We start from the raw sequence: 54,421 nt of genomic DNA, 5'->3' as shown, positions 1-54,421 counted from the left end.
CTGCTGGAGGAGAACGGTGGACCTGATCACCCCCGCACAGCGTGACGAGCTGTTCCGCAGCTTCGAGCGCGACGCCTTCCACCTGGAGCTGCGGGACGACTACGGGTCTCCCGTCGAAGACACGCCGTACGCCAGGTGGCAGCGGGGTGAGCCGGACGACTACGTGTGGCTCGATCCGTGGATGACGCTGATGAAGCGCGTCACGGGTGAAGGTAAGACGGTGCGACGTGTCCGAATTATCACGGAGCCTCACTCCGAGTACGTCGGATGGGAGTACTCGCTGACCCACCTCAACATCGAGGCCGGCGAGGACATCCGATGGCTACCGCGACACCGATTGCCCGAGGGCGTCACCTTCCCCCTGGCTGGCAACGACTGGTGGCTGTACGACGATCGTCTCCTTGCGGTCGGCCACTTCGATCCGGAGGGCCGTGTCCTGGGCTCCGAGATCATCGAGGACCCCGACACCGTGGCCGCATGTGTCCGCGTACGCGACTTGCTCTGGGCCGACGCCATCCCACACGCCGAGTACAAGCCCTGACCCATCAGTGAGCAACCAAGCGCAAGAAGCACGAGAGGCACTGGGTGCCCGGCTACGCGGATTCCGCAAGGATGCGGGGTTCGCGAGCGGTCGGGCATTCGCCGTAGCCACCGGGTGGGCGGAGTCCAAGGTCTCCCGGCTGGAGAACGGCAAGCAGAACCCCAGCGAAGACGACATCCGTACCTGGTGCATGAAGACCGACCGGCAAGAGCACCTCGCCGACCTGATCGCCACGGTGCGGCACATCGATGAGCTGTGGCTTGAGTGGCGTCGGCAGTTCCAGACCGGCGCGGAGCAGCGGCAGAAGAAGGCCTTGCCGATCTACGCCAAGACCAAGGTCTTCCGCATCTGGCACCCGACGCTGGTGTGGGGAACCCTCCAGACCGCGGAGTACGCGGCCGAGACCTTCCGCCAGGTCGTCGACTACTACGAGATCCCTGACGACGCGGAAGCCGCCACCGCCAAGCGGCTGGAACGACAGCAGTACCTGTACCGAGGCAACCGGATCTTCAACGTCGTGCTCGGCGAGCAGGCGCTCTACACGAACTTCGGAGGACCGGAGGTGATGAAGGGGCAGCTCGACCGGTTGCTGGCGGTGATGCGGCTGCCCCGGATGAGCCTGGGCATCATCCCGCGCTCCGCGTCCATCGGTATCTGGCCCGGCAACTCCTTCTCCATGTTCGACGACAAGCTCGTCCTCGTTGAGACCTACTCGGCGGAGTTCTCCGTCACACAGCCCCGAGAGATCGAGTTGTACACCAAAGCCTTCGCCCTCTTGAAGCAGTCAGCGGTCTACGGCACCGCTGTCCGCGACCTCATCCTCACCGCCAGCCAACACTTCGATCAGACGCCGAGCGATTAGGAGAGCACCATGCAGCCTGTAACCCTGAACTGGCGCACCAGTTCCTACACCGGGACCGAGAACTGCGTTGAAGTGGCAGACAACGAGCCGACGATGGTGATGGTGCGGGACACCAAGGAACGCAGTCGTAGAGCTGTGGCCGTCCAGCCGGTCACTTGGGTGGCATTCGTGGAGTTCGCCAAGGAGAGGTAGCGCTTCTGGACTCCCGCGTGGTCGTCGTCGTGACTTCATCAGTGCCAGGGCACGTTACTCACGTCGCCTCAGGTGGTCGCCCGGCGAATCGTGATCTTTCCGCCGTTCACCCGGTGCGCCGCCGCGCTCGTTCCCCAACCACCCGCCGTACAACCGGACGACGCCGCCGTCAGCCCCTCGCTGGCATCCGACCCCGAAAACGACCAAGGGCACCCTTCCGATGAGAAGGATGCCCAGGTCACACACAGTGCGCCGCCAGGGACTCGAACCCCGGACCCGCTGATTAAGAGTCAGCTGCTCTAACCAACTGAGCTAGCGGCGCGTGACTCACGCCTTCCGCTGGATCTGAGTCTCGCGGAGGGCGACAAGAAAAATACTACCTGGTCCGGACGGGTGCTTCGGACCAGGGTCGCGACAGCCCTCAGATCGCGAGCGACAGCAGCACCGGGCCCGCTTCACGGTTCAGCGTGTCCGCCGCCTGGCGCAGGCGGTGGGCGTGTTCGACCGGGAGGGAGAGGGCCAGGCAGCCGACCGAGGCGCCGGCCGTGATCGGGACGGCCGCGCAGACCGTGCCCACCGCGTACTCCTGGAGGTCGAGGTGCGGGACGGTCGGCGGCTGGGTCTCCAGGCGGGAGAGCAGCAGCCGGTCGCTGGTGATCGTGCGCGAGGTGAGGCGGGCCATCTTGTGCCGGGAGAGATGGTCGCGCCGGCCGTTGTGGTCGAGCTGGCCCAGCAGGCTCTTGCCGAGCGCGGTCGCGTGCGCGGAGACGCGGAAGTCGACCCACTCGTTGACCGCCGGGGTGGCGGGCCCGGCCGCGTACTGGGTGATCGTGACCTCGCCGTCGACGTACCGGCTGACGTAGACCGCCGCGCCCAGGGAGTCGCGCAGCCGGTCCAGGGTCCGCTGGATCTGCTCGCGCACCGCCTGCTCCCGGCCCGCCGCGGAACCGAGCCGGCTCAGCGCCTCGCCGGTGATGTACGCGCCGTCGGTGAGCTGCTCGACGTAGCCCTCGCGGCGCAGGGTCCGCAGCAGTATCGTCAGGCGCTCGGTGCCGAGGCCGGTGCGACGGGCGAGTTCGGTGTCCGTGACGCCGGTGGCGTGTCCGGCGACTGTCTCCAGGATGCGCAGTGCGTCCTGTACCGAGTGGTAGGGAGCGGTCGGCTCGTGCATCAGCGCCACGGTGTTTCTCCCTGCGCTCGCTTTTTGGGCCGTGATACCGGACAGCGAATCCCCTCCACGATAGCTGTCAAACGGCCGATGTGGAGCGGCTGTTGGCGAGATTATGGCCCTCCTTACGGCCTCCCAACTGCGGCGCGAGACAATTGGCATATGCCTTGGTCATTGCCCGTGGCGCGGACCTTGGGTGTTCGATTGCTCACGTGTCGTAATTGAATAATTGTCAAAGAATCGCGCCGAGGAATTCCCGGGTCCGCTGTTGTTCCGGATCGCCGAAGATCTGCTCCGGCGGGCCCGATTCGATGACCTTTCCCGAGTCGAACATCAGGACTTGATCCGAAATATCACGGGCGAAATTCATCTCGTGGGTCACACAGAGCATCGTGATGTCGGTGGTGCGGGCGATGTCCCGCAGGACGTCGAGGACGCCCGCGACCAGTTCCGGGTCGAGCGCGGAGGTCACCTCGTCCAGCAGAAGGACCTGCGGGCGCATCGCCAGCGCCCGTGCGATCGCGACGCGCTGCTGCTGGCCGCCGGAGAGCTGGGTCGGGCGGGCGCCGGCCTTGTCGGCGAGGCCGACCAGGTCGAGCAGCTCCAGGGCGCGCGCCTCCGCCTCGTCCTTGGGCAGGCCCAGGACGGTGACCGGTGCCTCGGTGACATTGCGCAGCACGGTCATGTTCGGGAACAGGTTGAACTGCTGGAACACCATCCCGATCTTCTTGCGGATCTCCCGGATCTGCTTCTCGGGCGCGGGGAACAGCTGCTCCCCGTCGACGGTGATCGTGCCCTCGTCCGGCTTGGTCAGGGTCATCAGCAGCCGCAGGATCGTGGTCTTGCCCGACCCGGAGGGACCGATCAGGGTGACGTGCTTGCCGGACTCGACGGCGAAGTCGAGGTCGTCGAGCACGGTGTTGGACCCGAAGCGCTTCGTCACATGGTCCAGGCGGATCAACTCGCTGCCGTCCACCGGGGGGTTGGCGTTGGCGTCGGTTTCCTTCGTCAGGGGCGTGTCAGCGGACAAGGCGTCGCTCCAGGGCTCGGATCAGCAGGGAGGCGGGATAGGAGATGAGGATGAAGGCCACCCCGATCACCGTGATGGGCTCGGTGAACTGGTAGTGCTCCTGGGAGAACAGCCGGGCCTGGCCCATCAGTTCGAGCACGGTGATCACCATCAGGATCGGGGTGTCCTTGAGCATCGCGATCACGTAGTTGCCCAGCGCCGGGATCACCCGGCGGATCGCCTGCGGCAGGATCACGGCCGTCCAGGTCCGGCGCACCGGCAGGTTCAGCGCGGTCGCCGCCTCCCACTGGCCGACGGGCACCGCCTCGATGCCCGCGCGGTAGACCTGCATCGTGTACGTCGAGTAGTGCAGCCCGATCGCGAAGACACCGGTGGTCAGCGCGGAGAAGGTCAGGCCCCACTCGGGCAACACGTAGAACAGGAAGAACAGTTGGACCAGCAGCGGGGTGTCCCGCACGAACTCGGTGACGATCCCAACTGGCCAGCGCACCCAGCGAGTCGGCGTCCGCATCAGCAGCGCCCACACCAGCCCGAGGACGAACGAGATCAGTGATCCGAGGACCAGGATCTGCAGGGTGACTTTCAGGCCGTCCCAGAAGTACGGCATGAACTCGCTCACGGCGTTCCAGTCCCACTTCACGCGACGCCACCTCCGACACCCGTGGTCTGCGCGCGCTTCAGCTCACGCGCGGCCTTCTCGTTGCCGGGCGCCTTGCCGATCCCCGCCTTCAGCTTCTTCTCCAGCCCGCGCATCAGCCGGGTGAGGGCGAACGCGATCACGAAGTAGATGAGCAGGATGTACGTGTAGATCTCCGCGCTCTGCTGCAGCGCGAGCCGCACCAGGTTGGCGCTGAAGGTGAGATCGCCCATGCCCATGACCGAGACCAGGGCGGTGCCCTTGAGGAGTTCGATCAGCAGGTTGCAGAAGGACGGGATCATCTCCGGCACCGCCTGCGGCAGCAGGATCAGCCGCATCCGCTGCCAGGGCGTGAAGCTCAGCGCGACCCCGCCCTCCTGCTGCGCCGGGTCCACCGCGTTCAGGGCGCCGCGCACGATCTCCGTGCCGTACGCGCCGTAGGTCAGGCCGAGGGCGAGGGTGCCCGCCCACAGCGGGACCAGTTGCCAGCCGAAGGCGACCGGCAGGACGAAGAACACCCAGAAGATCATGACGAGGGCGGAGGTGCCGCGGAACACCTCGGTGTACAGACCGGCGAGGAAGCGGACGATCCACAGCCGGTGGGTGCGGGCGATGCCGACGACGAAGGACACGGCGGTGGCCAACAGCGCGCTGAGGACGAGGAGTTGGACGGTGGTCCAGATCCCCTTGAGGACGAGTTCCCAGAGTCCCGAGGTCATCCGGCGCAGAGCTCCTTCGCGGTGAGGTTCGTCATCTCGGCCTTGGTGAACCCGAAGGGCCGCAGGATGCGGAACAGCTCCCCGCTCTTCTTGAGCTTGTGCAGCTCGGCGTTGAAGGCGTCGCGCAGCTTCGTCTCGGTCGGCCGGAACGCGAAGGCACCCCCGTCGATCCGCGGTTTCCCGTCGACGAGCGGCGCGAAGGGCGTGGTCGACTCGGCCTTGGCGGACTTCTTCACGACCGCGCGGGTGGTGAGCGCCGTACCGGCGAAGACGTCAACTCGCCCTGCCTCTACGGCGTTCAGCCCGGCGACCTGGTCCGGGACGATCAGGATGTCGCTCTGCTTGTACCCGGCGTCGACGGCGTGCTGGATCTGGGCGTACCCGGTGCCGGTGGCGAACTTCGCCTTCTTCGCGACGACGTCCTTGTAGGTGTGCAGCCCCTTCGGATTGCCCTTGCGGACGACGAACGCGTCGAGCACCTGGTAGTCCGGGTCGGCGAAGATGACCTGCGCACAGCGTTCCGGGGTCACGTACATCCCGGCGGCCACGACGTCGAACTGCTGCGAGTTCAGGCCGGGTATGAGCGAGCCGAACTCGGTGGGCACGGGCTGCACCTTGTCGACGCCGAGCCGCTTGAAGATCGCTTCCGCCAACTTCGGCGCCTCACCGGTCAGTTGACCGTCCCTGTCGATGTACCCGAACGGGATCTCACCCGCGATCCCCAGCCGTACGACGCCCTGCGCCTTCAGCCGGTCGAGCAGTTCACCCCCGCTCGTGGTCGACGCGGTGGCCACACGACTGCAGCCGGCCGCGCCCAGCGCACCCGCCGCCGCCACCCCGGCGAGCAGTGCCCGGCGGGTGTGACCCGGCGTGTGACCGGATGTGTGTCTGTCGTTCCCAATTGGTGGAGCCATGGGCGCGCAGCTACCCGACCGCTCCCGGGTTATGCACTCTGGAAGACATGACGGATCACTTCATCGAGGTCTCACTCGCAAAGCGGAACGTCCACTGCCGGGCAAAACTGCTGGTAGAACGTGCGCCGCTGACCTGCGCGGCCATCTGGGACGCACTCCCGCTAATCGGCGACGTCTACCACGCCAAGTACGCCCGCAACGAGATCTACGCCCTTTTCCCGCCATTCGCAGAAACGGAACCCCCGCTGGAAAACCCCACAGTCACCCCCATACCGGGCGATCTCTGCTATTTCGCCTTCGCCGGCACGGAACTCGGCACGAAGGCCTACGGCTACGACCGCGAGGTCCGCGCCGGCACGACGGTCGTCGACCTGGCCCTGTTCTACGAACGCAACAACCTCCTCCTCAACGGCGACGTGGGCTGGGTGCCCGGCATCGTCTGGGGCCAGGTGGTCGAGGGCCTGGAGGAGATGGCGGAGGCCTGCAACGACCTGTGGCGGTCGGGGGCGGCGGGGGAGAGCCTCAGCTTCCGGCGGGCGTAGGGAGCCGCTGAGACGGTCGCCGCCGGAGTGACGTCCGGCGGCGACCGCGGGCAGTCCGGTTCAGCCCGCCCCGTCCAGCGCGTGCGCCGCCCGCAGCACCAGCTCGTCCCGGTGCCGCGCCCCCACGATCTGCATCCCGATCGGCAGCCCGTCCCCGTCACTGCCCACGGGGACGGTGGCGGCGGGCTGCTGCGTCAGATTGAAGGGGTAAGTGAACGGGGTCCAGCCGGTCCAACGCCGGTGCCCGGAACCCTTGGGAACCTCAACTCCCGCCTCGAACGCGGTGATCGGGAGCGTCGGCGTGACGAGGAGGTCGTAGCGCTCGTGGAACAGGCCCATCCTGCGGCCGAGTTCCATACGGGCGTCCACCGCCGCCAGGTAGTCCAGCGCCGAGAATCCCGCCCCCGTCGCGCAGATCTCCCGCAGCCCCGGGTCGAGCAACTCCCGTTGCTGCGGCGCGAGTTTCTGCGTCACCCGGGCCGCCCCGCTGAACCACAGGGTGTGGAAGGCGTCCACCGGGTCACTGAAGTCGGGGTCGGTCTCCTCCACGTACGCGCCGAGCGCGGCCAGCCGCTCCACGCCCCGCCGTACCGCCGCCGCGACCGCCGGACGGACGGCGACCTGACCGCCGAGGGACGGGGAGTACGCGATCCGCAGGCCGCGAACCCCGCCCGCGAGCCCCTCCGTGAACGAACCCGGCGCGCGGTCGAGCCCCGACCAGTCGCGGGCGTCCGGTACGCCGATCACGTCCAGCAACAGCGCCGCGTCCGCCGCGTCCCGGGTCATCGGGCCGACGTGCGACAGCGTGCCGAACGCGCTCGCCGGGTACAGCGGCACCCTGCCGTACGTCGGCTTCAGGCCGAAGATGCCGCAGAAGGACGCGGGGATACGGACACTGCCGCCGCCGTCCGTGCCGAGCGACAACGGGCCCGCGCCCAGGGCAACGGCCGCCGCGCTCCCGCCACTTGAACCGCCCGCCGTGCGTGAGGGGTCGTGCGGATTGCGGGTGATCCCGGACAACAGGGAGTCCGTCACGCCCTTCCAGCCGAACTCCGGGGTCGTCGTCTTGCCGATGAACACCGCGCCGTGCTCACGGAGTCGGGCCACCGAGGGCGCGTCCTCGTCCCAACTACCCTGCTCAGCAACGGTCTTGGAGCCGCGCAGGGTCGGTGTGCCGCGCTGGAGCAGGATGTCCTTGACCGTGACCGGCACGCCGTCCAGCAGCCCGGACGGCTCCCCGCGTCGCCAGCGTTCCGCCGATTCGGCCGCCGACGCCAACGCGCCCTCCGCGTCGAGCCGTACGAACGCGTTCACGGCGGGCTGGATCTCCTCGGCCCGATCGAGGGTGGCGCGGGTCGCGTCCACGGGACTGAACTCCCTTCTGCGGTAGCCGTCGAGGAGTTCCACGGCGGTCAGCTCGGTGAGTTCGGTCGTCATCCGGCCCTCCAGAGTGGGGAGTTCAGTGCCCCGGTACGTACCCACGCTTCTTGTCGACCACGTTCGGCAGCGGCTTTCCCGCCTCCCATCTCTCGTACGCCGCCACGAACTGCGTGCCGAGTTCGTCCCGCCAGCCGACCGTGTCGCCACTCATGTGCGGGGACACGATCAGCCCGGGGACCTGCCACAACGGGCTGTCCGGGGTGAGGGGTTCGGCCTCGAAGACGTCGAGGGCGGCGCCCGCGATCCAGTGCTTGGTGAGTGCCTCGGCGAGCGCTTCTTCTACGACGAGTTGGCCCCGCCCCACGTTGATGAAGCGCGCCGAGGGCTGCATGCAGCCGAAGCGGCGGGCGTCGAACATGCCGTGCGTCTCGTCGGTGAGCGGGGCCGCACAGATCACCCAGTCGGCGCGGGCCATCAGCCGGTCGATCTCGCCGGGACCGTGGATACCGGTGCGCGGGGTGCGGCCGACGAGCGCGGTCGTCACGCCAAGTGCCTTGAGCGTACGGACGATTGCCCGCCCGATCGGCCCGGAGCCGATCACACAGGCACGCGTTCCGGCCACCCGCTGCGCCTCGCGGTGCCGCCAGGTCCGCTCCCGCTGGAGCTCCAGCGTCCTGGGCAGATCCTTGGCCATCGCGAGGACGAGGGCGGCGACGTACTCGGCGATCGGCTGGTCGAAGACGCCCCGCGCGTTCGTCACCACCGTGTCGGAGTCGGCGAGTTCGGGGCACATCAGGTGGTCCACGCCCGCGCTGGCGGTATGCACCCAGCGCGGCCGGGGCCCCTCGCCCGGCCAGGCGGCGCGTACCGCGTGCGAGGCGAAGTCCCACACCAACAGGACGTCGGCGGACGGAAGTTGATCAGCGAGCGTCGACTCGTCGGCGTGCTCGACGCGCACCCGCCCGGTCAGCTTGCCGAGGCGGGGCAGCGGGTCGGCGTCCAGGACGAGAAGGGTGGGCAGGGCAGGGGGAGTTGCGGTCATGCGAAGCCGTTTCTCGCGGGAGGTACAGCGTGAAGCACGGCGAGAGGCACCGAGCGCGGCCGTCTGACATGCACGGATTGACCACGCTCGCACTCGAACCTACCTTCGTCAACACGGACGCCCGCACGGACCGTTGTCACCCCGTTTCTCTTGGTGAGGCCGGTGTAGCCATGCATGTTTCCTTCCTGGGCGGACCCCGCCCGCAGCGCGGTGTCGGTGTCGTCGCCCCCTTCGACTTCGCGCTGGACCGTGAGTTGTGGCGCTGGGTCCCCGACGACATCTCGCTGCACCTCACGCGGACGCCGTTCGTGCCCGTCGAGGTGAGCCTCGACCTGGCCAGGCTCGTCAGCGAGCACGAGACGCTCCACGACGCGGTCCGCACGCTGAACGCGGTCGCCCCCGAGGTCGTCGCGTACGCCTGCACCTCCGGAAGCTTCGTCGGCGGCATCGCCGGGGAGCGCGCGATGTGCGAGGCGATGACCCGGGCCGGCGAGGTCCCGTCCCTGACCACCTCGGGCGCCCTGCTCGCCGCCCTCACCGAACTGGGCGCCCGCCGCATCGCCCTGGTCACCCCCTACACCGTGTCCGTCACCCAGTCCCTGGAGGAGTACCTCGCCGAGGCCGGCGTCGAGGTCACCGGCCGCGCCTTCATGGGCCTGACCCGGCACATCTGGAAGGTGCCGTACCGCGACGTCGTCGACATGGCCCACCAGGCCGTCAAGGGCGCGGCCGACGCGCTCTTCATCAGCTGCACCAACCTCCCGACGTACGACGTGATCCCCCAGCTGGAGGCGGAACTGCGCATACCAGTGATATCGGCCAACCAGGTCACGATGTGGGCAGCCCTGCGCCGACTGGGTACGCGTGCCGTGGGCCCCTATCAGGCGTTGCTGGACGAGTCCGCCCGCCGTCAGGGGCCGGTACTGCCGGAAGAACACCAGGAAGGCTGGTCATGACCGCACTCGGATTCCTCTACCCGGGTCACTCCGCCGAGGACGACTACCCGCGCATCGAACAGCTCCTCGGGAGTGACATCCGCCTCGACGTGGTCCACACGGACATCGGCGAGGACGCACACCGCGTGGACGCGCTCCTGAGGATGGGCTCCCCCGAGCGCCTCACGGCGGGCGTCGAGCAACTCCGCATGTCCGGCGCCGAGGCCGTCGTCTGGGCCTGCACCAGCGGCAGTTTCGTCTACGGCTGGGAGGGCGCCCACGACCAGGTCCGCGCCCTGGCCCGGGCCGCGGGCCTCCCGGCGTCGTCGACGTCCTTCGCCTTCGTGCACGCGGCGAAGGAGCTGGGGGTGCGCCGGGTGGCCGTAGGAGCGACGTACCCGGAGGACGTGGCGAACCTGTTCGCCGACTTCCTGCGCGCCGGGGGAGTGGAACCGGCCGTGGTGCGCGCCTCCGGCATCATCACCGCCGCCGAGGTCGGCACCTGGGGCTACGACGAGGTCCTCGCCCTGGCCCGCGCGGTGGACGCCCCGGACATCGAGGCGGTCCTCCTCCCGGACACAGCCCTGCACACGGCCGCCCACATCCCGGACCTGGAGAAGGAGCTGGGCAAGCCGGTCCTCACGGCCAACCAGGTCACGGTCTGGGAGGCCCTGCGCCTGGCGGACCGCAAGGTCAACGCGCCGGACCTGGGCACGCTGTTCACAAAGGAACCGCTGGTGCAGGCCGGCTGACCTGGCGGGGGCCGGCGTCTCCGTCGGCCTGCCGGACGACCCGGGCCGGCCGGTCGATTCGGTGGTGCCGGTCGGTTCGCTGGTGCGTCGAATTGGTCGGGCACCGCTCCGACCTACCCGCCCGCCCACCCCGCTCAGTCGGTCGGCCTCAGCAGCGCCTCCAGCCGTTCCAGCAGTGCCAGGGCCTCGGTCGGGTCGGTGGTGGCTGCCGCCAGTGCCGGGGCGATCGGGGCCTCGCGGACCGCCCTCATCCGTGCCGACGGCTCGGGGCTGGGGCGGAGCAGGGTGCGGCGGCCGTCCGTCGGGTCGGGCTCGGTGACCAGCGCGTCGGCGGAGCGCAGCCGGGCGACGCAGTTGGAGACCTGGCTCTGCACCAGGCCGGTGCGCCGGGCGACCTCGGTGACCGTGGCGCCGGGGTGGTCCCGGATGTCGGCGGCGACGATCAGGACCGTACGGGTGCTGGTGGGGTGGTCGCCGATGCCCTCGGCGGGGATGGCGGACTCCGCGATCTTCTGAAGGCGGACACCCAGCAGGAACAGGTCGTCGACGTTCATGGACCCAGATATATCAGAAAGAGATGCATCTCATCTTGATGCATCTAGATCTGATGGATATGTTTCTCGTCATGACACGGATGACGGGCATGACAGGCGCAGCCAAGGCAGGCGCAGCGAAGACAGGCGCGCCCAAGCTGCGCGGAAACCCCTGGGCCGTCCTGGCCACGCTCTCCCTCGGGTTCTTCATGACCCTCCTCGACATGACGATCGTCAACATCGCGATCCCCGACGTGATGCGCTCCCTGCACGCCGGCCTCGACCAGGTGATGTGGATGGTCAGCGGCTACACGCTCGTCCTCGCCGCCCTCCTGGTGACCTCCGCCCGGCTCGGCGACATGAAGGGCCGGCGCACCCTGTTCGCCGCCGGAACCGCCCTGTTCACCCTGGCCGGCGCGGCCTGCGGCCTGGCCACCGGGCCCACGACGCTCATCGTGGCCAGGGTTGTGCAAGGCCTCGGCGCGGCCCTGCTCACCCCGCAGACCATGGCGCTGATCGTCGCCACCTTCCCCGCCGCCCGGCGCGGTACCGCACTCGGGATCTGGGGCTCGGTCGCCGGCGTGGCCACCCTCTCCGGTCCCACCCTCGGCGGGCTCATCGTCAGTACGGTCGGCTGGCGTTGGGTGTTCTTCGTCAACATTCCCGTGGGCCTGCTGGTCCTGGCCCTCACCTTCCGCTGGGTGCCCGACCTGCGCACCGGCCGCGCCCACCGCCTCGGCCTGACCGGCGTCCTGCTCTCCGGCGCCGCCCTGACCGGCCTCACCTTCGCCCTGATGGAAGGCGACCACTACTCCTGGAACCCCGGGATCTGCACCCTGGCCGCCGCGTCCCTGGCCCTCGGCGCTCTGTTCCTCCGCCACCAGGCCCGCCGTCAGGACGCCGAACCCCTCATCCCCTTCGCCCTGTTCGCCGACCGCGGCTTCACCGTCATGACCGCCCTGATGGGTGCGATCGGCGCCGCCCTGATCGGCGCGGTCCTCCCGCTGAGCCTCTTCCTCCAGCAGCAACTCGGCCTCAGCGCGATCCACGCCGGCCTCGCGCTCGCGCCGTCCCCGCTCGTCTCCCTGCTCGTCTCGCCGTACGCGGGCCGCCTGAGCGACCGGATCGGCGGGCGGCGCGTCCTCCTCGCCGGTCTCCTCTCTTTCGGTACGGGCCTCACCGCGGCCATCCTCCTGGCCACCCCCGGCGCCCACGCCCTGACCCTCACCGCACCCCTGGTGCTCATGGGCCTCGGCACCGGCTGCATGATCGCGCCGCTCTCCACGGAGGCCATGCGCAACGTCCCGCCGCAGTTGGCGGGAGCGGCCTCGGGCGTCAACAACACGGTCCGGCAACTGGGTTCGGTCCTGGGAGCGGCTGCTACGGCGGCCCTGATGGCGGCCGGGTCGGCACCGCTGGCCGGCCTCCACCTGGCCATGGCGCTCCCGGTGGTCCTGCTCGCTATTGCGGCCGGCGTCCTCGTGGTGCCCTCGCGCCGCCACCCGACACACGCGCCCACCCCCGGGAATAAACCGGAGACAGCCTCCTGTTACGCGGAGTAAAGGGCGGGGAAGGGCACCGCACAGCTCACAACAGGAGGCACCCACCGTGGCGGCAGACGACGAGGTCCGGGGCGCGACCGACGAGATCAGGGGTGACGAGATCCGGGGCACGGCACAGGGCACCGCCCCCGTCCCCCTCTCCGTACTGGACCTGGTGACCGTGGGCGCCGGCCGCACCGCCACGGACGCGCTGCGCACCAGCGTGAAGATCGCCAAGCTCGCCGAGTCGCGCGGCTTCCACCGCTACTGGGTCGCCGAGCACCACTCGATGCCGGGCGTCGCCTCCTCCTCGCCCGCCGTGATCCTGGCCCACCTCGCCGCCCACACGGACCGCATCCGCCTCGGCTCGGGCGGCGTCATGCTCCCGAACCACGCGCCGCTCGTCATCGCGGAACAGTTCGGCACCCTGGAGGCACTCGCCCCGGGCCGCGTCGACCTCGGCCTCGGCCGCGCCCCCGGCACCGACGGCGCCACCGCCGCCGCCCTGCGCCGCACCGACCGGCTGAACGAGGGCGCCGACGACTTCCCCGAGCAACTCGCCGAACTCACCCGCTTCTTGGACGACGACTTCCCCTCCGGCCACCCCTACGCCCGCATCCACGCGGTCCCCGGCCCGATCCAGTCGACCTCGCCCGGCGGCGTCCAGTCCCCGCACCGCCCGCCGATCTGGCTCCTCGGCTCCTCCGGCTTCAGCGCCCGCCTGGCCGGCATGCTCGGCCTGCCGTTCGCCTTCGCCCACCACTTCTCCGCGCAGAACACCGTCCCGGCCCTGGACCTCTACCGCGAGTCCTTCCGCCCGAGCGCGGTGCTCGACGCGCCGTACGCCCTGATCGGTGTCTCCGCCCTCGCCACCGACGACGAGAAGGAGGCCCGCCGCCAGGTGCTGGCCGCCGCCCTCAACATGGTCCGGCTGCGCACCGGCCGCCCCGGCCTCGTGCCCACCCCCGAAGAGGCCGAGGCCTACGAATTCAGCCCCATGGAGCGGGAGTTCATCACGTCCTGGAACGCCAACGTCATCCACGGCACGGTCGACGAGGTCCGCACCGGCCTCGACGACCTCCAGAAGCGCACCGGCGCCGACGAGTTGATGCTCACGTCCCACGCCCACAACGGCGACCTGCGCCTGCGCTCGTACGAACTGATCGCCGACGCCTATGAGTTGACGGCCGATCAGGAAGCCTGATTGCAGGCCTTCGTCCCCAGCAGCTCGGAGATACGATCCGGCGCCACCGGACGGGAGTACAGCCACCCCTGTCCGGTGTCGCACCCGATACGGCGAAGCCGGGCCGCCTGCGCCGAGGTCTCCACGCACTCGGCGGTCACCGACAGGCCCAGCCGGTGGGCGAGTTGGATCATCGCCTCGACGATGACCTCGTCCGCCGGGTTCGGCGGGACACCCTCACCCTCGTACTGGAAGCCACGGACGAAGGAACCGTCCAACTTCAGTACGGAGACCGGCAGTCGGCTCAGGTACGCCAGGTTCGAGTAGCCGGTGCCGAAGTCGTCGATGGCGATGTGCACACCCATGTCGCTCAGCGCCTGGAGCGCCTGCAACGGCCGCCCCGCCGACCCCATCACCGCGGACTCCGTCAGCTCCAACTGCAGCAGCCGCGGGTCCAGTCCGGTCTCGGCCAGCGTCTGCGCCACATCCGCCACCAGATCCGAGTCCCACACCTGCCGTACGGCCACGTTGACGCTTACGAAGATCGGCGGCTCGTCCGGGTGGTCCAGCTGCCAACGGCGGGCCTGCCGGCAGGCGGTGACCAGGACCCAGCGGCCGAGCTGCACGATCGAGCCGTCCTCCTCGGCCAGTCCGATGAACCGATTCGGCGTCAGCATGCCGAACTGCGGGTGATTCCAGCGCACCAACGCCTCGACCCCGCGCAGCCGTCCGTTCTCCATCCCCACCAACGGCTGGTACTCCAGGGTGAATTCACCCCGCTCGATGGCCGGACGGAGCGTGGAGGCCAGCGCCTGGCGGGTCATGCGGTGCGCGTTGCGCTCCGGATCGAACAGCGTCCAGCGGGACTTGCCGTCCGCCTTCGCCCAGTACAGCGTCGTGTCGGCGGCCTGCATCAGCCCGGTGGCCGTCGTACCGGCCGCCTGCCGCTCGACCACACCGATCGACGCCGACAGCGACAGCCGCTGCCCGGACAGGTTGAACGGCGCCTGCAACGCCTTCAGCACCGACTCGGCGAGATCGGCCAGTTGGTCCGTGCCGGTCGAGTCCTCGACGAGCAGCGCGAACTCGTCCCCGCCGAGCCGCGCCACCAGCGGCGAACTCGCCCGGGCGTAACCCGCCTCGTCCGCACACCGCGTCAACCGCTCGGCCACGGCCGCCAACAGCCGGTCGCCGACGCGGTGTCCGAGGGTGTCGTTGACCGCCTTGAAGCCGTCCAGATCCAGATAGCACAGGCCGATCCGCCCGGTGCCGCCCTGCTCGTACGACTCCGCCTCCAGCGCGGCCGCGAGCCGCTCGAAGAACAGGGTGCGGTTGGGCAGCCGGGTCACCGGGTCGTGCATCTCCAAGTGCCGTAGCCGCGCCTGGAGTTCACGGCGGGCGCTGATGTCGGTCAGCGACAGCAGCACACCGTGCTCCTCGGCCGGCAGCGGCGCCACGCTCACCTGCACCCACAGCACGTGCCCGTCGGGGTGCTTGACCCGGCGGGTGCAGCTCAGCTTGGCCTGCCGGCCGTTCAGCACCTCGCGATAGGCGTGCCAGGTCCGCGCGTCCGACTTCAGGTCCATCAGCTCGGCCGCGACCAGCCCGGTCAGCGCGGCGCCCGCCTTGCCGAGCAGCGCGCCGAACGTGTCGTTCGCGCTGACGACCAGACCGTCGCGGTCGACGACGGCCATCGCGAGGGGGGCCGCGGAGAAGGCGGACCCGAGCGGCCCGTACTCGGAGAAGCCACCGGAGCCGCCGGACTGACGGGACGCACCGCAGTCGCTGGACCGATCAGGCTCACCGGAGCCGCTGAACCGACCGGGCTCACCGGAGCCGCTGGACTCACCGGGCTCACCGGAGCCGGGGACATGGATGCGAGGCGACGCCTCGCCTTTACTCTCTGTGACGGCCGGCCGGATGAGATCCGCCGCGGGCGCCGGCCCTTCGGACGTTCCGCTCACCGCTCGCTCCCGCAGTGCACTCGATCTTCGGATGGGTCTCGTCGGGATGGCCGACCGGGTGGGGGGCCGCCGTGCCGTGTCCGTGCAGGAAAGTGTGCCGATCATAGAGGTTGGCCCCCGGCCCTTCCAGCCACTGTCCAGTGTCCCGGAACAACGGCCGGTTCCGGCAGATCGTTTCCGCCCGCACCTGGGCGGGTTCTTCAAAAGGCCGACCACATGTGACGTTCCGTGAGTGTTTCCGGATGTCGGCCCGGGCGTGTCCCGGCCCTCCGGCGCGGCCCCCTCACCCTTCTGGTGCAGATAAACAGGGCGTACCCCAACAAACCACCACAGGCTGGGTGTCGGTGTCCCGCGAACCCGCTCCCGGAGGTCGAACGTGCCGTGTCAGCTCCCCCTCAAGGGGCTCTCCCGTACGGCGCTCAAGGGGCTCGCCCAGTGGCGGACGCGCCCCGGACTGCGCGGCACCGCGGCCGTGTTCACCACCATGTCCGCACTCGCCGCGACCTCGATCATGTCCAGCCAGTCGGTCGCCGAGCCGTTCTCGACCACGCCCTGCGCCCTCAAGCGCACCGACGCCCACCACTCCGAGGGCCTCGACACCTGGAACACCGCCTACCCGCGCCCCACCCGTGCGCTCGACGCGGTGATGATCTTCCTCTCCTTCCCCGACGCGACCCCGCGCACCACCCCCGCCGAACTGGCCGCCGACCACTTCCCGGCCACCACCCGCTTCTACGAACACGCCTCCTACGGCAGGTTCACGCTCCGCCCGCACCCGCTGCGGAACTGGATCCGCATGCCGCACGCGTCCACGTCGTACGCCATACAGCGCGATTGGAACCCGGTGAACCGGGCCGCCTACCTCCGCGACGCGCTCGCCGCCGCCGACCCCCAGGTCGACTTCTCGCGCTACGACATCGTGTACTTCGTGGCCGATCCGGACGCGCCCGGCGTGGACTCGGACGCGACGAAGGTCGTCAACCTGGACACCCCGCTGCGGGCCGACGGCACGGACGTCCGACGGGTCGTCACGGTCTTCGAGAAGCACCCGCCGGACCGACTGGTCCTCGCCCACGAGACGGGCCACGTTTTCGACCTCCCCGACCTCTATCACCGGCCGGTGGACGGCAAGGGCGACTGGGACACGTACGTCGGCGACTGGGATCTGATGGGCAGTCAATTCGGCCTGTCGCCCGACCTGTTCGCCTGGCACAAGTGGAAGCTGGGCTGGCTGGATCCGCGCCAGGTGGTGTGCGTACGGGGGACCGCGCCGAAACGGCTGACCCTGGAACCGGTGGCGGCCGGGCCCGGTGCGGCGGGCTCGACGGTCTCGGCGGCTTCGGCGGGATCACCGGCGTTCGGGCTCGGCCTGGGGGCCAAACTGGCGGTCGTGCGCACCGGGACCGACAGCGCGCTGGCCTTCGAGGCGCGCAGCCCGGTCGGCAACGACAGCACCGCCTGCAAGCAGGGCATCCTCGTGTACCGGGTGCGCGACGGCGCGGCCTCCGGCAACGGCCCGATCGAGGTCGTCGACGCCCACCCGCGCACCGAGGCCTGCTGGGAGACCTCGGTCTACCCACCCCTCGCCGACGCCCCGGTCTCCCTCGGCGAGAGCTTCACCGTGCCCGGCGACAACGTGAAGGTTGAGGTGGAGGGGCGAACGGCTTCGGGGGCGTGGACGGTGACGATCACGCCGGGGGAGCCGGGTGAGTCGGGAGGCTGATCCCTCCCGCATACCGGACACGTCAAAGGGCCCCTCGCTCTCGCGAGGGGCCCTTCACAGGTGCGCCGCCAGGGACTCGAACCCCGGACCCGCTGATTAAGAGTCAGCTGCTCTAACCAACTGAGCTAGCGGCGCCTGCTGACGTCGTAGACCTTAGCATCCTGATCGGCGGGAGGAAAAATCGATATCCGCACCGTCGCGCGGGCCGCCCGCACGGCCGCCCAGAGCAGGATCTCGGCACCGGGAAGCCAAGGTCGACGGGTGTCCGGAGCGACCAGCCAGCGTGAGTCGAACGGCGCCGACGAGGCCGTGCCGACCAGCGCCGGGACGGTCACTGCGTCGCCCTTGCCGTGACACAGCAACGGCGGGACGGACCCCGTACGGCTGTGCTCCCCGGAGTGCGTGCCCCACTCCTCCCAGCCCAGCAGTGAGGGCAGCCGTTGTGCGGTGCCGGGTCCGGCGAACAGGAGCATCCGCCCCCGATACGTCGCGACCGGTCCCGAGCCCGGGCCCTCCTCCCACAAACGGTCGACCATACGGCGCCCGAAGACCGCCGGGGCGCTCACCACGTCGAAGGCGGAGCCGCAGGGCAGGACGACCGGGGCGTCCGGCCGTTCCTTCCAGAGGGCGAGGGTGCTGCGCGGATACGTTCCTGCCGAGGCGAGCCAGGCGGCACCGTCCGAGGTGACGCCCGAGATGTCGAAGCGGTCGGCGAAGGGCTCATCCTGTGTGCGGCTCATGTCCCCTAGGTCTACCGGCCGTGAGCGTCCGCTAGCTAAGGGTTGCCAGAAATCGGGACAGGAGGGGGCGGGAGGGAGTATCTTGCCCGACCGGCATATGCCAGACGCTTCTTCTGGTGCCGGGTGGGAGGCCGGGGGGGGGTGTGGAGGGGGCTGTGGGGGTGGTGGGTGTTGTGGGTGCGGTGGGGGCCGCGGGAATTGTGGGCGTCGCGGGAGCCGTGTGAGTCACGGGTGTCGCGAGTTTGGCGGGTGTTGGGGGAGCCGTGGACGCCGTAGGTGTCGCGAGCGTTGGGGGTGCCGCGAGCCGTTGCGGGCGCTGAAGGCGCCGAGGGTGTTGTGGGCGTCGCGGGAGCCGCGAGCCGTTGGAGGCGCTGCGGATGTTGTGGGCGCCGCAGGTGTCGCGAGCGATGCGGGTGCCACGGGTGCCGCGAACGCTGCGGGCATTGCGGGTGCCGCAGGAGTCGCAGGCCCCGGGCCCGGTCCGGCCCTGGTCAGCCCCCCCCGGTTCACCCCCCGGGTCCGTCCCCTCGGTCCGCCCTCCCGGTTCACACCGGGTCGGCGCCCCCGCTGTCCCTGCCCTCCGTGCCGCGCAGCAGGTCCCGCCCGAACTCGACCATCTTCTTCGCGTAGTCCTCGGTCCACTCGGCCCGCTCGGCGATGTCCGCCGGCGTCAGCCGGTCGAAGCGGCGCGGATCGGCGAGCTGTGCCGCCGCGATCGCCTGGAACTCCACCGCGCGGTCGGTCGCGGCGCGGAACGCGTGGGTCAGCTCCGTCGCGCGGGCCAGCAGCGCGCGAGGGTCGTCTATCGACTCCAGGTCGAAGAAGTGCTCCGGGTCCTCGGCCGCCTGCGCGGGCTCGAAGAGCAGGGGTGCGGGGCGTAGCCGCGATTCGTTGCGACGCGGCGTGTGCTCCGCCATGTCTTCTCCTCCTCGTACGTCACGGATGACCCGCCTCACGAGCCGGACCACCGTCCATTGTCCCCCGGCCGCGCAAGGGGCCCCGGGCATACCCCCGAGGCACGGGATCCCGCGCCATGTGAGGGGTTTCCCAGTGGTCCGGCACTGTATTCATCGGCTGCCGCTCGCATGGCGCGGGCGTCGGCCGGATTGCTTCCCGGCTGTCGTATGTTGGGTGATCCCGCGCGGTTGTGCCGCAGCGGGACCACACATCGGGAGAACGGCGGGACAGTGAGGACAGCGCCCATCACCTCTGCGGACGTCTCCGTGGAACAGCGAGCGGTCCGGTACGAGTGGACAACGGTCACCAGCGCGCTCATGGACGGCACACGCGTCGCCGAAGCCGTGCGCGTGTGGGCGGAGAACGCGGGCGATGGCGGACGCTGGCTCGGCGGGTGGACATCGGAGAACGGCGAACTCGGACGTGTCTGGGTGCTGCGATCGTTCCCGGACGAGGAAACCCTCCTCGCCGCCCGGCACGCCATGCGGCTGGGTGGGCACCCGCTCTCCGGGACGGCCGAGGTCACCGGCATCGACGTGGCGAGCTTCGCGGGGCTGCCGATGATGCCGAAGGTGGAGGTGGGAACGCTCGGGCCGGCGTACGAGATCCGTGATTACACGCTCGTTCCCGGCGGTCTGCCAGGAACGATCCAGGGCTGGCGCCGAGCGCTTCCGGAGCGCGACCCGATCGACCCGGTCACGGTCGTGATGTACGCGCTCGACGGCCCCGAACGCATCGTGCACGTGTGGCCCTTCCAGAGTCTCGACGAACGCGTCCGCATCCGGCGGGAGCTCTACGCCGCGGGCACCTGGCCGCCACCCGGCGGCCCTGAACGCATCGCTCACGCGACCTCGACGATCGCTTGGCCCGTCCCGGGTTCGCCACTGTCCTGACGGTGCTCCGGCGCGCTACGGCCGCCACACCACCCGGTGCTCCGCCAGATGCGCCAGCACCGCGTGGTTCGCCTCCCAGCCGTCGGGAAACTTCACCGTCACCCCCAACTGCACCGGCTCCGTCGACGGGTGGTCGTCGAGGAGGTCGGTGACGCCCGCCCGGCAGACCACGATGCACGCGTGCCGGTGGCGGGAGGCGAGGACGCAGAGGCGGCCCGTCTCCAGGTGGAAGGCGGTGGCGTCGGGGCGGCCGGAGAGGGGATGGAGGACCACCGTGACGTCGAACTCCCGGCCCTGGAGCCGGTTCGCCGTGTCCACGGTGACGTCCGTGACGCCCAACTCGCCCAGCGCAGCGCGGATCGCCGCCGCCTGGTCCCGGTGCGCGGTGCCGACCGCGATCCGGTCGGCGGTCAGGGGAGTGGGGTCGGGTGAGCGTTCCGACGTGGCCGCGCCGTCCCGGTCCAGCAGGCGTCGTACGACCGTCGCCACCGCCCGTACCGCCTCCGGGTCCGTGCGGGGCGTATGGCGTGCGGGCAGTTCCAGCAGGCCCCAACCCGACTCCGCGGCCTCGTCGATCACCCGGTCCGGGCCCGAACCGTCCGACGGGACACCGAAGTTGAGCCGCCGGTCACCGTGGCCCGTGCCGCTGCGGAAGCGGGTGTACGGGTAGAACGCGTCCGAGACCAGCGGGGCCGCCGACGCCGGGAGCCGCCACGACACCGGCAGTCGGTGCTGCGGCAGTTCGGGGTTGTGGGCGAGCAGGGTCGTCACCGCCGAGGACGAGGGGTCGTACGACAGGCCCGCCCACTGCTCCGCGCCGACGATCGCGAACGGGTCCAACTGCCCCGGGTCGCCCACGAACAGCGCCCGCTCGAACAGCCCGGCCACGGCCAGCAGCGAGTCCGAACGCATCTGGTACGCCTCGTCGACGATCGCGTGCCGCCACGGCTCGTCCACCTTCACGTGCGCCCACTTGGCCGCCGTCGAGATGACGACCGGAAGGCCCGCGAGCTCGCCCGCCTTCGCCGACTTCCGTACGTTCGGCAGGTCGTCCAGTGCCTTGTCGTACGGGTCGGCGTCACTGCTGTGGAGGCGGCCGACCGGCAGCTCGCCGTTCTTCTCGGCGAGCCGGACGACCAGGTCGTCGACCTGGGCGTTGGTCTGCGCGACCACCATCAACGGGCGCCCCGCGTCGGCCAGTTCGAGCGCCGCGCGGACGACGAGCGTGGACTTGCCGGCACCGGGCGGGGAGTCGACGACGACACCGCGCGCGGTGCCGTGCAGGGTGTCGCGGAGGATCGCGTCGGTCGCGCGGCCGGCCTCGGCACCGGGGTCGAAGACGATGTCGGCGCTCACAGGACGTCCTCCTCGGTCACCGGGTCGGCGGACTCCTGTACGGCGCTCTCCTCACCCGGCGGGCCTCCGTGCGTCCACGGTGTCTCCTCCTGGTCGGGTAGTTTCGCGCCGCCCCGCTGCTCGTGCTCGAACAGCGTGAAGCAGATCCGGTCACCCTTCTCCGGCAAGGAACCGGTCTCCGGCTCCTTGCCGCGCCCCATCTTGTCGACCACCCGGAGGACGATGAGGGCGCCGTCCTCCTCGTGGCCCACGAACTCCGCGGACTGCGGCTTCCCGCCGAGCGACCGGAACACCTTCACCCGCTCCCCGAGATGCGGCCGGTCGTCCGTGCGCACGGTCACCAGGGGGCGCGGGCGAGGGCTCTTGCCCTCGCTGTACGCCATGACGACATCGATGACCTCGCCCGCGAAGGCCTCCCCGGCGAGCCGCCGCCCGGCCATCACCAGCGGGTCGTCCAGGGCCTCCTGGGCATCCAGCCGGGCCTGTTCACGTTCGCGCGTGGCCAGCTTGTTGGCCGCGGTGACCGCGTCGTCGCGGCGCGGCTGCGGGGGCTCACCGGCGACGATCCGGTCCCGGTGGCCGGTGAACGACCAGCGGTCCCGGGTCCACCGGTCGACGGCGTGCGCGCCCTCCGGCAGCGCCCGCAACAGGTCGAGCCCGTGCCACACCGCCTCCCAGGTGGGGCGGGTGACGCTCTCGACGAGGGACCTGATCTCCCGCTCGGCGGCGGTGAGTTCACCGAGCCGGTCATCGGCCTCCAGACCGTCCTCGGCGGCGGCGAGGGCGGTACGCGCGCGGTCGTAGCGCTCGATGGCCGGGGCGAGCAGCTTGTTGTCGAAGGCCGGGTCGGTGGCCGGGCCGGCCGGCGGGCACACCAACTGGCCCCGCGCGTCCCGCCGTAGCTCCGCGTCGAGCGCTGCCTCGGCGCCGGAGACACCGTCCGGCGGGTCGATCCACGCGAGCAGCGCCGCCAAGTGCTGGTCCTCCAGGCTGGATTGGCCGGTGGCCCAGTGCCGGCCGAGCACCTCGGTGAGCGCGAGGAGCAGCGCGGAACCGGGCACGCGGGCCCGCTCCCCGAAGTGGGTCAGCCACCGCCCGAGCAACGGCACGCGCGGGGGCGCCGGGTGCGGGGTCTCCGGGTCCTGCTCGGCGGTCCGGCGGAACCGCATCGAACGGCCGAGCAGCCGTACCAACTCGATGCCCGCGCGGCTCGGCACGATCAACTGCGGGGCGTCCGCGCACAGTTCGACCTCGACCTTGACCCGCTTGCCGGTCTCCGGGTCCGTCTCGTTGCGCTCTGCGGCCTCCACGTCGTCCGCGAACGTGTCGATGTACGGCAGGACCACATCCGCGAGTTCGGCCAGGAACGCGAACCTGAGGTCCCGGTCGCGCGGCTGCGGTACGACCAGGAGGCGGGGCGCGTCCCGGTCCGTGCCGACGAGGGCGCCGAGGGGTGCCCCGGCCTCACCGGCGGTGGTGAGCGGCACGAGGACGAGGGGGCGCTCGGAGAGGTGCCGGTGGCGGACGGTGGCGGTGGGCTGGGCGCGGCCGCTGTGAACGGCCTCCAGGCGGGCGAGAGTTGAGATCAGAGACACGGGGCCTCCTCCGGCCGTGGGGCAGCCGCGCTTTCCAGGGCCTCGGCCCGCAGCTCGGCGGCTCTGCGCAGGGCCGCCACCGCCGGGTCGTCAGGGTCGCCGGACTCGCCGTGGGCCGCCGACAGGACCTCGTCGACCGTCGTCAGGTCGCCCAACTCGGCGCGCAGGGAGCGGCCGAGGGAGGTGACCGCGCCGGACGCGCGGGAGTGGTCGCGGCAGTGGAAGGCCAGTTCGCAGGCGGCCAGGCACTCGGGGGCGTAGGCCGCCGGGACCGACTCGACGGCGGCGGTCAGCTCGGCGGTGGGGCGGTCGGGGGCGAAGCAGGTGCCCTCGGGGAGGGTGTCGGCGATGTCCTCGATGCGGGTGAGACGGGCCAACTGGCGGCCGGTGACCGCGCGTTGCTTGCGGACATCGACGGCGGACGCGGTGGGGAGGTTCGAGAAGTCCTTCGGGCAGACCAGGAGGACGCGGTGCCGGACCCGGGGAGCGGGATCCAGCTTGGCCGCGACCTCTTCCAGGGCCAGCACGTACACCGCCGACTGGCGGGCCGCCGCGCCGACCTTCGCCGGGTCCGCCGAACCGTCCAGCATCGGGAAGGACTTGATCTCCACGACCGTCCAACTGCCGTCCGGGTGCACGACGACCGCGTCCGGCTCCAGGAACGCGGGCGAACCCGCCACGTCGAGGGCGAGCATCGGGTGGTCGAGCAGGGTCCAGGCGGCGGCCTCGGTGGCCTCGCGCAGCGCGAGCGCCGTACGGGCCGCGCGTCCCTCGGGGCCGATCGCGTCCAGCTTGGGCACCCGCGCGCGGGTCGGCGGCTCGGCGCCCGCGTCCAGCTTCTCGTGCACCAGTCGCAGCAGCTCCGCGCCGCCGTCCGCCTTGACCCGGGCCTCGAAGGCGTTGCCCCGCATGAAGGCGAACTGGGACTGCCCGAAGGCCGACGGCGAGCCGAGCGCGTCGGCCAGCACCGCCTTGTTCACCCCCGCGCCGTCCAGGATCGCCCGTCGCTTGCAGCCCGGGTTCGCCGCCAATGCCGCGAGGGCGCGCGCGTCCAGCGCCTTGGCCGGGACGTCAGGGCCGCGCAGCTCAGCGAGCCGGTGCCGGAGCGCCGTCCCCCGCGTCCGTGGGGGAGGCACCCGGCTCGGCTCCGGTACCGAGCTGTGACTCGCGCTGCCGTGGAATTCGCTCACCCGGCGAAGTCTGGCATCCGCCACTGACAATTGAGGTTTCTGAGCCATGAGAGGCGTCACGAGAAGCATCAGGGGAAGCGTCGAGAGAGGAGTCACGCGACCGCGCCGCGACCAGCGATCCACGCCCCTCGAACCGCACCCTGAGCCGGTCCGCCGCCTTCATCACCTGCGGCGCCAGCAGGAACCCGAGCCCCATCACGACCACGCCCGCGACCGCGTCGAGGAGGTAGTGGTTCGCGGTGCCCATAACCACGATCGCCGTGAGCAGCGGATAGGCGACCCCGACGACCTTGGTCAGCCGGGTCCCGCCGTGGCGCCAGAGCATCACACCGCACCACAGCGCCCAGCCGCAGTGCAGGCTCGGCATCGCCGCGTACTGGTTCGTCATGCCGCCCAGCCCGCGCGGCGCGCTCGCGTCGCCGCCCCACCAGCCGTACGAGCTGTACTGGGCCATCGTGTCCACGAAGCCGTAGCCGGGGGAGAGCAGCCGGGGCGGGCAGGTCGGGAGCAGGGTGAAGCCGATCAGGCCGATGAACGTGGACGTCATCAGCCAGGTGCGGGCCGCGCGGTAGACCTGCGCGCGTGACCTGAACAGCCAGATCAGGATCGCGGGCGTGATCAGGTAGTGCAGCGACGCGTACCAGAAGTCGGCCGGGATGCCGAGCCAGGCCTCGCGCGTGAAGAGGCGGTTGAGCGGGTGCTCGGCGTTGATGTGCAGGACCTTCTCGATCCGCAGGATCGCCAGCCCGTGGTCCACGGCGCTGGCTGTGTCGCCCCTGGCCAGCAGGCGGCCCGCCGAGTACGAGGCGTACACCAGGAGGATCAGCGGCAGCTCGGTCCACCAGCGCAGCCGGCTTCGCCGGTCCGCCTCGATGCCTGGTGTCTCGGTCTGCGGCATCCGATCGCCCTCCCCCTTCTGTTCTGTGCGCTGCCCCGTGGTCCGGCTTCCCAGTAGCCCGGTCGGGACACTTTACGGCGTATGTGCGCGCCCTGTTTCCGGCGCCCCCGGACCTCAAAGACGCAGAGATCGCCCCCCGGGTTGCCCTTCTCCAGGGTGCGCGATGATGGAGTGACCCGCCTCTCGTTTTCTCCCGGAAGGGTCCCCCATGGCACCGCGCATCCTGCTGGCCCGGCACGGACAGACCGAATGGTCACTGTCCGGGAAGCACACCGGCAGGACCGACGTCCCGCTCCTCGAAGAGGGCCGACGCGGCGCCAAGGTGCTCGGCGAGCGACTGCACCGGACCCCCTTCGACGGCCTCCCCGGAGCGGAGGTCCGCACCAGCCCCCTGGCACGCGCGCGTGAGACCTGCGAACTGGCCGGCTTCGGCGACCGCGCGACCCCCTGGGACACCCTCATGGAGTGGGACTACGGCGCCTACGAGGGCATGACACCGGAGGAGATCCGTTCCGCACGCCCCGACTGGCTGATCTGGCGCGACGGCGTCCCCGAAGGGGAGACCCTCGCCGAGATCACCGCCCGCGCGGACGAGGTCGTCACCTGGGCCCGGTCCGAGGACCGCGACGTCCTGGTCTTCGCCCACGGCCACATCCTCCGCTCGATCGGCGCGCGCTGGCTCGGCCTACCGATCGACTTCGCGGCGCGGATACGCCTCAACCCGACGTCCCTGTCGATCCTGGGCTGGGCCTACGGCGACCCGGCGATCGAGAGCTGGAACGACCTGGGCCATCTAGCGGCCTAGGCGTTAAGCGCCCTGTTTTTAGGGGCGCGGGGCTGTGTCTATTTGCGGCTCCGCCGCGTGGGCGCGACCAGCCCCCACCGGCCCGCAGACGAATGACAACGCATCCTCCGTAGCAACTAAGCCGCAGTACGAGGCAGCCCTGAGTGCCTATCCAGAAACGTAGACACCCCTGATGCCCGCCGGTGAGGCAACAGCACCCGCGCAGTCCCGGCCAACATCGTCTGAATCCGCGACGACTGCACCAGGTCCAAGAGGTCCAGCACTCGCATCCCGGCTGTCGCCGCCTCGTCCGGCCGCCCGCCGCGCGCCAGGTCATCCGCGAGCTCAGCCATGTACAGCGCGATGTTCCGAGTGAAATGCGGATCCTGGAGATGCGCCGCACGCCGCGCATGCCGCGCCGCCCGAGGCCAGTCCCCCAGCGTCGACCAGCACTGCGCCTTAAGCCCCTCCAACTCGGCCTCTCCGTAGAAGCTCATCCACTCGGGGTCGGCGTCCGAGTGCCCCCGCTCGAAGAGCGCCTGCGCACGCGCCAGCGCCTGCTCGCAGCCGGTGCGATCGGCGAGCCCCGCCCAGCCGCCCGCCTCGCGCAGCGCGAGCAGCGACATCAGGCGGGCGGAACCCAGCGGGCGTCCGACGCGCTGCGCGGCCTGCGCGGCGCGCACCGCTTCCCGTGGCCGCCCGGCGTCCCGCGCGAGGAACGCCGTATTGCAGAAGGCGTGTGCCTCAAGGCCGGCGTCGCCGGTCAGCCGGGCGGTCGCGAGTGCCTCCGCGTAGTGCGAGCGGGCGTCGTCGAAACGGCCGGAGTCGTGGGCCAACCAGCCCACCGAGATGGCGAGTTCACCCGCTCCGGAGTGCAGTCTCTCGGCGACCGACTGCCGGGTGGTGCCCGCGTCGAGCAGGGCGTAGGCGGCGCGCAGCGGGGCCGCCGCGCGCCGGTAGAGGCCGTCGGCGCCGTGCCGGTCGTCGAGCAGCCGGATTCTGCGGACGGCCTCTTCCAGGGCGCCCGCCTCGCTCGTGCCGGGGCGACGGACGGAACGTTCCGTTGCCACGGCGTCCAGGGTGAGCCCCAAGGGGCCCAGCGTGCCGGCGGCCACCGTGACGGTGCCGCCCCTCATGAATGCGCGACGCAGCACGTCGCTCTCCTCGTGGTTCTCGTGGTTCTGGTGCGTGTCGTACGGGTCCTGCGTGTCATACGGCTCGTACACCTCCGGCGTCTCACCCGCCCTGGCCGTCTCATCCGTGGTGAGGGCCGGGCTTGTGAGGTGCGCGGGGGGCGTGTCCTCGGCTGTGCGCGCCCCGCGTCCGCGTACGGACGAGCGGGGCGCGAAGCCGAGGTCGACGAGCGTGCGGCCGGGGAACATGTGCAGGAACACCCGTTCGTACGCGTAGTTGGGACAACGGATCTCACCGGCCTCGACGCGGCCTACGTAGCGCGCGTCGCAGCTGACCCGCTCGCCGATCTCCCGCGCGGACCGGCGTACGGCCGCGGCGAACTCCGCCGGTGAGCGCGGTCCGCGCAGCCGCCGGAAGGCGAGGTTGGGTCTCGGTGGTCGGGGGAGCGGGGACGGGGTCACCATTGACGACGCCATGGCCGGGTCCTCTCGTGCGAACCGTCGAACCATGCCGGATTCAGGGTGACTTGTTGAGTGACGCCCTGTTTCCAGCGGGCAAGAACGTACCTGCTGTGCACGACCCGCCACACAGGGTTTGGCTACAAACCGGATATCTCATCCGGGATCTGCCATGAACTGCCATCCTTTGCGGCTGACTTGTGCCGTAGCCGTTGACGCTTCAACGCGTTGAACTCCATGGACCCGGGAGCCACCCGACTCCCGACCCGCTCGTCCAAGGAGGGGTTCCGTGGTGCAGACCGGGATGGAGACCAGTCAGAGCGTCGATCCTCGAATGCCGAGCGCGGAGTGCAGTGCGCCACCGTTCGTGGACCCGGCCTGTGATCTGGTGACGGTGCCGACGCGGCAGGGCCTGGAGGCGGTCGACATCCTGCGGCGCGGCGCGTGCGACGGGGTCGGGCCCGTCCTGCACGACGACGGCGACGACACCCTCGGCTTCCTGGTACCGCCGGGCACGGCGGCGGCGTGGGACCTGCCGGGCAGTACGTGTACGGAGACGAACGGCCGGGGGCTGCGTCTCGCCCCTGACCCCGAGCCGCCTGTCGAGGGCTCCGACTGGCTGCTGCCACCGGGCGACGCCGACCTGGCGACCGACCCGGAGGTCCTGCGGGCCGCGCTGGGTGAGGCGGCTCGGTTGATCGAGGCGGCGGACGGCTGTACCTGACCGCTCCTCGCCCTTGCCCGCCCGCACACCCCCGTCGATGCCGGGCGCGCCGTACCGCCCGGGCCCCCCGATAATGGGCCAATGGGAAAGTCCAGGAACATCCGGCGCGGTGCCGGTACCCCCGAAGCCGTCGTCGAACCCGTCGACGGTGGGCTCGCCGAGCTCATACCCGACCGGGAACGCGCGCGTGCCTGGACCTTGCTGATCGATGGGGCGCCGCAGTCGTACGTCGATCTCGACGACCCGGCGTATCTGTCCTTCGAGTACCAGCGCCGCCTCGGGCACGTCATCGACCTCGTCGCGCCGGCCGGGAAGCCCATCCACGTCGTGCACCTCGGCGGTGGTGCCCTCACGCTCGCCCGGTATGTCGCCGCGACCCGGCCCCGATCGACCCAGCAGGTCGTCGAGTTCGACGCGGCGCTCGTCCAACTGGTCCGGCGGGAGCTGCCGTTGGACCCGAACGCGCGGATCCGGGTGCGGTCGACCGACGCCCGCGCGGGTCTCGCGAAGGTGCCCGAGGGGTGGGCCGATCTCGTCGTGGCGGATGTGTTCAGTGGGGCTCGTACGCCCGCCCACCTCACCTCCACCGAGTTTCTCGACGAGGTGCGCCGGGCCCTCAAACCCGGTGGGTTCTACGCCGCCAACCTCGCCGACGGAGCCCCGCTCGCCCACCTGCGCGGCCAAATCGCCACCGTGGCCGCCCGGTTCGCGGAACGCGCGCTGATCGCCGACCCGACCGTGCTGCGCGGCAAGCGGTTCGGCAACGCGGTGCTCGTCGCCTCCGACCACCCGCTGCCGCTCGCCGAGTTGACCCGGCGCGCCGCCTCCGACCCGCACCCCGGCCGGCTCCAACACGGCCGCGAACTCACCGACTTCACCGGCGGAGCCGTACCCGTGACGGACGCCGCGGCGGTCGCCTCACCGGCACCGCCCCCGTCCGTGTTCCGCTAGCCGAAGCAACGCACCCCAGCAACGCACCCGGGAAACTCAGTAGTTACCGACATCCACCCGCGGCGCCCCGTCGTGCCACGTGCAGATCACCGACACCTTGCCCGTGCCCTTGGTGAACTCCACCCGGAGCCACGAGGGCGTCTTCCACACCTGCATCGCCCAGCCCGTACCCGGAGTCGCCGACACGAGCGTCACATAGGCCGGTGAGGTGTCGAGTTCGAGCACCACCCGCCCGCCGTCCGTGGCGTAGCTCTTGACCTGGCCGGAGGGGGAGGCAGTGGGGGACGGGCTCGCCGTCGTCGTCTTCGTGGGGGTCGGGCCGGGGGTGCGGGTCGGGGTCGGGGTGCTCGTCGGGCTCGGCGAGGACTCGGCGCGAACCGGTGCCGAGGCCGGTGGCTGAGCCGCCTGCGCGGTCGCGCCGGCCGCCGTGATGGGCAGGGCGCGCGGCGGGTCGTAGGCCGTGCCCGTCATGACCGTGTGGACGCCCCACCAGGACAGCGTGACGGCCGCGCCGGTGGCGAGCGACCAGGCCAGCACGTGTACGAATCCGTTGACGAGTCCTCTGGGCATCGTGGGCATCGCCGCCATACTGCCTCACGCGCCCCACAGGTGTCCCGTCGGTCCCGCACCGCTTGTCCACAGACGGGGAGTTGTCCACAGGCCCGGATGCGGGTCGCCCGCATGGGCTACGGTGCGGCGCATGGCAAGTGTGCTCGTGGTCGAGGACGACCAGTTCGTACGCTCCGCCCTCATCCGGCATCTGACCGATGCCGCGCACACGGTGCGCAGTGTCGGTACGGCACTTGAGGCGCTGCGCGAGGTCGCCCATTTCCGTTTCGACGTGGTCATCCTGGACCTCGGACTGCCCGACCTGGACGGGTCCGAGGCGCTGAAGATGCTGCGCGGGATCACTGACGTACCCGTGATCATCGCCACCGCTCGGGACGACGAGAGCGAGATCGTCCGGTTGCTGAACGCGGGCGCGGACGACTACCTCACCAAGCCCTTCTCGGTCGACCATCTCTCCGCCCGCATGTCCGCGGTTCTACGACGTTCCCGTGCCACCACCGGCGAGGCACCCCCGTCGACCGTCATCCGCGTCGGCGGCCTCACCGTCGATCCGCTGCGCCGCCAGGCCGAGCTGGACGGTGTCCGACTCGACCTCACCCGCCGTGAGTTCGACCTCCTCGCCTTCCTGGCCGGACGGCCCGGCGTCGTCGTACCGCGCAAGGAACTCCTCGCCGAGGTCTGGCAGCAGTCCTACGGCGACGACCAGACCATCGACGTCCATCTGTCCTGGCTGCGAAGGAAGTTGGGGGAGACGGCGGCTCAGCCGCGCTATCTGCACACCCTGCGGGGTGTCGGCGTGAAGCTGGAGCCACCGGGAGCGGAGTCGCTGCGATGAGGTGGGCGCTGGTCAGGGTCTGTCTGGCGATCGCGGCGATGGTCGTCGTCGCCTTCGCGGTGCCGCTCGGCCTGGTCATCAAGGAGATGGCCCGCGACCGCGCCTTCTCGAACGCCGAGCGGGAGGCCGCCGCCGTCGCCCCCGCACTGTCCATCACCACCGACCGGGACCAGCTGGAGAAGGTCGTCGCCTCCGCGGGCGCGGACTCCGGGATGGCCGTCCACATACCGGCGGGGGAGGGGAAAGCCGCCCTCGACATCGGGCTGCAGCGCGCCGCGGGCAAGGACATCGCGACCGTACGGAAGCTGGGCCGCGCCTCCACCACCGAGGTGCCCGGCGGTTCCGTCCTGCTCCAGCCGGTCGCGCTCAGCTCCGGCGAGATATCCGTCGTCGAGGTGTTCGTCCCGGAGTCGGAGGTCAGCAACGGTGTGGGCACGGCCTGGGCGGTGCTCGCCGGCGTCGGCATCGCGCTGATCGTCGGTTCCGTCGCGGTCGCCGACCGGCTGGGCGTACGGATGGTGCAGCCCGCGCAGCGCCTCGTCGAGGGCGCGCACGAACTGGGGGAGGGGAAGCTGGGGGCGCGGGTGCCCGAGGAGGGGCCGACCGAACTGCGGCTCGCGGCGGTCGCGTTCAACTCCATGGCCGACCAGGTCGTACAACTGCTCGCGAACGAGCGGGAGTTGGCGGCCGACTTGTCGCACCGGCTGCGTACGCCCCTCACCGTGCTGCGGCTCAACGCGGCCTCGCTCGGGGACGGGCCCGCCGCCGAGCAGACGCGGACCGCCGTCGCGCAGTTGGAGCGGGAGGTCGACACGATCATCCGGACCGCGCGCGAGGCCAAGCCGCAGACCGTGGCGGCCGGGCCCGGCGCCGGGTGCGACGCGGCCGAGGTGGTGCGTGAGCGGATGCGGTTCTGGTCCGCGCTCGCCGAGGACGAGGGCCGCAAGGTGCGGGTCGCCGGGGTGGAGCGGCCGGTGCGGATACCCGTGGCCCGGGCCGACCTGGTCGCCGCGCTGGACGCGCTGCTCGGCAACGTGTTCCGGCACACCCCCGAGGGCACGGCCTTCGCGGTCGACGTGCACAACAGCGAGGACGCGGTGATCGTGCTCGTCTCGGACGCGGGCTCGGGCATACGCGACCCCGAGGCGGCGATGGCCCGCGGGCGTGGCTCCGGCAGCGCCGGGTCGACCGGGCTCGGGCTGGACATCGTGCGCCGGCTCGCGGAGTCGACCGGCGGGGACGTCCGCATCGGGTCCTCGATGCTCGGCGGCACCGAGGTGCGGATCTGGATCCAGCTGGACGGGCGGGAGCCGGAGCGCAACGGGCATCGGGGAGCCGTACGACGGCGTCGGCGCGGGAAATTGGTCTCTACCTTTAACCGCTCCCGATCCCTCCCTTAAGCGCACCCTAAGATCGCCAACCCCCGCCCGGATCAGGCGTTTTGCCCGGTTCCGGATCGCTAGCGTGCTGCCGCACCCCACCCCCGTACGGCGAAAGCAGGCACGCGATGAGCACGCACCGGCGCAGGATCAGCAAGAGGAACAAGGTGATCGGCGGAGCGGTCGCCGCCGCGGTCGTCGGTGGCGGCGCGATCATGCTGACCGGCATCGCCCAGGCGGCGAGCGTCGGCGCGGCCTACACCAGAACCAGCGAGTGGTCGACGGGGTACACCGCGCAGTACGTCGTCACCAACACGACCAGGGCCACGAAGAAGGACTGGACGCTGGAGTTCGCCCTGCCGTCGGGATCGAAGCTCAGCTCGCTGTGGAACGCCGAGTCGAGCGTGAGCGGGCAGCGCGTCACCGTGAAGCCGCCGAAGTGGGACACGGACGGGCTCGCGGCCGGTGAGTCGGTCACGGTCGGCTTCGTGGTCAACGGCACGGGCCAGCCGACCAGTTGTCTCATCGACAACGCCAAGTGCTCGGCGGACGGCACCGCGACCCCCGAGCCGACCGGCCGCCCGACGACCTCGTCACCGACGCCCACGCCGACCGCCTCGCCGACCTCCAAGCCCACACCCACGGCCACCCCCAAGCCCACGGCCACCCCCACCGCCTCCCCGACCCAGACCACCGGCACCGGCACCGGCACGACGGCCGGCGCGGGCTTCGCCCCCTACGTCGACACCTCCCTCTACCCCGCCTTCGACCTGCTCGCCAACGTCACCGCGACCGGCGTGAAGAACTACAACCTCGCCTTCATCACCGACGGCGGCGGCTGCACCCCGAAGTGGGGTGGTGTCTCGGACCTCGGCAGCGACGGCGTGGCCTCCCAGATCGGCGCGCTGCGCGCCAAGGGCGGTGACGTGCGGGTCTCCTTCGGCGGTGCGTCCGGCTCGGAGCTGGCGACGACGTGCGGTTCGGCGAGCGCGCTGGCGACGGCGTACGGCAAGGTCGTGGACGCGTACAGCCTGACCAAGGTCGACTTCGACATCGAGGGCGGCGCGCTGCCCAACACGGCGGCCAACACGATCCGCGCCCAGGCGATAGCCAAGCTCCAGCAGCAGCACCCGAACCTGGACGTCTCCTACACGCTCCCCGTGATGCCCGAGGGTCTGACCCAGGACGGGGTCAACCTGTTGTCCAATGCCAAGTCCAACGGCGTCAAGATCAACACGGTCAACATCATGGCGATGGACTACGGACCGGCGTACAGCGGAAATATGGGAACGTACTCACAGCAAGCGGCTACTGCTACACAAGCCCAAGTCAAGAGTGTTCTCGGGCTCTCGGACAGTGCTGCATGGAAAGCGGTTGCAGTGACCCCGATGATCGGTGTCAACGACGTGTCATCGGAGGTCTTCACGGTCGAGGACGCGAACGGGTTGGCGGCATTCGCGAAGGCGAAGGGTCTGGGCGGCCTCTCGATGTGGTCCGCGACCCGTGACAAGCAGTGCCCCGGCGGTGCCAAGCCCAGCGCGGACGCGACCTGCAGTTCGGTCGTCCAGGCCCCGTCCGCCTTCACCAAGGCCTTCGCGGCCTTCCAGTAGGCGCCCCATGGGCCCGGGATCCCTCGCGGACCCCGTGACCTCAGTCACCCCGGAGCGGACGTACGGCCCCTCGGCTGTGCGTTCGCTCCTTTTGCTCCTGAGTGTCGATTACGTTTCGACAAATGAAGGCGGCGGGTGTTGACGCATGACCAGACATAGGACTGTTATTACGCCACCGTGTTTGGTCGCGTTGGTTTCTGGTCGGTTACGAAGACCTGGGGCGTGGCGCATTCCGGCCGAACCCTGTCCGTCAGGAGCCGTTCATGCCCGACTTCTCTCTCCCCGCCGCCAGTCGCCGCTCCGTCCTGCGCGGCATAGGCGGCGCTGCCGTGCTCGGCGCCGGCATACCCCTGCTGAGCGCCTGCGGCAGCAGTGGCAGCTCGTCCGACCCGAAGACCGTCACCGTCGGCTCCAACCAGTCCGACGCGGTGCCGAAGAAGGCCTACGCGAGCTTGTACACGGCCTTCGGGAAGCAGTCCGGCATCACCGTCAAGGTCAACACGAAGGACCACAACACCTTCCAGGAGCAGATCAACTCCTACCTCCAGGGCACGCCGGACGACGTGTTCAACTGGTTCGCCGGATACCGCATGCAGTTCTTCGCGGCCAAGAAGCTCGCCTCGCCCATCGACGACGTGTGGGCGAAGATCGGGGACAACTTCCCCGACGCGATGAAGAAGCTCAGCAAGGGCGAGGACGGCAAGTACTACTTCGTGCCGCTGAACACGTACCCGTGGGCGGTCTTCTACCGCAAGAGCGTCTTCACGGCGAAGGGCTACACCGTCCCCACCACCTGGGACGAACTGGTCGCCCTGTGCAAGAAGATGAAGAGCGACGGCCTCGTCCCGATCGCCTTCGGCGACAAGGACCAGTGGCCGGCGATGGGCACCTTCGACCAGATCAACTTCCGCCTCAACGGCTACGACTTCCACAAGTCCCTGATGGCGGGCAAGGAGGCGTGGACCGACCCGAAGGTCAAGGCGGTCTTCGACCACTGGGCCGAGCTCCTCCCGTACCACCAGGAGGGCTTCATGGGCCGCACCTGGCAGGACGCGGCGCAGGGTGTGGTGTCGAAGAAGTCCGGCATGTACGTCCTGGGTTCCTTCGTGGCGCAGCAGTTCACCAACAAGGCCGACCTCGACGACCTCGACTTCTTCGCCTTCCCGGAGATCAACTCCGCGTACGGCCAGGACACCGTCGAGGCGCCCACCGACGGCTTCATGGTCAGCAAGTCCCCGAAGAACCACGACGGTGTCGTCAAGCTCCTGGAGTACCTGGGCACCCCGGCGGCCGAGGAGCTCTACCTCAAGGGCGACCCGAGCGTGGTGGCCGCCTCCAGCAAGGCCTCCACCGCCGCGTACTCGCCGTTGCAGAAGAAGGCGTACGACATGATCGGCGCCGCCAAGAACCTCACCCAGTTCATGGACCGCGACTCCCGGCCGGACTTCACCTCGACGGTGATGCAGCCCGGACTGCAGAAGTTCCTCCAGAACCCCAAGGGCGTCGACAGTCTGCTGTCCTCGATCGAGCGCCAGAAGAAGACGATCTTCGCCTCCTCATGATCTCCGAGACGACTACGAAGAGCCCGGAGGCGGAAGCCGTTCCGCCTCCGGGCCCCGCGCCCGAGAACAAGCGGGTCCCGCAGGGCGCCAAGCGCCTGCTGACCCGCCGTGACCGCATCACGCTCGCCTTCATGGCGGGCGTGCCGACGGTCCTGCACGTGGCCCTGGTCTGGGTCACCGCCCTCGCCTCGATCGCCCTGGCCTTCACCAGCTGGGACGGCATCGGCTTCGACTCCATCAAGTGGGTCGGGCTGGACAACTTCCGTCAGTTGTTCACCGACAACCCGCAGTTCTGGCCCGCACTTGAGCACAACGTCGTCTGGTTCGTCGTGCTCATCCTGCTGCCGACGCCCTTCGGCCTGTTCCTGGCCGTCCAGCTGGACAAGAACATCCGCTTCAGCCGCGTCTACCAGACCGCGTTCTTCCTGCCGGTCGTGATGTCGCTGGCGGTCACCGGATTCGTCTGGCAGCTGATCTACAACCCCGACACCGGCCTGATCAACAGCCTCATCGGGGCCAACAAGCCCGGCCACTACATCGACTGGATCGGCGACCCCAAGCTCAACCTGTGGGCCGTCCTGATCGCCGCGTCCTGGCGGCACGCCGGCTACATGATGATCCTGTACCTGGCCGGCCTGAAGGGCGTGGACCCATCGCTGAGGGAAGCTTCGGCCCTCGACGGCGCGAACGAGTGGCAGACGTTCAAGAACGTCATCTTCCCGACCCTGCGCCCCACCAACACGGTCGTCCTGGTCGTCACGATCATCGAGTCGCTGCGCGCCTTCGACCTGGTGTGGGTCTTCAACAAGGGCGCCCAGGGCACCGAGTTGCTGTCGATCCTGATCACCAACAACATCGTCGGTGAGTCCAGCCGGATCGGCTACGGGTCGGCGATCGCCGTCGTCCTGCTGGTCATCTCCCTCGTGGTCATCATCCCGTACCTGATCGCGACCTTCCGGAAGGAGCGGCGCGCATGACCACCCCCACCGCCGCGCTCGGCGTGAAGCAGCGCACCCCGCTGCGCCCGGCCCGGGTCCTGCTGCACACGTTCCTCGTCCTCACCTCGCTGGCCTGGCTCGCCCCGCTGCTGTGGGCGGTCTACGCGGCCCTGCGCCCGTACTCGGAGACCAGCGACAAGGGCTACGTCTCCTGGCCGGACACGCTGAACTTCGACAACTTCAAGAACGCGTTCCAGCAGTCCGACATGATCCACTACTTCGTCAACACACTGATCATCGCGGTCCCGGCCGTGCTGCTCACGCTGCTGCTGGCGTCGATGGTCGCGTTCTACGTCAGCCGTTTCGACTTCCGGCTCAACATCGCGCTGCTGCTGGTCTTCACGGCCGGCAACCTGCTGCCCCAGCAGGTCATCATCACCCCGCTGTACCGCCTGTACCTGCTGATCGACCTGCCCGGCATCACGATGAGCGGCAAGCTCTACGACTCCGCGCTCGGCCTGGTCCTCATCCACGTGGCGTTCCAATCGGGCTTCTGCGCCTTCGTGTTGAGCAACTACATGCGGATGCTGCCGCACGAACTGACCGAGGCGGCGCTGGTCGACGGGGCGTCGGTGTGGCGGATGTACTGGCAGATCGTGCTGCCCCTGTGCAAGCCGGCGATGGCAGCCCTGGCCACCCTCCTGTCCATCTGGATCTACAACGACTTCTTCTGGGCGATCGTGCTGATCTCGACCGGCGAGAACATGCCGATCACCTCCGCCCTGAACAACCTCTCCGGCCAGTTCTTCACCGACCCCAACCTGGTCGCGGCCGGCGCCCTGCTCACCGCGATCCCGACCCTGGTCGTGTACTTCGCGCTCCAGCGCCAGTTCGTCAGCGGTCTCACACTGGGCGCCAACAAGGGCTGACACCCTTCCGGTTGAGCCCGTTGTGACAGCCGGTCCGATCAAGTAACGTCACCGACGTGAACACCGGACCGGCGCTACGCCACACACGGATCGGCTATCCGGTGGAGGGCTGACCGCACGGTGGGTGCAGAGCACGCACCCCCTCGGTTCGGCACGCGGACCCCCGGCACTCGCGTATCGCGAGTCCCTTTCCCGTGTCGAACCACAGCGAGGTCATCCGCATGCCAGCCACGTTCAACCACACCATCATCGCCGCCAAGGACCGCAACGAGTCGGCACTCTTCTTCCGGGAGCTGCTGGAACTCCCCGAAGCGCCGTCCTGGGGCCCGTTCACCAACATCCAGCTCACCGACGGAGTGCTCCTGCAGTTCGCGGAGCCGCCGGTGGAGATCCAGATGCAGCACTACGCGTTCCTGCTCGACGACGAGTTGTTCGATCGCGCGTATCGACGGCTGTGCGATCGCGACATCGAGCACTGGGCCGATCCGCAGATGCGCCGCCCCGGCGAGATCAACGACGAACACGGCGGTCGAGGCGTGTACTTCAAGGACCCCGCCGGCCACGCGATCGAGCTGATCACCCGCCCGTATCTGTAACCGGGCGCGGACCTGGTCGGACGCCCGGAACCCGGCGCCCGGCCAGGCGGTGCGTCGGCTCAGAACGGCCCGGGCCCGCCGAACCCCCCGAACCCGCCGGGTCCCCCCGGCCCACCACCGAACATCCCACCGTGCGGCCCGTGATGATGGAACCCGTCGAACAGCGCGTCCGCGAGCAACATGCCACCGACCCCGGCGGCACCCGCGACGAGGGCGGTCTTCCACCACGGTGTGCTGTACCAACCCCCGCCCACGGAACGGCCGTTGACGACTCCGCCGGGGTAGTAGTACGGCGTGTTCGTGCCGGGCCGCGCGGAGGAGGTGTACGTCTGCCCACCGACCGTGACCTGTCCTCCGGCACTCTGCGCGGGCAACTCGGGCCCGGGGTCAAGTCCCAGTGCCCCACGGGCGGTACGGATGTGATGCAGCCCCTCGACGGCGGTCTGCGTCACGAGCCCGTACTGCATCGGCGAGTAGGCGACGGCGAGTTGACCCTCGGCCGCACGGAGCCGCTCGGTGGCGTCGGCGAGAGCCTGCCGGGCGGCGGTGTTCCCATCGGCGTCCAGCGTCGACAGACTCCCGCCCAGCCGCTCCACCCAGCGGGTGGCCTCGGCGCCCGCGTCGGCGTCGTAGGACTGCTGCGCCGCACCCGGCCCGCCGCCGTACCCGAACCGTGAACTCCCGCCTCCAGCCTGCCTCTTGCTGAAGGCGACGGCCCCGCCGACGATCAGGGCCAGCAGCACCAACACGATGAAAATCATGACGTCCTCCCGTCCGCGCCGGGATCGGATCACCCCGTACAGGGAGATCAGACGCCTTGGGGCTGAGAGGCCGCTGGACGGGGTCTGAGGGGCGGCTGTGAATGGCGGCGGGGCTCTCGGCCCTTCGGCCCGGCCTCAGCGGTGCAGCGCCCCCACGACACCCTCCACGACCCGCAACGCCTCCCCGCTGCGTACGAGTTCGGCGATGTGCTCGATGTCGGTGTGGAAGACCCGGTCCTCGGTGACGGGCGGGACGGTTTCCCGGATTCTCGCCCGCAACGCCTCCGCGGCCGGTGAGGGGGAGAGCGGTGCGAGGAGGTCGAGGGCCTGGGCGGCGCACATCAGCTCGACCGCTATGACGTAACCGAGTTTGCGGGCCGCGCGGTACGCCTTCATGGCCGCCAAGTAGGCGTTGCTGACGGTGTCTTCCTGGTTGGCGGAGGTGGTGACGTTGTCGGCGGAGGCGGGTACCGCCAGGCCGCGCAGTTCCATGGTCAGGGCGGCGGCCGTGTACTGGGCGATCATGTAGCCGCTGTTGAGGCCCGGTTGCTGCCGGACCAGGAAGGCCGGCAGCTCGCTGAAGTTGCTGTTGACCATGCGGTCGGTGCGGCGCTCGGAGACCTTGGCCAGGACCGTCATCGCGTTGACCATGGTGTCGGCCTGGATCCCGACGTACGTGCTGTCGCAGTTGGCCCCGCTCAGCGCGACCCCGTCCTCGCCCTCGGGGTGGATGACCGGATTGTCGCCCACGGAGTGGAGTTCCTCGACGATGACCTCCCGCGCCTGCGCCAGCGCCCGCTTCGCACCGCCGTGCGTCTGCGGTACGGCACGCAGGGAGAGCGCGTCCTGGAGCCGGTGATCGAGGAACTCGGCGCTCATGGCACTGGACTCGGTCAGCCGCCGCAGGTTCTCGGCGACGGCGGCCTGCTCGGGGTGCCGCTTCCGTTCCTGAATCCGGGCGTCGTAGGCGCGGACGGTGCCCTTGAGCGCCTGTACGGAGAGGCTCGCGGCGATGTCGGCGGTGGTCGCCGCTACGTCAGCGTCATGGGCGGCGAGGACGGCGATCGCGGTGACCGAGTGCGTCCCGTTCGTCAGCGACAGCCCCTCCTTGCAGGCGAGTTGGGTCGGCCGTTCGCCGATCCGGGCCAACGCCTCGGTGCCGGGCAGGAGTTCGCCGCCGTACCAGGCCCGGCCCTCGCCGAGCAGTACGAGCGCCATGTGCGCCTCGGGGGCCAGATAGCCCACGGAACCCTCGCCGGGAACGTGCGGCGTGACCCCGGAGTTGAGCATCCGCCGGATCAGCTCCAGCGTCTCGAACCGGATACCGGAGAACCCTTCCCCGAGCCCGACCAGCTCCATCAACGCGATGGCACGGACCACCTCGACGGGCAACGGCTCCCCGACCGACACGGCGTGCGAGCGCACGATGTTGCGCTGGAGCTGCTCGGCGTCCGCCGGGTCGATGACCTCCGTGACGTTGTCGCCGAAGCCGGTGGTCACGCCGTAGACCAGGCGGTTCTCGGCGAGGAAGCGCTCCACCAGCGCGCGGGACTTGCGGACCCGGTCGACGTACGTGGCGTCGAACTCGATCCGGGCGCCGTGGCGGGCGACCGCGACGAACTGCTCGATGGTGATGGGTTCCTCGCCCAGGGTGACAGCGGTCACGGACATCTCCCCGCGCTTGAAGTGCATCCATTCACATGCCTGGCGAATGAATCACTTTATTTATAGCTTGGCAAGGGAGGGGAGGACTTCACCGTGTGGAGGAAGGCGGCGAGGGTGTGGGGTGGGAGCGTGGCGATGTCGTGGGGGTGGTCGCTTTCGCGGAGGTGGATGTGGGTGCCGGTCGCCGCTGCCGCCAGTTCCACGCACTCGCCCTCGCCGCCGGTGCTGTACGACGACTTCTGCCAGACGAGGTGGGGCATGGCGGGTCCTTTCACAGGGCGTACATGACGTGCTGGATCAGGCTCAGCGAGTCGCGTGAGTCATGCGACTCCGGCGCCGATTCCGGGTCGACCGGCGCCAGCGCCAGCTCCGAGAGCCGCTCGAACATCTTGGCGTACTCGTCGAGTTGCCCTCCATCCCTCAGGAAGAGGGAGCCCGTCGGATGCTCCAGGTAGACCGTGTCCAGTTCAGGGGCCCCGCCGCCGAAGACGACGAAGGAGCGGGTGTGCGCGGAGTAGACGCCGGCTTCGAACGGGTAGATCTGAACGATCACATTGGTCAGCCTGGAGACTTCCATCAGCCGCAGCAGCTGCCTGCGCATGACCGCCGGGCCGCCCACCCTTGTGTGGAGCGCGGATTCGTGGATGACGGCGCGGTACGTGACGGGTGAGTCGCCGGTCAGTACGCGTTGACGGGCCAGGCGGAACTCGGCGTATCGGTCGGCGTGTTGAGGTGCTGACTCGGTGGCGGCCAGCACCGCGCGGGCGTACTCCTCGGTCTGTAGCAAACCGGGGATCACCAGGGGATTGTGGGTTCGCAGCACTGTCGACCGGGATTCCAGCTCGGCCAGGTTCCGGGCGGCCGGGCCGATCGTGTCGTTGAACTCGTCCCACCACCCCTTGCCGCTCTCCTGGGCCATCGCCATGATCCCGTCGAACAGGGGGCCGGGCGGGCAGTCGTACTCGCGCAGCAGCTTGTAGAGACGGTTGCGCGAGACGTCGAGCCGGCCTGCCTCGATGTTGCTGATCCGCGTGCGGTCGGCGTCGAGCAGTTCGCCGGCCCGGTCACCGGACAGCCCCGCGCGATTGCGCAGCTTGCGGAGTTCCAGACCGAGGCGTCGCTGGCGCTCGCTGGGGTTGTTCCTGGGTGGCATGTGCGACCTCCTCCGGGCAGTCTGCACAGCCGAACTCCCGTGGGCCACAAGGTTGTTCGGCAGTCACTCACAAGGGTGACGCAGGGCGTAAACGGTTGCAACTTACGGAACGGGTTCCCTACCGTCGAAGACAACCGCACCACCCCGCGCCACCCGGAAGTACCCCCGCCCTCAAGCCACTTGGCAACGAGGACCCGGACCTGGTCACCGCGTGCGCGCCCCCCACGCCGAAGGAGCCCCGCCCATGGACGACCCCCCACACCTCACCGACGTCTCCCTGGTCTTCCCGCCCCACCCTGCCTGGGTCCGCACCGCCCGCGAAACGGTCCGCACCCTCCTCGCCGTATCCCACCGCCCCGAACTCATCGACACGGCAATCCTGTTGACCTCGGAAGCCGTCACCAACGCCATCAACGCCTGCAAGCTGAAGGGCTTTCTGACCCCTGTAACCCTCTACGCGGGTTGGTCGGACCCCCGCCGTTTCCGCGTCCTCATCCACGACGAGGCCCCGGGCCTGCCCACCTGCCGCACCCCTGCCACCACGGACGAGGACGGCCGAGGCATCCAGCTCATCTCGCACGGCGCCGACGCCTGGGGCGTGTGCGCGCACGGGCCCGGCCGGGGCAAGGCCACCTGGTTCGAGCTCGGGAAGCGCTGGTAGCGACCATCGTGGATATACTGGATATTCATTCGTATATCCGGGAGGTTCTCTTGACCAAGACGCTGATCGACATCGACGAAGACCTTCTGGCCGAGGCGGCCATAGCGTTCGGGACCAAGACCAAGAAGGACACGGTCACCGCTGCGCTCAAGGAGGGCGTCGAACGCAAGAAGCGTGCGCTCGCCCTGGCTCGCTTCGCGGCCCGCGCCGACGCGGGTGACTTCGACCTGTTGCTGGACAAGGAGAACTACCGTCGATGAGCGCGGCCGCCTACCTCATCGACACCAGCGCCCTGGTCCGCGTTCTGAAGATGCCGGCGCGGGCCATGTGGGAGAAGCCCCTGGAGGAGGGCCTGATCGCGCGCTGCCCACTCACCGAGATCGAGTTTCTGCACAGCGCCAAGAACGCCGAGGACCGGGCCGCCCTGGTCGACGACCTCGACGCGCTGTTCTGCTGGACACCCTTGGACGACCGGGCCGTAACCCGCGCATGGGACGTCCAACGGGAGCTCACCGAGAAGGGGCGGCACCGGTCCGCGGGCGCGGTGGACCTGCTCGTCGCCGCCACCGCCGAACTCCAGGGGTTGACCGTGCTGCACTACGACAACGACTTCGAGACCATCGCCTCGGTCACCGGGCAGCCGACCCAGTGGCTGGCGCCCCCGGGCAGTCTCTGACCCACCACACCCGACACACCTGCCGCACCCGCCGGAGCGCGGCACGCCCCCACGGCATGCCGCGCCCCGTCCCCGGTGTCCCCCGTCGGTCAGGCTTCCCCCACCGCAGGCAGCACCCCCGTCCGAGCCGCCTCCCCGTACCACCGCGCGCTCGACTTCGGCGTTCGCTCCAGCGTCGCGTAATCCACGTACACCGCCCCGAACCGCTTCTCGTACCCGTACGCCCACTCGAAGTTGTCCATGAGCGACCAGAGGTAATAGCCCCGCACATCCGCCCCGTCGGCGATGGCGCGCCGCACCGCCGACAGATGGCCGTGCAGATACGCGATCCGCTCCGGGTCGTGGACGTTGCCCTCCGGATCCGGCTTGTCGTCGTAGGCTGCGCCGTTTTCCGTCACGTACAACGGCAGCCCCGGCGCCTCCCTCGTGTACCGCGTGATCAGGTCGTACAGGCCCGTCGGGTCGATCGTCCAGCCCATCTCCGTGCGCTCGCCCGGCGTCTGGAGGAACGCCACGTCGTCCGCGCCCGGCCAGGGGGTGTACGCGCTCACGCCGTGACCGTCCGCCCGCGGGCCCGCCGGGGCCGCCTCCGCCGCCTCCACCAGCGTCGGGGTGTAGTAGTTCAACCCCAGTGCGTCCAGCGGCTGGTGAATGAGCGTCAGGTCGCCGTCCTGGACGAACGACCAGTCCGTGACCGACCTCGTCGCCTCGAAGAGGGACTGCGGATACGAGCCGTGCAGCATCGGCCCGTGGAACACCCCGTTGGCCAGGTCGTCGATCTTCCGGGCCGCCGCCATGTCCTCGGGGGACTGCGAAGCGGGCCTGACGACCGATGAGTTGAGGCTCACCGCCACGGAGTTCCTGGCCGGCATCGACGCGCGCAGCACCGAAGTGGCCAGCCCGTGCGCCAGGTTGAGGTGATGCGCGGCCTTGAGCGAAGCCGCCGCGTCCGTACGGCCCGGTGCGTGCACCCCCGAGCCGTAGCCCAGGAACGCGCTGCACCAGGGCTCGTTGAGCGTGATCCACTGCTCCACACGGTCGCCCAGCGCCTCGCCCATGATCTGCGCGTACTCGGCGAACCGGTACGCCGTGTCACGCTCCGGCCAGCCGCCCGCGTCCTCCAGCTCCTGCGGCAGATCCCAGTGGTAGAGGGTCAGCGCCGGCTTGATGCCGACCGCCAGCAGCTCGTCCACCAGACGGCGGTAGAAGTCCAGGCCCACCTGGACCGCCGGGCCCCGGCCGGTCGGCTGCACCCGCGGCCAGGAGACCGAGAAGCGGTACGCCGTCAGGCCCAGGTCCGCCATCAGCGCCACGTCGTCGCGGTAGCGGTGGTAGTGGTCGACAGCGATGTCACCGTGCTCACCACCGGCCGTGCGGCCCGGCGTATGACTGAAGGTGTCCCAGATCGAGGGCGTACGACCGCCCTCGCGCACCGCCCCCTCGATCTGGTACGCGGAGGTCGCGGCGCCCCAGAGGAAGGCGGGCGGGAAGGTGACAGGTGTAATGGGCTCAGGCATGGAAGCGCTCCCATAGTGGAGGAGGGGGGCCGGAGAGACCGGGGCGGCGGTGCCCCGGCTCTCCAACTGACGTAGAAGAGAACCGAGATGAGGAAGGCGGCGAACCGTCAGCCCTTGACCGCGCCCTGCATGATCCCGCCCACGATCTGCTTGCCGAAGAGCAGGAAGGCGATCAGCAGCGGCAGCGTGCCGAGCAGCGCGCCCGCCATGATCACCGACTGGTCGGGGATGTAGCCGGTGCCCAGGGAGTTCAGGGCGACCTGGACGGTCGGGTTCTGCTGGTTGAGGGCGATGATCGGCCAGAGGAAGTCGTTCCAGGCCATCACGAAGGTCAGGAGGCCCAGCACCGCCATCGCGGGGCGGGCCGCCGGGAAGACCACGTGCCACACCACCCGCAGGCTGCTCGCGCCGTCCACTCTCGCCGCCTCGATCAGTTCCGTCGGCAGCGCCTGCACGAGGTACTGGCGCATGAAGAACGTACCGAAGGCGCTGACCAGGGTCGGCAGGATGACCGTCTGGAGGTGGTTCGACCAGTGCAGGTCCGCCATCCACAAGTACAGCGGTACGACGGCCAGTTGGGGCGGGATCATCATCGTGCCGATGGTCAGCAGGAGCAGCGTGCTGGAGAACCTGAACTTCAGCTTGGCGAAGGCGAAGCCCGCCAGAGTGGAGAACAGGACCGTGCCGATGGTGATCGAGCCCGCGACGATCGTGGAGTTGAACATCGCGGTGCCCATGCCGGCCTGGTCCCAGGCGGTTTGGAGGTTCTTGAACAGGTTCGCCCCGAACCACAGCGGCGGCGGGGTCTCGGCGAGCCGCTGGTTGTTGCGCGAGGCCGCGATCGCCGTCCACACCAGCGGGGCCAGCGAGACCAGCGCGAAGACGACCAGCACGACGTAGGTCAGCGGGCCCGCGTGCATCTGCTTGCCCGCGCCCATGACGCGGCGGCGCGGGGCGCGCACCTCCCGTACGGGCACGGCGTCCTGAGGGGCTGTCAGTTCGCTTGTGGTCATTGGGACTTCCTCAGCCGTCGGGTGAACAGCAGGTTGATCGCGGCGACGATCAGCAGGATCAGGAACATCGACCAGGCGATCGCGGACGCCTTGCCGAGGTTGCCGATGATCCAGCCCTGGTCGTACATGTACAGACCGAGCGTCTGGTACTGGTGCTCGGACCCGCCCTTCGAACCGCTCACCCCGCCGAACAGCAGGGGCTCGCCGAAGAGTTGGGTCGCGCCGATGGTGGAGATCACCACCGTGAAGAGGATGGTCGGGCGCAGCTGAGGGATCGTCACATGGCGGAACTGCTGCCAGCGGTTGGCCCCGTCGATCGCCGCCGACTCGTACAGGTCGCCCGGGATCGCCTGCATCGCCGCCAGATAGATCAGCGCGTTGTAACCCGTCCACCGCCAGATCACGATCGATGACACCGCGAACTGCGAACCCCACGTGGATTCACGCCAGTTGACGGGATCGACCCCGACGAAGCCCAGCAGCCAGTTGACCATCCCGCCGTCCCACGAGTACAGCAGCGTGAAGACGAGGGTCGCCGCCGCCACCGAGGTGGCGTACGGAGTCAGCATCACGACCCGCCACACGGTCGAGCCGCGCAGCCGGTAGTTGAGGAGATGCGCGATCCCGATCGCCATCAACAGCTGCGGCACGGTGGAGATCAGCCCGATGGTGAACGTGTTCTTCAGGGCGTTCCAGAAGAAGTCCGAGGACAGCAGGTTCCGGTAATTGTCCAGCCCCGCCCACGACTTGTGGTCCAGCGACGACAGCTGCACGTTGTGCAGCGAGTACCAGCCCGTGTACAGCAGCGGGATGAGCCCGAAGGCCCCGAAGATGATGAAGAACGGGGAAATGAACGCGTACGGCGCCGCCTTCATGTCCCAGCGGTACAGCCGGCTCCGCCACGAACTCGGGCCGGGCGCCGGCGTACCACGACCGCCGGCGCCGCGGGCCGCGCCCGGCTTGTCGCCGGGCGCGGCGCCGGAGCCCGGCGCGGGGTGTGCGAGGGCCTGCTTGGAGCTGCTCACTGCCCGAGCACGTCCTTGATCTCCTTGGTGGCGGCGCTCCATCCCTGGGCCGGGGTCTTGCCCTTCTGCTCCACCTGGAGAATGCCGACGTCAGTGATCGCGGTACCGATCGGCTGGTCCTTGATGCCGAAGGTCTGCACCGGGATGGTCTTCGCCGAGTCGGAGAAGATCTGGGTGATCGGCGCGTTCGAGAAGTAGGCCGTCGTGGCGGCGGCCGGCTTCAGGTTCGGGTACGCCGCCGGGGTGGACGGGAAGCTGGCCTGCTTGGCGAAGACCTTCTCCTGCTGCTCCGGCGCGGTCAGCCACTTGGCCAGCGCCACGGCCTCGGCCTGGTGCTTGGACGCCGTCGGCACGCCGAGGAAGGAACCGCCCCAGTTGGCCGCGGTCGGCGCCGCCGCCACGTCCCAGTTGCCCTTGCCGGAGTCGCCCGCCTTCTCCTGGATGTAGCCCATCATCCACGCGGGGCAGGCCACCGTCGCGAAGCTCGCGTTGGCGAAGCCCTGGTCCCAGGTCGGGTCGAACTGCTTCAGCTTCGCCGACATGTTGCTGGTCGCCACCGTCATCGCCGCGTTCCAAGCCGCCTTCACACCGGTCGACTTGTCCCAGATGACGTTGCCGTCCTTGTCGTAGTACCGCTGGCTCTCGCCGCCGATGGCCGCGTTGTAGACGGAGGACGCGGAGTCCACGAACTTGGTGCCCTTGGGCGCCTTCTTCATGTAGTCCTTGCCGACGTCGGCGTACTTCGCCCAGTCGCCCTTCCACAGATTGGCGAGCTGCGTGCGATCCGTCGGCAGCCCGGCCTTCTTGAAGAGGTCCTTGCGGTAGCAGATCGCCATCGGGCCGGTGTCGGTGCCGAGGCCTATCTGCTTGCCGTCCTTGGTGGTGGCCTGGGCGTTCTTCCAGGGCAGCCACTGGGACTTGTCGACGTCCTTGCCGAGGTCGACGAACTTGTCGGCCTGCGTCTGCACGGCCTCGGTGATGTTGCCGACCTCGATGGCCTGGATGTCGTCGGTGCCGGCACCGGCCTGGAGCCGGGTGAGGACCTTCGGCCAGTACACGTCGGTACGTGTGGTGACGTCCTCCTTGATGGTGATGTTCGGGTGGAGCTTCATGTACGCGTCGTACAGACCGGCCTGCTTGTAGCCGAAGACGCCGAAGGTACCGACGGTCAGCGTGGTCTTGCCCTTGCCGCTGTCGCTCGCGTTCGACGAGGTGCCGTCCGAGTCACTGGAGCAGCCGGCCAATACCCCTGTGGTCAGGGCGGCGACGGCCGCGAGGGCCATCAGCCGATGGGACCGTCGGGTACTCGTGCGCATTGCGTCCTCCTGTTGCCTGACGTGCCGACCCCCCGGCCAACTGCATTGTTGGGCCCGTTAGTTCACGCTGCGGCTCGGGCGGGGAACGTGCGGGATGTGTATGTGTCAGGTACCGTGGGAGCGCTCCCACCGGTGATGTGTTGAAGAGTCGTCGGTTCGCGCGGGGGTGTCAAGGGAGCGGACGCGGAGAGACGCGTTCAGTTATTCGTCTGTTAGCTAACTGTGCGGGAGGCATGGATCCGGCCGGAGGTGGGGCTCCTCACGCCCCTCTTCCCTGATCAGGACTGTTACATTCCAGGCCAACGGGTGGGTCGACAGGAGGCGGAGCCAATGGCAGGCCACGGAGCGCGGAGCCGGAGTGGCGGCCGGCCGACCCTGGAGGAGGTCGCGGCGCGCGCCGGTGTGGGGCGGGGCACGGTCTCCCGGGTGATCAACGGTTCGCCAAGAGTCAGCGACGCGACCCGAGCCGCGGTCGAGGCGGCGGTGGACGAACTCGGCTACGTCCCCAACACGGCCGCCCGCGCCCTCGCCGCGAACCGCACCGACGCCATCGCCCTGGTCGTCCCCGAGCCCGAGACCCGCTTCTTCGCGGAACCGTACTTCTCGGACATGCTCAAGGGCGTAGGAGCCGAACTCTCGGAAACCGAGATGCAGTTGCTGCTGATATTCGCGGGCAGTGACCGCGAACGACAGCGCCTGGCCCAATACTTGGCGGCACACCGGGTGGACGGCGTCCTGCTGGTCTCGGTCCACGCGGACGACCCACTCCCGGACCTGCTGGCCCAGTTGGAGATTCCGGCGGTGATCAGCGGCCCGAGATCGGCTGCGGAAACTCTCACGTCGGTCGACTCGGACAACTACGGCGGCGCGCGCTCGGCAGTGGAACACCTCCTCTCCCGAGGCCGCACCCGCATCGCGCACATCACCGGCCGCCTCGACGTGTACGGCGCCCAACGCCGCGTCGACGGCTACCGCGAGGCGCTGCTCGACGCGGGTCATGCGGTGGACGAACACCTCATCCAGCCGGGCGACTTCACGGAGGAGGGCGGCCGACGGGCGATGAAGGAACTGCTGGCCCGCCGCCCCGACGTCGACGCGGTCTTCGCCGGCTCGGACGTGATGGCGGCGGGCGCCCGCCAGGTCCTCCGCGAGGAAGGCCGCGTGATCCCGGACGACGTAGCCCTCGTCGGCTACGACGACTCGGCCATCGCCCGCCACATGGACCCGCCGCTCACGAGCGTCCGCCAGCCGATCGAGGAGATGGGCCGTTCGATGATCGACCTGCTGCTGGCGGAAATCGCGGACCGCCGCCCGGCCACGTCCCGGGGACTGGAGCGCCGACAGGCGGTACTGGCAACGGAGTTGGTGACGCGGGCGTCGTCGTGAGGGGTGGGGTCACCAGGTGCTCAGGTGGCTTGGCTTATTGGTGGCATGCCGGTTCACGCCGAGGGCAGTGACTCCGGTGATCCTGGCGAAACCGGCACCGAGTGCTGTAGCCACGCCGTTCGCGTCCTGACGCGGCTGCTCCCGCTCAAGTAGGCGGAACGCTCCGTCGGCTTCGTGGCGACCCCTTTCATCAAGGCGGTCCCCCTACCCGACAAACCGATCACACCGACCCGCACCGACGCCCAAACTGGCACCCATGACTCCCCACCCCCTCCTGACCGTAGAAGAGATCCCCGCGACCGAGCCCTACCTCCGCACGGTGGGCGAGGTGTTCCGCGTCTTCCGCGAACAGGACTCCGGGTGTGTCTCCTACGGCGTCCAACTCCCGGACGGAGAGCGCTGGTTCGTGAAGGAGGCGACAACTGCCCCCGCCCAGGCCTCACTTGACCGCGCCTGGACCTTCCACCGGGCCGTACGGCACCCGGCGATCGTCCCGCAGCTGCACCGGATCGCCGTGGCGGACAGTGGCCGTACGGCGGTCGTCATGCCCTGGCGGCACGGGGAGTCCCTCTACGGCCCCGCCCGCGCCCGTTTCCGCGCCCTGCCCCTCGCCTCTGTCCTCCGTGCTGTGGACCGCGTCCTGGACGCACACCTCGCCGTGGAGGCCGCGGGGATGGTGGCGGTCGATCTCTACGACGGCGCGTTCCTCTACGACTTCGGCGCCGACGTCCTCCACCTCATCGACCTCGACGAGTACCGCCCCGGCCCTTTCGTCCTCCAGGAGGACCGCCTCCCGGGTTCGGCCCGCTTCATGGCCCCCGAGGAGTGGCACCACGGCGCCCGCATCGACATCCGTACGACGGTCTACGCCCTCGGCCGTACCGCCCGTCTCCTTCTCGACGCGGGGGACGGCGAGCGCGCCTGGCGGGGTACGGCGGGTCAAATCGCCGTACTGGAAAGGGCAACCCGGACCGATCCCGCCGAACGGTTCGCGGGCGTACGGGAGTTCACGGATGAGTGGCGCGCTGCCACCTGATCTCGTCGTCCTGCGACTGTTCCGACGGCGTCAGCCCCGCCGCCGTAGCAACCGCCGCCGATGCCCCATGCCTCGGGTGGATGTACGCCGCGATCGTATGGACGGACGGCTTGCGGGCGAGCCATGACGCCAGTCCCCGCGCCGCCTCCGAGGCCAGACCCCGCCCTTGCCAGGGAACGCCGACCACCCAGGCGATGTCCGCGACCGACCCCGCTTCCGTGACCGTCGCCTGGACCGTGCCCACCAGGCAGGACTCCGCGCGCAGCCGCAGGACCCAGTTGCACCAGGTGACGGACGGGACGGAAGAACCTGCGATCAGGCGCTCGTAGCGGGTCCGCAGGGCGTCGGGGCTCAGAGGGTCGCCGCCGGTGAAGGTGTGGAGGGCGGGAGAGGACAGGACCGTGGCCATCTCCTCCGCGTGGGTCACGCTCAGCGGGACGAGATCCAGGCGGGCGGTGCTGATGGGTTCGGTGTCCATCGTGGGCGGGCTCCCGTTGCCGGAGAACGTTGCCGGAAAACGAATCAGCCGGTGACCTCGTTTCCGAAGTCACCGGCTGATTACTCAGGGTGAGTGACGGGACTTGAACCCGCGACTTCCTGGACCACAACCAGGTGCTCTACCAGCTGAGCTACACCCACCATGCCCGGTCGTTCACTCTGAAAGTTTCCGACCGGCCGAGAAAAAGTGTACAGGGTCCGAAGGGGTGCTCGCGCACGGCTTTTACGGGGTGGGCTGGACGTGCTTCGCGGCGATCGTGCGGGCCGTTTCGGAGTCGGGGCCGGGCTGCGGGACGAAGATCGCCTCGCGGTAGTAGCGCAGCTCGGCGATGGACTCGCGGATGTCGGCGAGGGCGCGGTGATTGCCCTTCTTCTCGGGGCTGTTGAAGTACGCCCGCGGGTACCAGCGGCGGGCCAGCTCCTTCACCGAGGACACGTCCACGATGCGGTAGTGGAGGTACTCCTCCAGGGTCGGCATGTCACGGAGCAGGAAACCGCGGTCGGTGCCGACCGAGTTGCCGCACAGCGGGGCCTTGCCCGGCTCCTTGACGTGCTCCCGGATGTACCCCAGGACCAGCTCCTCGGCGTCGGCCAGCGTCGTACCGCCGGCCAACTCGTCGAGCAGGCCGGATGCGGTGTGCATCTGGCGTACTACGTCCGGCATCGTCTCCAGCGCCTGGTCCGGCGGGCGGATGACGATGTCCACCCCCTCGCCGAGCACGTTCAGCTCGGAGTCGGTGACGAGGGCGGCCACCTCGATGAGAGCGTCGTCTGACAGCGAGAGGCCGGTCATCTCGCAGTCGATCCACACCATGCGATCGTTCATGTGTCTAACCTTAAGCTGCGCGCCGCTCAGCTGAGCCGACCGTGCGCTGACCTTGTGCTCCGGGCACGCGAAAACTCCCGGAGATCTCCTGACGGAAACCCCCGGGAGCCTTCCCGTTACTACGTCGCAGGTACTACGGCCCTACGGCGCGCTGCGCTGACCGGGCAGACTCGCCGCCCGACTTGTGGCGTACGCCTCACGGCCGTTCTCCGCCGAGGAGGCCGACGCGGACGCCGCTGCCGACAGCGCGCTCGCCGCCGTACGACGGGTCTGCATCGGGACCGGGCCGTCCGGGTGCAGCGCGGGCGGCAGCCCGGCCGGACCCAGGGATCCCGGACCACCGCTCTGGCCGGGAGCGCCGTCGCCGTCCACCTGCTTGTCGCCCTGGGGCCTGCGGGCGCGGTACGCGGCCCGGTAGGCGGCGGGCGACGAGCCCAACTGGCGCCGGAAATGCCCGCGTAGAGCCACCGGCGAGCGGAAGCCGCAGCGACCCGCGACCTCGTCCACCGAGTAGTCCGACGTCTCCAGCAGACGCTGCGCCTGGAGCACCCGCTGCGTGATCAGCCATTGCAGGGGAGCGCTCCCGGTGAGCGAGCGGAAGCGGCGGTCGAACGTACGCCTGCTCATGTACGCGCGTGCCGCCAGCGTCTCCACGTCGAACTGTTCGTGGAGGTGCTCCAGCGCCCAGGCGACGACCTCCGCGAGCGGGTCGGCGCCGATCTCCTCTGGTAAAGACCGATCGAGGTAGCGCTCCTGACCGCCGCTTCGGCGCGGTGGGACCACCAGGCGCCGGGCGAGCGCGCCGGCCGCCTCGTTGCCGTGGTCCGTCCGCACGATGTGGAGACAGAGATCGATTCCGGCCGCCGTACCGGCGGACGTCAGCACGTCTCCGTCGTCGACGAAGAGTTCCCTCGGATCCACGTGCACCGACGGATAGCGCTTGGCCAGCGTCGGCGCGTACATCCAGTGGGTCGTCGCGGGACGGCCGTCCAGCAGGCCCGCCGCCGCCAGCACGAAGGCGCCGGTGCACAGGCCTACGATGCGGGCCCCTTCTTCGTGCGCGCGGCGGATCGCGTCGAGTGCCTCCTCCGGCGGTGGCGAGGTGATCGACCGCCAGGCCGGCACGACGACGGTGCCCGCCCGCGAGATCGCTTCCAAGCCGTGCGGTGTGGTGAGTTCCAGCCCTCCGGTGGTGCGCAGCGGACCTTCTTCGCCACCGCACACAAGGAGGCGGTAGCGCGGAACTCCGGCGTCCTGCCGGTCGATTCCGAACACCGACAGCGGTATGGAACTCTCGAAGATGGGGCCGCCGCTGAACAGCAGCACCGCGACGATCTCCTTGCGGCGTCGCCCGGAAAGCTTCCGGGCCGCGGCTTCCGGCGCGGCAGTGGAGTCGTGGCTCATACTGCTAAGCCCCCCTCGGTGGTCGCGTCGCCCCTATCTTGTCGGGCTTGTCGCTCCAGCACGTTTCCCCTCGGTCCTGCACGAGTCCCCCGCCGTAAGACGTCAAGATCGAATCTACTGTGTCCAGTGGTGCCGGGGTGACCAGTTCGGCAACCGGCACATTGTCGACATGGCAACTTGGCGTGAAGCATTCGATCACGAAGCGTTGCACTCGTGGGCCGTGCAGGGAAGTGCGCCTCGTCGTAGTGGCCAATCCCCGTAGGGTGCGCAAGGCCTCCCAGACCCTTTCCGTGCAGGTGGAACGGGGGTTGGGGGGTGGTGAGGGCAACGGATGCACGGTGACCGGAAGTTGGCTGAAAAGCGTCGGGCGCGTGCGCTGAAACCGGTCAGTCGACCGGTGCACTTCCGCCCGCGTGCCGTCCGCCCCTGTGCGCCCCCGACCCGGCCCGGTGACGGTGGCCGCGGTGCGGGGGCTGTTCTTCGGCCAGCGGCGGTGCCGGCTCCTCGGTCAGCAGCCGGGCCTCGCTCTGTTCGGAACGGCGCAGCAGCACCCGGCAGGCGGCGGTGACGGCCGCGAGGCCCAGGGCCGTACCGGTGGCGCCGGCGAGGGAGGTGCCGTACCAGAGGAGGACCAGGGGGACGAGGACGCAGCTGAAGACCGCCCAGCGGACCACGTCGGTCGTGGTGTCGGGGCTGGGGTGTCCCTCGGAGGTCGTGCGGTGTCCGGACATGGCGTGCTCCCTGGGGCGGCGGCTCGCCGGGTTCAACGCGTGTTCGATGCGTCGGTCACTGTAGGGCAGTCCATGGCAGTCCATGGAGGGACAGGGGCCGGCGCGGATAAGTGAATCCTGTGCAAACCGCCTGTACGGGGCAGCAACCATTGCGTTACGGGCGCCCCCTCGTGCATGCTCCGGGGAACTCCGCCGGAGCATGTGCGGGATATGGGCTAAGGAGGAGTGCCGCCGTACCCTTGGGGGTATGGGGTTGGGAAGATGATTCCCGGACACAGCTCCGCCGCATCCTGTTGTCCCTGTTGTCCCCTCCCAAGAGGATCAAAAAGCCGAGACACCCATGGCCGGTCACGAATCTTTCGAACCCGCGGACCGCAAGCGGCCCGTCGCCGATCCCACGGCGGCCGAGCCCCTGGCGGCGGAACAGCCACGTCATTCCTGCGACCCAGCCTTCAAGCACGGCGTCGTCGTCGGCTTCGACGGCTCGACGTCCAGCGAGCGTGCCCTCGCCTACGCGATCGGCATGGCCCATCGCTCCGGCTCGGGCCTCGTCATCGTCCATGTCGCCAACCGGCTGCCCACCACTGTGTGGGCGGGGTGTGAGCCACCCGTCTTCGTGGACGTGCCGGATCACCGCACCGAGGTGTTGGGGCTTGAGCTGGCGTGCGCCGAGTATTTGGCCGAAGTGCCCTGGATTCTTGTCGAGCGTGGTGGGGACATCTGCCATGAACTCGAAGAGGTGGGGCGGGAGTACGAGGCGGATGCGATCGTTGTGGGCTCGACCCATGGGATCGTCGGGCGCATCTTCGGGTCTGTTGCTGGGCGGTTGGCGAAACGGGCGCAGCGGCCTGTCATCGTCATTCCGTAGTTCGGCTTAGCGCCCGTTGGCTGACTTGCCGTCAACTGTGAGGCCCCCCATGTGTGTTGGGCACACGTGGGGGGCCTCTGCGTTCGTCGGCCTCTGACGGCCGGTGGGGGCTGGTCGCGCCCACGCGG

General features: G+C 69.7%; 56 protein-coding genes and 3 tRNA genes (1 of these 59 cut by a window edge). 27 read left to right on the top strand and 32 right to left on the bottom strand.

Annotated elements, in window-relative coordinates:
- The 4 genes in view from SPR02S_RS09115 to SPR02S_RS09100 are tightly spaced (at most 9 nt apart) and all read left to right on the top strand, a layout consistent with a single transcriptional unit that may run on beyond the window.
- A protein-coding gene (locus SPR02S_RS09115) for a hypothetical protein (protein ID WP_019056639.1) crosses the window boundary here: on the top strand, positions 1-45 show its 3' portion. The gene continues 363 nt to the left of window position 1, outside the view; the window shows 45 of its 408 coding nt (coding positions 364-408); its start codon lies beyond the left edge, outside the window; the stop codon is at positions 43-45.
- Positions 17-541, top strand: coding sequence for a DUF6879 family protein (locus SPR02S_RS09110; RefSeq protein WP_019056638.1), 525 nt, complete (start codon positions 17-19; stop codon positions 539-541). The genes SPR02S_RS09115 and SPR02S_RS09110 overlap by 29 nt, the downstream gene beginning before the upstream one ends.
- 7 nt (positions 542-548) lie before the next feature.
- The gene (locus SPR02S_RS09105; protein WP_019056637.1) at positions 549-1,403 is read left to right on the top strand and encodes a helix-turn-helix domain-containing protein; all 855 of its coding nucleotides are present in this window, start codon (positions 549-551) and stop codon (positions 1,401-1,403) included.
- A 9-nt stretch (positions 1,404-1,412) separates the two neighbouring features.
- Positions 1,413-1,595, top strand: coding sequence for a DUF397 domain-containing protein (locus SPR02S_RS09100; protein ID WP_019056636.1), 183 nt, complete (start codon positions 1,413-1,415; stop codon positions 1,593-1,595).
- 248 nt (positions 1,596-1,843) lie between these two features.
- Here SPR02S_RS09100 and SPR02S_RS09095 read toward each other — a convergent pair.
- The 6 genes from SPR02S_RS09095 to ehuB form a co-directional block, all read right to left on the bottom strand.
- Positions 1,844-1,917: transfer RNA gene (locus SPR02S_RS09095), tRNA-Lys, on the bottom strand.
- A gap of 99 nt (positions 1,918-2,016) precedes the next feature.
- Entirely contained in the window at positions 2,017-2,775 is a 759-nt protein-coding gene (locus SPR02S_RS09090) for an IclR family transcriptional regulator (RefSeq protein WP_019056635.1), read from the bottom strand.
- Between the two features lie 220 nt (positions 2,776-2,995).
- A complete protein-coding gene (ehuA, locus tag SPR02S_RS09085; RefSeq protein ID WP_019056634.1) occupies positions 2,996-3,793 on the bottom strand; it encodes an ectoine/hydroxyectoine ABC transporter ATP-binding protein EhuA in 798 nt (265 codons plus the stop codon).
- Complete coding sequence (ehuD, locus tag SPR02S_RS09080) at positions 3,783-4,433, bottom strand: ectoine/hydroxyectoine ABC transporter permease subunit EhuD (protein WP_019056633.1); 651 nt, start codon at positions 4,431-4,433, stop codon at positions 3,783-3,785. The genes ehuA and ehuD overlap by 11 nt, the downstream gene beginning before the upstream one ends.
- A complete protein-coding gene (gene ehuC, locus SPR02S_RS09075) occupies positions 4,430-5,149 on the bottom strand; it encodes an ectoine/hydroxyectoine ABC transporter permease subunit EhuC (protein ID WP_019056632.1) in 720 nt (239 codons plus the stop codon). Before ehuC ends, ehuD begins: the two co-directional genes overlap by 4 nt.
- The gene (gene ehuB, locus SPR02S_RS09070) at positions 5,146-6,063 is read right to left on the bottom strand and encodes an ectoine/hydroxyectoine ABC transporter substrate-binding protein EhuB (protein ID WP_078622846.1); all 918 of its coding nucleotides are present in this window, start codon (positions 6,061-6,063) and stop codon (positions 5,146-5,148) included. The genes ehuC and ehuB overlap by 4 nt, the downstream gene beginning before the upstream one ends.
- A 47-nt stretch (positions 6,064-6,110) precedes the next feature.
- Between ehuB and SPR02S_RS09065 the strand changes: the two genes are divergently transcribed.
- Entirely contained in the window at positions 6,111-6,605 is a 495-nt protein-coding gene (locus SPR02S_RS09065; protein WP_019056630.1) for a DUF3830 family protein, read from the top strand.
- Between the two features lie 60 nt (positions 6,606-6,665).
- Here the strand turns inward: SPR02S_RS09065 and SPR02S_RS09060 are convergent, their stop codons facing one another.
- Together SPR02S_RS09060 and SPR02S_RS09055 are read right to left on the bottom strand one after the other, a co-directional pair.
- Positions 6,666-8,042 (bottom strand): amidase, encoded by a 1,377-nt coding sequence (locus SPR02S_RS09060; protein WP_019056629.1) that lies wholly within the window; start codon positions 8,040-8,042, stop codon positions 6,666-6,668.
- Positions 8,043-8,064: 22 nt separating this feature from the next.
- Positions 8,065-9,027, bottom strand: a complete 963-nt coding sequence (locus SPR02S_RS09055; protein ID WP_019056628.1) for a D-2-hydroxyacid dehydrogenase — start codon at positions 9,025-9,027, stop codon at positions 8,065-8,067.
- 170 nt (positions 9,028-9,197) lie between these two features.
- Between SPR02S_RS09055 and SPR02S_RS09050 the strand changes: the two genes are divergently transcribed.
- The gene (locus tag SPR02S_RS09050; protein WP_019056627.1) at positions 9,198-9,983 is read left to right on the top strand and encodes a maleate cis-trans isomerase family protein; all 786 of its coding nucleotides are present in this window, start codon (positions 9,198-9,200) and stop codon (positions 9,981-9,983) included.
- Positions 9,980-10,714, top strand: coding sequence for a maleate cis-trans isomerase family protein (locus tag SPR02S_RS09045; protein ID WP_019056626.1), 735 nt, complete (start codon positions 9,980-9,982; stop codon positions 10,712-10,714). The genes SPR02S_RS09050 and SPR02S_RS09045 overlap by 4 nt, the downstream gene beginning before the upstream one ends.
- Before the next feature lie 134 nt (positions 10,715-10,848).
- On the opposite strand, the gene SPR02S_RS09040 is transcribed toward SPR02S_RS09045, so the two are convergent.
- The gene (locus SPR02S_RS09040) at positions 10,849-11,268 is read right to left on the bottom strand and encodes a MarR family transcriptional regulator (protein ID WP_019056625.1); all 420 of its coding nucleotides are present in this window, start codon (positions 11,266-11,268) and stop codon (positions 10,849-10,851) included.
- A 71-nt stretch (positions 11,269-11,339) separates the two neighbouring features.
- Between SPR02S_RS09040 and SPR02S_RS55445 the strand changes: the two genes are divergently transcribed.
- Both SPR02S_RS55445 and SPR02S_RS09030 read left to right on the top strand, forming a co-directional pair.
- Entirely contained in the window at positions 11,340-12,809 is a 1,470-nt protein-coding gene (locus SPR02S_RS55445) for an MFS transporter (protein WP_245607530.1), read from the top strand.
- Between the two features lie 46 nt (positions 12,810-12,855).
- Positions 12,856-13,992: an LLM class flavin-dependent oxidoreductase gene (locus SPR02S_RS09030; RefSeq protein WP_019056623.1), complete on the top strand. Its 1,137-nt coding sequence runs from the start codon at positions 12,856-12,858 to the stop codon at positions 13,990-13,992.
- On the opposite strand, the gene SPR02S_RS09025 is transcribed toward SPR02S_RS09030, so the two are convergent.
- Positions 13,980-15,935, bottom strand: a complete 1,956-nt coding sequence (locus tag SPR02S_RS09025) for a putative bifunctional diguanylate cyclase/phosphodiesterase (RefSeq protein WP_019056622.1) — start codon at positions 15,933-15,935, stop codon at positions 13,980-13,982. The two genes, SPR02S_RS09030 and SPR02S_RS09025, sit on opposite strands and share 13 nt — an antisense overlap.
- A 376-nt stretch (positions 15,936-16,311) precedes the next feature.
- On the opposite strand from SPR02S_RS09025, the gene SPR02S_RS09020 reads away from it, so the two are divergent.
- A complete protein-coding gene (locus SPR02S_RS09020) occupies positions 16,312-17,658 on the top strand; it encodes a M6 family metalloprotease domain-containing protein (RefSeq protein WP_019056621.1) in 1,347 nt (448 codons plus the stop codon).
- 61 nt (positions 17,659-17,719) lie between these two features.
- On the opposite strand, the gene SPR02S_RS09015 is transcribed toward SPR02S_RS09020, so the two are convergent.
- From SPR02S_RS09015 to SPR02S_RS09005, 3 genes are all read right to left on the bottom strand, one after another.
- Positions 17,720-17,793, bottom strand: a tRNA-Lys gene (locus SPR02S_RS09015).
- On the bottom strand, positions 17,784-18,479 hold the full coding sequence (locus SPR02S_RS59540; RefSeq protein WP_281169870.1) for a bifunctional DNA primase/polymerase: 696 nt from the start codon (positions 18,477-18,479) through the stop codon (positions 17,784-17,786). Before SPR02S_RS59540 ends, SPR02S_RS09015 begins: the two co-directional genes overlap by 10 nt.
- A gap of 464 nt (positions 18,480-18,943) precedes the next feature.
- A complete protein-coding gene (locus SPR02S_RS09005; RefSeq protein WP_019056620.1) occupies positions 18,944-19,315 on the bottom strand; it encodes a DUF8844 domain-containing protein in 372 nt (123 codons plus the stop codon).
- 306 nt (positions 19,316-19,621) lie between these two features.
- Between SPR02S_RS09005 and SPR02S_RS09000 the strand changes: the two genes are divergently transcribed.
- Positions 19,622-20,248 (top strand): NIPSNAP family protein, encoded by a 627-nt coding sequence (locus SPR02S_RS09000; protein WP_019056619.1) that lies wholly within the window; start codon positions 19,622-19,624, stop codon positions 20,246-20,248.
- 15 nt (positions 20,249-20,263) lie between these two features.
- Here SPR02S_RS09000 and SPR02S_RS08995 read toward each other — a convergent pair whose 3' ends face one another.
- Genes SPR02S_RS08995 through SPR02S_RS08980 form a run of 4 tightly spaced genes read right to left on the bottom strand, consistent with a single transcriptional unit; the run spans position 20,264 to position 25,287 of the window.
- The gene (locus tag SPR02S_RS08995; RefSeq protein WP_019056618.1) at positions 20,264-21,604 is read right to left on the bottom strand and encodes an AAA domain-containing protein; all 1,341 of its coding nucleotides are present in this window, start codon (positions 21,602-21,604) and stop codon (positions 20,264-20,266) included.
- A complete protein-coding gene (locus tag SPR02S_RS08990; RefSeq protein WP_019056617.1) occupies positions 21,601-23,199 on the bottom strand; it encodes a hypothetical protein in 1,599 nt (532 codons plus the stop codon). The genes SPR02S_RS08995 and SPR02S_RS08990 overlap by 4 nt, the downstream gene beginning before the upstream one ends.
- Positions 23,190-24,335: a hypothetical protein gene (locus tag SPR02S_RS08985; protein WP_019056616.1), complete on the bottom strand. Its 1,146-nt coding sequence runs from the start codon at positions 24,333-24,335 to the stop codon at positions 23,190-23,192. Before SPR02S_RS08985 ends, SPR02S_RS08990 begins: the two co-directional genes overlap by 10 nt.
- Complete coding sequence (locus SPR02S_RS08980) at positions 24,286-25,287, bottom strand: phosphatase PAP2 family protein (RefSeq protein WP_019056615.1); 1,002 nt, start codon at positions 25,285-25,287, stop codon at positions 24,286-24,288. The genes SPR02S_RS08985 and SPR02S_RS08980 overlap by 50 nt, the downstream gene beginning before the upstream one ends.
- 208 nt (positions 25,288-25,495) lie before the next feature.
- Between SPR02S_RS08980 and SPR02S_RS08975 the strand changes: the two genes are divergently transcribed.
- On the top strand, positions 25,496-26,092 hold the full coding sequence (locus tag SPR02S_RS08975) for a histidine phosphatase family protein (RefSeq protein ID WP_019056614.1): 597 nt from the start codon (positions 25,496-25,498) through the stop codon (positions 26,090-26,092).
- A gap of 116 nt (positions 26,093-26,208) precedes the next feature.
- Here the strand turns inward: SPR02S_RS08975 and SPR02S_RS08970 are convergent, their stop codons facing one another.
- Positions 26,209-27,681, bottom strand: coding sequence for an NsdA family TPR-like regulatory protein (locus SPR02S_RS08970; RefSeq protein WP_019056613.1), 1,473 nt, complete (start codon positions 27,679-27,681; stop codon positions 26,209-26,211).
- 271 nt (positions 27,682-27,952) lie between these two features.
- On the opposite strand from SPR02S_RS08970, the gene SPR02S_RS08965 reads away from it, so the two are divergent.
- Together SPR02S_RS08965 and SPR02S_RS08960 are read left to right on the top strand one after the other, a co-directional pair.
- A complete protein-coding gene (locus SPR02S_RS08965; protein ID WP_019056612.1) occupies positions 27,953-28,387 on the top strand; it encodes a hypothetical protein in 435 nt (144 codons plus the stop codon).
- 81 nt (positions 28,388-28,468) lie between these two features.
- Positions 28,469-29,338 carry a spermidine synthase gene (locus SPR02S_RS08960; protein ID WP_019056611.1) on the top strand — a complete coding sequence of 290 codons (870 nt, stop codon included), beginning with the start codon at positions 28,469-28,471 and terminating at the stop codon, positions 29,336-29,338.
- A gap of 36 nt (positions 29,339-29,374) precedes the next feature.
- On the opposite strand, the gene SPR02S_RS08955 is transcribed toward SPR02S_RS08960, so the two are convergent.
- The gene (locus SPR02S_RS08955) at positions 29,375-29,917 is read right to left on the bottom strand and encodes a hypothetical protein (protein ID WP_026150357.1); all 543 of its coding nucleotides are present in this window, start codon (positions 29,915-29,917) and stop codon (positions 29,375-29,377) included.
- A 121-nt stretch (positions 29,918-30,038) separates the two neighbouring features.
- On the opposite strand from SPR02S_RS08955, the gene SPR02S_RS08950 reads away from it, so the two are divergent.
- The 7 genes from SPR02S_RS08950 to SPR02S_RS08920 all read left to right on the top strand — a co-directional run bounded on the left by SPR02S_RS08950 (position 30,039) and on the right by SPR02S_RS08920 (position 37,757).
- Positions 30,039-30,743 (top strand): response regulator transcription factor, encoded by a 705-nt coding sequence (locus SPR02S_RS08950; protein WP_019056609.1) that lies wholly within the window; start codon positions 30,039-30,041, stop codon positions 30,741-30,743.
- Positions 30,740-32,143, top strand: coding sequence for a HAMP domain-containing sensor histidine kinase (locus SPR02S_RS08945; protein ID WP_019056608.1), 1,404 nt, complete (start codon positions 30,740-30,742; stop codon positions 32,141-32,143). Before SPR02S_RS08950 ends, SPR02S_RS08945 begins: the two co-directional genes overlap by 4 nt.
- 107 nt (positions 32,144-32,250) lie before the next feature.
- Positions 32,251-33,732, top strand: coding sequence for a glycoside hydrolase family 18 protein (locus tag SPR02S_RS08940; protein WP_019056607.1), 1,482 nt, complete (start codon positions 32,251-32,253; stop codon positions 33,730-33,732).
- A 263-nt stretch (positions 33,733-33,995) separates the two neighbouring features.
- Positions 33,996-35,294: an ABC transporter substrate-binding protein gene (locus SPR02S_RS08935; protein ID WP_019056606.1), complete on the top strand. Its 1,299-nt coding sequence runs from the start codon at positions 33,996-33,998 to the stop codon at positions 35,292-35,294.
- Entirely contained in the window at positions 35,291-36,271 is a 981-nt protein-coding gene (locus SPR02S_RS08930) for a carbohydrate ABC transporter permease (RefSeq protein WP_019056605.1), read from the top strand. Before SPR02S_RS08935 ends, SPR02S_RS08930 begins: the two co-directional genes overlap by 4 nt.
- The gene (locus SPR02S_RS08925; protein ID WP_019056604.1) at positions 36,268-37,161 is read left to right on the top strand and encodes a carbohydrate ABC transporter permease; all 894 of its coding nucleotides are present in this window, start codon (positions 36,268-36,270) and stop codon (positions 37,159-37,161) included. Before SPR02S_RS08930 ends, SPR02S_RS08925 begins: the two co-directional genes overlap by 4 nt.
- A 221-nt stretch (positions 37,162-37,382) precedes the next feature.
- Complete coding sequence (locus SPR02S_RS08920; protein WP_026150356.1) at positions 37,383-37,757, top strand: VOC family protein; 375 nt, start codon at positions 37,383-37,385, stop codon at positions 37,755-37,757.
- Between the two features lie 59 nt (positions 37,758-37,816).
- On the opposite strand, the gene SPR02S_RS08915 is transcribed toward SPR02S_RS08920, so the two are convergent.
- The 4 genes from SPR02S_RS08915 to SPR02S_RS08900 form a co-directional block, all read right to left on the bottom strand.
- Complete coding sequence (locus SPR02S_RS08915) at positions 37,817-38,518, bottom strand: hypothetical protein (RefSeq protein ID WP_019056602.1); 702 nt, start codon at positions 38,516-38,518, stop codon at positions 37,817-37,819.
- A gap of 135 nt (positions 38,519-38,653) precedes the next feature.
- Positions 38,654-40,189 (bottom strand): HAL/PAL/TAL family ammonia-lyase, encoded by a 1,536-nt coding sequence (locus SPR02S_RS08910; protein WP_106436935.1) that lies wholly within the window; start codon positions 40,187-40,189, stop codon positions 38,654-38,656.
- Positions 40,190-40,239: 50 nt separating this feature from the next.
- On the bottom strand, positions 40,240-40,443 hold the full coding sequence (locus tag SPR02S_RS08905) for a DUF397 domain-containing protein (protein ID WP_019056600.1): 204 nt from the start codon (positions 40,441-40,443) through the stop codon (positions 40,240-40,242).
- A gap of 11 nt (positions 40,444-40,454) precedes the next feature.
- Positions 40,455-41,336 (bottom strand): helix-turn-helix domain-containing protein, encoded by an 882-nt coding sequence (locus tag SPR02S_RS08900; protein ID WP_019056599.1) that lies wholly within the window; start codon positions 41,334-41,336, stop codon positions 40,455-40,457.
- A 244-nt stretch (positions 41,337-41,580) separates the two neighbouring features.
- Between SPR02S_RS08900 and SPR02S_RS08895 the strand changes: the two genes are divergently transcribed.
- From SPR02S_RS08895 to SPR02S_RS08885, 3 genes are read left to right on the top strand one after another with little or no spacing between them, the layout of a single operon-like run.
- The gene (locus SPR02S_RS08895; RefSeq protein WP_019056598.1) at positions 41,581-41,997 is read left to right on the top strand and encodes an ATP-binding protein; all 417 of its coding nucleotides are present in this window, start codon (positions 41,581-41,583) and stop codon (positions 41,995-41,997) included.
- Between the two features lie 50 nt (positions 41,998-42,047).
- Positions 42,048-42,257, top strand: a complete 210-nt coding sequence (locus tag SPR02S_RS08890) for a type II toxin-antitoxin system VapB family antitoxin (RefSeq protein WP_019056597.1) — start codon at positions 42,048-42,050, stop codon at positions 42,255-42,257.
- Positions 42,254-42,673, top strand: coding sequence for a PIN domain nuclease (locus SPR02S_RS08885; RefSeq protein WP_019056596.1), 420 nt, complete (start codon positions 42,254-42,256; stop codon positions 42,671-42,673). Before SPR02S_RS08890 ends, SPR02S_RS08885 begins: the two co-directional genes overlap by 4 nt.
- An 89-nt stretch (positions 42,674-42,762) precedes the next feature.
- Here SPR02S_RS08885 and SPR02S_RS08880 read toward each other — a convergent pair whose 3' ends face one another.
- The 4 genes from SPR02S_RS08880 to SPR02S_RS08865 form a co-directional block, all read right to left on the bottom strand.
- Entirely contained in the window at positions 42,763-44,190 is a 1,428-nt protein-coding gene (locus SPR02S_RS08880) for a GH1 family beta-glucosidase (RefSeq protein WP_019056595.1), read from the bottom strand.
- 107 nt (positions 44,191-44,297) lie between these two features.
- Positions 44,298-45,203 carry a carbohydrate ABC transporter permease gene (locus tag SPR02S_RS08875; RefSeq protein WP_019056594.1) on the bottom strand — a complete coding sequence of 302 codons (906 nt, stop codon included), beginning with the start codon at positions 45,201-45,203 and terminating at the stop codon, positions 44,298-44,300.
- Positions 45,200-46,228, bottom strand: a complete 1,029-nt coding sequence (locus SPR02S_RS08870; protein WP_019056593.1) for a carbohydrate ABC transporter permease — start codon at positions 46,226-46,228, stop codon at positions 45,200-45,202. The genes SPR02S_RS08875 and SPR02S_RS08870 overlap by 4 nt, the downstream gene beginning before the upstream one ends.
- A complete protein-coding gene (locus tag SPR02S_RS08865) occupies positions 46,225-47,544 on the bottom strand; it encodes an ABC transporter substrate-binding protein (protein WP_019056592.1) in 1,320 nt (439 codons plus the stop codon). Before SPR02S_RS08865 ends, SPR02S_RS08870 begins: the two co-directional genes overlap by 4 nt.
- Before the next feature lie 330 nt (positions 47,545-47,874).
- Between SPR02S_RS08865 and SPR02S_RS08860 the strand changes: the two genes are divergently transcribed.
- A complete protein-coding gene (locus SPR02S_RS08860) occupies positions 47,875-48,930 on the top strand; it encodes a LacI family DNA-binding transcriptional regulator (RefSeq protein WP_019056591.1) in 1,056 nt (351 codons plus the stop codon).
- 256 nt (positions 48,931-49,186) lie between these two features.
- On the top strand, positions 49,187-49,966 hold the full coding sequence (locus SPR02S_RS08855) for a serine/threonine-protein kinase (RefSeq protein ID WP_019056590.1): 780 nt from the start codon (positions 49,187-49,189) through the stop codon (positions 49,964-49,966).
- On the opposite strand, the gene SPR02S_RS08850 is transcribed toward SPR02S_RS08855, so the two are convergent.
- The 5 genes from SPR02S_RS08850 to SPR02S_RS08830 form a co-directional block, all read right to left on the bottom strand.
- Entirely contained in the window at positions 49,938-50,444 is a 507-nt protein-coding gene (locus SPR02S_RS08850; RefSeq protein ID WP_019056589.1) for a GNAT family N-acetyltransferase, read from the bottom strand. The genes SPR02S_RS08855 and SPR02S_RS08850 overlap by 29 nt on opposite strands.
- An 88-nt stretch (positions 50,445-50,532) precedes the next feature.
- Positions 50,533-50,605: transfer RNA gene (locus SPR02S_RS08845), tRNA-His, on the bottom strand.
- Between the two features lie 82 nt (positions 50,606-50,687).
- Positions 50,688-51,290, bottom strand: a complete 603-nt coding sequence (gene orn / locus SPR02S_RS08840; RefSeq protein WP_019056588.1) for an oligoribonuclease — start codon at positions 51,288-51,290, stop codon at positions 50,688-50,690.
- A 141-nt stretch (positions 51,291-51,431) separates the two neighbouring features.
- Positions 51,432-52,694 carry a GlxA family transcriptional regulator gene (locus SPR02S_RS08835; protein WP_019056587.1) on the bottom strand — a complete coding sequence of 421 codons (1,263 nt, stop codon included), beginning with the start codon at positions 52,692-52,694 and terminating at the stop codon, positions 51,432-51,434.
- Between the two features lie 386 nt (positions 52,695-53,080).
- Positions 53,081-53,425 (bottom strand): hypothetical protein, encoded by a 345-nt coding sequence (locus tag SPR02S_RS08830; RefSeq protein WP_019056586.1) that lies wholly within the window; start codon positions 53,423-53,425, stop codon positions 53,081-53,083.
- Positions 53,426-53,765: 340 nt separating this feature from the next.
- Here SPR02S_RS08830 and SPR02S_RS08825 point away from each other — a divergent pair, with 340 nt between their 5' ends.
- Positions 53,766-54,293 (top strand): universal stress protein, encoded by a 528-nt coding sequence (locus SPR02S_RS08825; protein WP_019056585.1) that lies wholly within the window; start codon positions 53,766-53,768, stop codon positions 54,291-54,293.
- The last annotated feature ends 128 nt before the right edge of the window (positions 54,294-54,421 follow it).

The organism is Streptomyces prunicolor NBRC 13075, from assembly GCF_000367365.1.
GTDB lineage: Bacteria > Actinomycetota > Actinomycetes > Streptomycetales > Streptomycetaceae > Streptomyces > Streptomyces prunicolor.
The sequence above is the reverse complement of the archived record's forward strand: the minus strand, read 5'-3'. Positions and strand labels throughout refer to the sequence as shown.

What these genes read in the sequence shown, in the direction of transcription:
- SPR02S_RS09100 (WP_019056636.1), top strand. Translation starts at nt 1,413, where the DNA reads ATGCAGCCTGTAACCCTGAACTGGCGCACCAGTTCCTACACCGGGACC.
- ehuC (WP_019056632.1), bottom strand. Translation starts at nt 5,149, where the DNA reads ATGACCTCGGGACTCTGGGAACTCGTCCTCAAGGGGATCTGGACCACC.
- ehuB (WP_078622846.1), bottom strand. Translation starts at nt 6,063, where the DNA reads ATGGCTCCACCAATTGGGAACGACAGACACACATCCGGTCACACGCCG.
- SPR02S_RS09065 (WP_019056630.1), top strand. Translation starts at nt 6,111, where the DNA reads ATGACGGATCACTTCATCGAGGTCTCACTCGCAAAGCGGAACGTCCAC.
- SPR02S_RS09060 (WP_019056629.1), bottom strand. Translation starts at nt 8,042, where the DNA reads ATGACGACCGAACTCACCGAGCTGACCGCCGTGGAACTCCTCGACGGC.
- SPR02S_RS09055 (WP_019056628.1), bottom strand. Translation starts at nt 9,027, where the DNA reads ATGACCGCAACTCCCCCTGCCCTGCCCACCCTTCTCGTCCTGGACGCC.
- SPR02S_RS09050 (WP_019056627.1), top strand. Translation starts at nt 9,198, where the DNA reads ATGCATGTTTCCTTCCTGGGCGGACCCCGCCCGCAGCGCGGTGTCGGT.
- SPR02S_RS09045 (WP_019056626.1), top strand. Translation starts at nt 9,980, where the DNA reads ATGACCGCACTCGGATTCCTCTACCCGGGTCACTCCGCCGAGGACGAC.
- SPR02S_RS09040 (WP_019056625.1), bottom strand. Translation starts at nt 11,268, where the DNA reads ATGAACGTCGACGACCTGTTCCTGCTGGGTGTCCGCCTTCAGAAGATC.
- SPR02S_RS55445 (WP_245607530.1), top strand. Translation starts at nt 11,340, where the DNA reads ATGACACGGATGACGGGCATGACAGGCGCAGCCAAGGCAGGCGCAGCG.
- SPR02S_RS09005 (WP_019056620.1), bottom strand. Translation starts at nt 19,315, where the DNA reads ATGGCGGAGCACACGCCGCGTCGCAACGAATCGCGGCTACGCCCCGCA.
- SPR02S_RS08980 (WP_019056615.1), bottom strand. Translation starts at nt 25,287, where the DNA reads ATGCCGCAGACCGAGACACCAGGCATCGAGGCGGACCGGCGAAGCCGG.
- SPR02S_RS08975 (WP_019056614.1), top strand. Translation starts at nt 25,496, where the DNA reads ATGGCACCGCGCATCCTGCTGGCCCGGCACGGACAGACCGAATGGTCA.
- SPR02S_RS08970 (WP_019056613.1), bottom strand. Translation starts at nt 27,681, where the DNA reads ATGGCGTCGTCAATGGTGACCCCGTCCCCGCTCCCCCGACCACCGAGA.
- SPR02S_RS08960 (WP_019056611.1), top strand. Translation starts at nt 28,469, where the DNA reads ATGGGAAAGTCCAGGAACATCCGGCGCGGTGCCGGTACCCCCGAAGCC.
- SPR02S_RS08955 (WP_026150357.1), bottom strand. Translation starts at nt 29,917, where the DNA reads ATGCCCACGATGCCCAGAGGACTCGTCAACGGATTCGTACACGTGCTG.
- SPR02S_RS08950 (WP_019056609.1), top strand. Translation starts at nt 30,039, where the DNA reads ATGGCAAGTGTGCTCGTGGTCGAGGACGACCAGTTCGTACGCTCCGCC.
- SPR02S_RS08945 (WP_019056608.1), top strand. Translation starts at nt 30,740, where the DNA reads ATGAGGTGGGCGCTGGTCAGGGTCTGTCTGGCGATCGCGGCGATGGTC.
- SPR02S_RS08940 (WP_019056607.1), top strand. Translation starts at nt 32,251, where the DNA reads ATGAGCACGCACCGGCGCAGGATCAGCAAGAGGAACAAGGTGATCGGC.
- SPR02S_RS08935 (WP_019056606.1), top strand. Translation starts at nt 33,996, where the DNA reads ATGCCCGACTTCTCTCTCCCCGCCGCCAGTCGCCGCTCCGTCCTGCGC.
- SPR02S_RS08930 (WP_019056605.1), top strand. Translation starts at nt 35,291, where the DNA reads ATGATCTCCGAGACGACTACGAAGAGCCCGGAGGCGGAAGCCGTTCCG.
- SPR02S_RS08925 (WP_019056604.1), top strand. Translation starts at nt 36,268, where the DNA reads ATGACCACCCCCACCGCCGCGCTCGGCGTGAAGCAGCGCACCCCGCTG.
- SPR02S_RS08920 (WP_026150356.1), top strand. Translation starts at nt 37,383, where the DNA reads ATGCCAGCCACGTTCAACCACACCATCATCGCCGCCAAGGACCGCAAC.
- SPR02S_RS08915 (WP_019056602.1), bottom strand. Translation starts at nt 38,518, where the DNA reads ATGATTTTCATCGTGTTGGTGCTGCTGGCCCTGATCGTCGGCGGGGCC.
- SPR02S_RS08910 (WP_106436935.1), bottom strand. Translation starts at nt 40,189, where the DNA reads ATGTCCGTGACCGCTGTCACCCTGGGCGAGGAACCCATCACCATCGAG.
- SPR02S_RS08905 (WP_019056600.1), bottom strand. Translation starts at nt 40,443, where the DNA reads ATGCCCCACCTCGTCTGGCAGAAGTCGTCGTACAGCACCGGCGGCGAG.
- SPR02S_RS08900 (WP_019056599.1), bottom strand. Translation starts at nt 41,336, where the DNA reads ATGCCACCCAGGAACAACCCCAGCGAGCGCCAGCGACGCCTCGGTCTG.
- SPR02S_RS08895 (WP_019056598.1), top strand. Translation starts at nt 41,581, where the DNA reads ATGGACGACCCCCCACACCTCACCGACGTCTCCCTGGTCTTCCCGCCC.
- SPR02S_RS08885 (WP_019056596.1), top strand. Translation starts at nt 42,254, where the DNA reads ATGAGCGCGGCCGCCTACCTCATCGACACCAGCGCCCTGGTCCGCGTT.
- SPR02S_RS08880 (WP_019056595.1), bottom strand. Translation starts at nt 44,190, where the DNA reads ATGCCTGAGCCCATTACACCTGTCACCTTCCCGCCCGCCTTCCTCTGG.
- SPR02S_RS08875 (WP_019056594.1), bottom strand. Translation starts at nt 45,203, where the DNA reads ATGACCACAAGCGAACTGACAGCCCCTCAGGACGCCGTGCCCGTACGG.
- SPR02S_RS08865 (WP_019056592.1), bottom strand. Translation starts at nt 47,544, where the DNA reads ATGCGCACGAGTACCCGACGGTCCCATCGGCTGATGGCCCTCGCGGCC.
- SPR02S_RS08860 (WP_019056591.1), top strand. Translation starts at nt 47,875, where the DNA reads ATGGCAGGCCACGGAGCGCGGAGCCGGAGTGGCGGCCGGCCGACCCTG.
- SPR02S_RS08855 (WP_019056590.1), top strand. Translation starts at nt 49,187, where the DNA reads ATGACTCCCCACCCCCTCCTGACCGTAGAAGAGATCCCCGCGACCGAG.
- SPR02S_RS08850 (WP_019056589.1), bottom strand. Translation starts at nt 50,444, where the DNA reads ATGGACACCGAACCCATCAGCACCGCCCGCCTGGATCTCGTCCCGCTG.
- orn (WP_019056588.1), bottom strand. Translation starts at nt 51,290, where the DNA reads ATGAACGATCGCATGGTGTGGATCGACTGCGAGATGACCGGCCTCTCG.
- SPR02S_RS08835 (WP_019056587.1), bottom strand. Translation starts at nt 52,694, where the DNA reads ATGAGCCACGACTCCACTGCCGCGCCGGAAGCCGCGGCCCGGAAGCTT.
- SPR02S_RS08830 (WP_019056586.1), bottom strand. Translation starts at nt 53,425, where the DNA reads ATGTCCGGACACCGCACGACCTCCGAGGGACACCCCAGCCCCGACACC.
- SPR02S_RS08825 (WP_019056585.1), top strand. Translation starts at nt 53,766, where the DNA reads ATGGCCGGTCACGAATCTTTCGAACCCGCGGACCGCAAGCGGCCCGTC.